Here is a 56,629-nt window from a genome sequence, read left to right as displayed (position 1 = left end):
CATCGTTTCACCGCCTTTGATCAGGTGAACCGCGCTGGCACCGGCATCGCCATTGCCAGCGACAAAACCCATGCCCGCCGCTCCTAACAGCAGCAATGCGATTGGCAGGGGTGTGAGTTTTGTACTCATGGTGCATGATATGCCACCAGTGATTGCAGGCCGCTAAAAACGGTTGCGCAAATTTTAAGAAGCTGGCGGATTTCGCCTGATGCATTTTAAAATTTCAGCGCCCGTTGGCCGCTGCGCAATATGCATAAACCGGCCCGGACATTGCTGTCCGGACCGGCCTGGGAGGTCTTTCAGATAAAGTTCAGATCAAACGCGCGCAGCGGACATGTCGCTCGGAAACATGTCGTTGATCTTGCACGCGACTTCCGTGCGATTGGTTGCCTTCAGCTTCCGCATGATGTTGCGGATATGAACCTTGACGGTGCTTTCGCGCAGGTCGAGTTCATAAGCGATGATCTTGTTCGCCTTGCCGCGGCGCAGTGCTTCCACGACTTCCGTCTGGCGCCCGGTGAACATGCCTGCCATCTGGCGCGCTGCTTCGTTTTGCGTTGTCAGCATCTGGCGAACGCCCATGACGCTGCTGGCCGGGACGAACACGCCGCCGGCGAGTGCCAGCCCGATAGCCTCGACGCAAACCGTGATGCCTACAGACGTCGGGATATAGCTGCGCGCACCGAGTTCAAGCGCTTTAAGGATCTGCGCGAGATCGTCGGTGTCAGCCAGCACGATGACAGGGATCGACTTGAATTCGCTGGCAAGCTTCGCCAGTTCTTCGCCTACGCCCGGCTCGGTCACGCGGCGTCCGCCGATGTTGAACAGGATGGCAGAATACTGCGAATGATTGTCGCGCGCCTGCTTCCAGTCCTGGATTGACGCGAATGGTGTGATTTCGGTCGTTGCATCATGGGCACGCATGCCCTGTGCGAAGCACTCACGATCCAGCGCGCGCGGATCGATCAGCGCCAGAACGCGACTGTGACCCTGATCGACGGCAACCGGATGTTCAATTGCCCGTAGCTGATTGGGAGCGATCGAAAGAAAATCGTTCGACTTGATTGTTGCTGTGTTTGCGATGCCCATTGCCCTTACCCCGTTTGTCTCTTTGGTTTTGCACAAGTGGGGAAGCGATAGGCAATGCGCAGCTTTCCGAGATGTGCCGCCGCCAGTTGGCAACATCACCAGAACCGTTTTTCAACAATGTGCGAATTGCTTGGCCTTACGCCGTATTTCGACTTACCGCCCCGCCCGTATTTCCGTAGTCAGTAGCTAAGCTCCATGATCCTGATATACGATAATCTATCTACTCCTACCCCCATCGGCATTAACACAGATCAATCGGGCTAGATAATTTCTACGCCGCGTAGCCAATGGTAAACCAACGGTAACCGCAGCCATTGCACGCGGGTGTATCGCGTCGCACTTGGAAGCCAGAAGCAAAAAAGCCCGGTCGAAACCGGGCTTTTTGATTCGCTGTGATGCGAAGTAGAAATTGGTGCCAGAAAAGGCGTCGAACTTATGACCTAAGACTATGATATAAAATCAGATTTTTCCGTGTGATTTACGAAATACCAACAAACATACCAACACATCAAAATCCGTCTTGCCTTCCAAGCCGTCGTCCTTCGACCAATAATACATGCGACGGCGCGCCGCACTCTGCTATGAAAGATAGACCGCCAGCTTCGCATTCCATTCACTCATAAGGATCAGCGTGGCCTCTACCGTCTCACCGTTCTTCTGCACAAGCTCTAACGTGCCGGCCGGAACTCTGTCGTCCCTAGCGAAGTTTTCAGGCATGCACGAAAGCATATCGCGCTTCCCCTTTCCCCGAACACCACCGTCAGCCGTCCCTCATACCCGATAATCGACAGCTACTGGACTGGCGTAAAGACCTTCTGCGCTCGTCGCTGCCATCACCGCTGCTCTCACGTCTTCCTTCGTCATGTCGAGCATTCGGTAAGCTCCGCTGCCGATCTTGGAAACGGCTTCGATCCGCCGATAATTTTCCCGACTGCTCGCAGCGTACTCAGCCAGCCCTTTCAGCTTAGGCAGGGCGTCGGCCAAGTAGTCGCCGTGCGGATCGATTAGATCGGCCGCGACGTTGCCGTCATCCAGTCGGACAAAGAAGATGAAATCCGGGCGTAGAATCCTGTTCTCACCAGCTTCTTCGTAGATCACCCCCAGCGAGTCTTGGCTTGCACGGTCAGGATTACGATACCAGCCGATGCTTCCTTCCCGTTGAAGTTCGGCATTTAGCACGGCAGGTTCCCATGTCGAACCGGCGCTGTTCGGAAACATGCCGTCCTCGTCGCAGAGCAAATGGCGTTCGTATCGCGGCAGGTCGGATTCCTTACCGTTGGGATCTCTCGCTGTCGTCGGTTGAAGCCACGTATGCGGACGCGCGATGTCGATTGGCAGCGGATCGGCGCTCATTTCGCTGATCTGCCGATAGACTTCCTGACGTTCGTCGGTGAGCGCCTTGATGTCGTCGTGGTATTTGCCCAGCCAATCCTTCGCCAGGCTCTCGGCGGCGGCCTCAAGGTCGCCTTTGACTCCCGGTACAAGACCGATTGCGGCGATGGTGGTATGGGCCTCGATGAGAGCTTCTTCCTCGTCCTCCAAGTCTTCGACCTGCAAGGCAAGATGCTCGGCGTAGGTCGTGGCTAGGTCAGGGCTGATCGCTCGACCGGCGCGTTTATAAGCATCCTCGATGACGGCGTAGTCAGCGGCTTCCACGAAGTCATCAAAGGTCATTTTCTGGGTCTGCACGTCCGTCTGAATGGACTTGCCTTCAACGGTTAGGACGGACCGGCGCGCCTTCTTGATCTCTGCGGCGTACCGCACTTGCGCGTCGTCCAGCACCTTGTGCATCTCGGCATGGGCCTTCTTGCCCGCGTCGGGCAACAGCTTGTCCATTGCCAGTTCATGCGCAAGCGCGGTGAGGCGCTTGACGGGTCTGGCCTGCTTCCTCGGCAGGGTTTGCGACGGCAAGGACAGAAGCGTTTCCCACACATCTTCTGGAATCGCCGGATTGGGCTTCATCTCGCGTGGGTTGATGAGGACGCGACGGCCCGGCAACTCCTCTCCGCTTTCACCGCCGGTCATCAACTCGGTGACGACTGCTGTGACGGACTGCTTGTTGAAGTGCGGCAGAAGGCAGTCCACGGCATTCAGGCGGTCATTGCCCGAAATACGGCGAGCCAGCGGAGTACGCACCATGCGCCCGAGTAGCTGCGTAATATGAGTCTTGTCTGTCGCGGCGCGGAACGACACCATCACCTCGGCGCGGGGGCAATCCCAGCCGGTGCTGATCGCGTCCTTGGCCACCAGAATGCGCACCCAATCCGACTCCTGCACGCGCTGAGGCTCAATGTAGGGAGCGGTTCGGCTGCCGAAGGTCTCGATCTTGTGCTCTCCGAAGACATTGGCGACGCAATCGGGCGGCAGATTCGGCCATCGCTCGAAGATCGTATCAAGCCACTTGCCGATGTCGTTGTGGTTCGGCGAATTGGGTACTTGCAACACCATCAGGGGCAACACCTTGTTCGTGTCGCCCTGCTCTTCGGCATAGACCGCCCAAGCCTCGGTGATCTCGCGGAGCTTGTCGGTGCCCCGGCGCAGAAGCACGGTCTCAAAGTCACCGATCTCGTCCGGAACGTCGAGCGTAATGGTGTCCTTCAAAAGACCTGACGCCTGCACCAGCTTGGGGTCCACGACCACGGGCGACATGATCGCACGGCCCTGCATTCCCGCCATCGCATCGTTGAAGCGCTGAACGGTGGCTGAGATGCCCCAAACGATCGGAATGCCGGGTACGCCGCCCGTCCCATTGATAAGCTGCTTGATGATTGTAGGTCTGCCGGTAGTGGTGGTTACGCCGCCGTCTTTCATCCCCCGGTGCGCCTCATCCAATACAAGGTAAAGCGTAAGCTCCGGGTCTTCGATAGTGTTGCGGATAATGTCCCAGATCGTGAAGGCGCGCATATCGGGCATGACCTTCTGCCCGTCCGCCGTCTCCAATCCGGCATCGTCGGAATCGTGCCCGCGCACAAGAAGGCTGTTCTTGGACAGCTTTTGCGTGTTCAGGAAATAGACCTTCCCGGCCTCCAGCCTCTCACGGTTGAAGGTGTTGCCGACCGTCACAAGGTCCGAGACGGTCAGCTTGTCGGACGCCTGCTGCAAACGGCAACGGGACTGTTCATTCAGCGAAGGGTCATCACTAAACCAGATCACCACAGCGCCGGGGTCGTGCTCGAACTCGAATTCGTCGTTGCCGAAGAACAGCGCCTCGATCACCGCCGCTGCCATCACGGTCTTACCCGCGCCGGTGGTGGCTGTCAGCGAAAAGCCGTGCTTGTCTCTGTCCTCGTGCCAGCGCTTCCGCGCCTTGCGCAGATTTTCCAGAACCTCCTTTACGGCGGGCGTCTGATAGTCATCTTTGAGCGTAAACTTCATCGCTCACCGCCCCATCGAAAAACGGAAATTGGTTAGATAAGATTCATAAAGCCGGACTGGCTCGACACCGGTCGGCAACTGGCGGGCAACGGACTGAAAGCGGCGCTCATCGTCGGTGACGATATAGGCGACGCGGATAGCTTTCCTGGCTGCGATTGCCGCGCAGTATGGTGCAGCCATATCCAGATCGGTCAGCAGGCCGTAAGTATCGACTACTTCCCAGCCCGCGCCCGGCAGCTTGTTGATCGGCCGCCCTTCACTGCCCGCCCGTATCCACAATAATGGTGCGATGCGCTCGAACGCGCGATTGTGACTGACGGCAACAGGAGCTTCATAGGTGAGGGTGAAGAACTCGGCGTTTTCCTCAAAGCCATCGACAATCGGGAATTCGTCGGTGAACTTGTAGTCGCCTTCGATGGGCTTGCCTTCGGGGGTCTTGCCGGTGATCGCCGCCGCGATGCGCGGCTTGGTGATGTAGTCGCAAATGCCCCATTTTTCCCAATCGGCATTGCCAGGGCGAAGCCCGTCATTTCGCAGCCGACTCTGCTCTTCTGCCGCAACCTCGTTGTTGGTGACAGAGATACATTGGCGACGTCCGCCGTCCTGCCTGTTGAGGCGCATGACAGCATGTGCGGTCGTGCCGGAACCGGAGAAGAAGTCGAGTATTGTCGCGCTCTTCTTATTTTTGACAAAGAAGCGCAAGGCGTCCTCTACAGCATACAATGATTTAGGGAATGGAAATCGGCGATTCGGAATAAGGTTCTTTTGAAGATTCGTCCCGCCCTGCTCAGCATTGTGCGACGTAATTCTCCATTGCGTGCCAGGGATAAAGACGGGGCTATATTCAGAATCGTCCACTACAATAGAATTATCTTGTCTTCTGCCAACGATAGGAAATATTTCAGTTTCTACCTTATTCTGCTCGCCCTTCTTGATATAGGTAATTGCTGTCGCGGAACCTCTCCAGTTACCAAGCTTCGCATAGCCTTTTTTTATCAACTCACGCAGGCCGGATGCACTGTTTTGCCAGTTGCCCTCTGATCCATCTGAGCGAATCGGCCAAACGGCGACACAGTCCGGCGGTGCGCCAACATCCTTCCAGTTATCGCCAAAATAGGCATCTCCGACAGAATGGAACTCGGGACCATCGCCGCCATTTCTGATGAAGACAGGATAAAACTGATTGGGGCTGTCAACACGGCGGGTATTTGAGCCAGACCTCAACAGCTCTGCCCACCTCAATCTGCCAGCCCGGCGGTCTTGCGTGATCTTCCATTCACTACCCAAGGAAACTGGTGCAGGCGATGCGTTGCCGAACATTACGAAGAACAGATATTCGTCGGTCCGACCGAAGGCGGAGGACCGCGTCGCCCCTTTCGGGTTGATGACGCTGGATACCATTTGAATACGAGCTTCAGGGAATATCTGCTCCAGCAGCAGGCCCAGCCTAAGATATTCCTTTTCATCAATAGTCACTATGAGTGTGGCATTCGCTGCATTCAGCAACTCCGCCGCTATCTGCAATCGGCGCTCCATGAAGGCCAGCCATTTCGAGTGGCGATATATGTCATCCCCCTCGACATAATCGTTGTTGTATTTCCAATCCTTTGCCCCGGTGTTGTACGGCGGATCAATATAGATGACATCGATCTTCCCCCGGTGGGTATACGTTAGCGCTTCCAGAGCGTGGAAGTTCTCGCCGTTGATGACGGTATGAAAGGGCTTATCGCCGCCGCGCTCTACCTTCCCCGTGCTGACCAGGCCGGGGTAGATGTAATCGCGAAACTCCGCGACAACGATCAGATCGTCTGTCACCACCTTCGCCTGTTCCGCCTCGGTCTCGTAGATTGTCGCTAGTTCAGCGAAGCGCTTACCATTCTCGCGCCTGATCGCCAGCACCTTCCAAAGCCGTTGGTCGCCCTTCTTGGTCTCGCCCCTCGGCGGCAGGATGCGTACCTTGTCGCCCTTGCGGATCGGACGCCCCGGCAGTTCGACGCTTTCCGGGCGATGCCGCTCAAAATTAAGACCGAACGAGCGGCGGGATGAAAGAACCTTGAACTCACGCTCTAGTTCTAGCCCCAAAGCCGCGTCTTTGGCCTTAGTTTGCGCGATTAAGTCCGTTAGTCGTGACACGTTTCGTTTGCCCCTCAGCCACCATGCATGAATGGCGATCAGCCGTTGATGACCCGCCGCCCCATTCGGTCGGCATAATCCACCGTCGCCAATCACTTCCCCGAATCGAGGGGCATAGAATCAGCCGGGGCGGCGGCTGGCAACAGGGGAAAACTCGCTTGCGCTGTCACGCGGCTTTCGAGCGCAGATGCGTGGCGAGGAGCGCAAGCACGGCCTCGTCGTCCAGGCCCTGCACGTCGTCCGCCCGGCCGCGTTCTTGCCGGTCGCGAAGCTGATTGAAGATTTCGGCCTGCCGGTGGCTGGCAACCGCGCCGTAGCTGGTGAAGGTCGTCAGCACATGCTCATGGCCGAGATTCTGGCTCCACGCCTTGAAGTCTTCCGGCGTGAAGCAAAGCCTTTCGCCCAGCAAGGCCAACGTGTTGCGGAAACTGTGCGGATTGGCATAGGGCAGGTCGGCACTTGCAAATGCGTCCTTGAAAATCCGTCGGATTGCCGCCGCATTCTTCCAGTGTTTTCGGTCCAGGCCAGCTGCCTCGAAACCGTTGTCGCCCAGCGCTACCTTGGTCGCCGGGAAAAGCGGATCGTCCAGGCGAAAGCCGCGCTCTTTCGTCAGGAAGGCGATCCAGTCGGCGACGATTTTCTCAATATCCGCACCCACAGGGAAGAACCATGTCGTGAAGGTCTTGCGGTTCTTGGTGCGCACCTCGCGCGCATCCTGAAACACCGTGCGCCGGTCAAGATCGACGTGCTTTATCGAGATGGAGGCGATGGCGTTATCGCGCGCGCCTGAGAGCAGCGTGAAGGCGATTAAGGCCCGGTCGCGTCTTTCAATGTCGGTGGCGGCCGGCATGGCGTCCAGCACCTGGCGGATTTTCTCCACGCTGGCGACCGGCTTTTCGCGCACCGCCTTGGCGATGCGCTCGTCATTGGCCGACGGGCGGAAATACTCGGCGTCGGAATAGGTGAGTTTCGAGCGAAAACCCGGTTGCCCGGCCAGCCACTCGAAAAATCCTTTCAGGGCCATCAGCCGCGACGAGATCGTCGCCTTGGCCAACTTCTTGCCAGTTTTGGGGTTGCTGCGCTCGCCGAGGTCGCGCTTGTATTTTTGCGCCAGTTCGATGCGGAACTTGCGGAAATCGCGCCAGCGGGTCGCCGTCTCGAAATCGGCGATTGCCGCGACCGTCTGGTCGATGCTGGTATCGGAAAGCTGCCTGGCGTCCTTCAGATATTCGACATAGCGCCGCTTGGTGCGCTCGTTTTCGGGATGATGTTTTCGCATAGGTATCTCGGTCCTTTCGCAAATGCTTATTCGTGGAGGATTAGCCGCTATCGTTTAGGCGTGGCTGGCGCTCCACTATTGCCACATCGAGAAAAGCTCGGATTGCTTCAAGCTGCTTCATCGACGTGCGGCGGTGCATAAGGGTGCCGCACGCCGGGCACAGCGCCCGAAGGTTGCCGGAACGCGCGTTGATCGGCACGAATTCGGCCATTTCGCCATCTGGCCAGCGTGGCTCGCGGCATTTGACGCAGTAGCAGGTGCCGGTGGGGCAAGACCGTTTGGGGCGGGCTTTGCCGGCCATGAAGTCGGCAAGGTCTTTGCCCAAGATCAGGAACGGCTTGCGTTCGCGGATGGCGGGCAGGCCGTTGTCCAGCCAGCGCCGCACCGTGCTTCTGGCAGCGCCAATCGTGCGCGCGGCCTCTTCCACTGTGTAGCTGTGGTGACGCTTTATCTTGCGCCTGTCGAGCCGGTGCCCGGCCATATCAGGCTGTCCCGCGTTCGATCAGCGCTCGAATATCATCAACGCGCCATGCAGTGATGCGCGGGCCTAGCTTGACGGGTCTCGGGAAGCGTCCGTCCTTGATGCCTGCCCACCACGTCGATTTACTGACCGGGATGGGGCCGGTGGGTGCGAGGATAGACGCAAGGCGGACAAAGCCAGTTGCGGGAAGTTGAATTGCATTTGACATGATGCGGTTCCGTCCATTGATGGCGGATACCGATTTCTAACATCCAGCCGCGCCGAGCAGCCTGAAACAGCTAGAAACCTAGTGGGACGAGTTTTTGGCCTCGTCCAGGTACTTGTAAATCTTCGATATTCTAGCCTTTACTGCGCTCTCCGCTGGTTCTTGATCGTATTTCGCTTGAAACCAAAAAAGCATATCCCGGACGAGATCGGCCTGCCTGTCAGGCAATCCGTCCGGCAGGTTCGCGCGCCGGACTATCTCCATCACAAAAGCGTCCCAATCGTACTGAGGAGGTCGGCCTCCACGATTTGCATGTGCGGGCTGTTGCTGGATGGCAGCGCTAGTCGGCCCAATTTGCGTCAATGGCGCGAATGAATCCTGTCGCCGGAAAGGCGCCAGCGTATCGAATAAGAAAGCTGGAAACAGGTTCCGCTTGCTAGCAAAGGTTTCAAGATCAGCCCTCGAAACTAGCGAACTGGAATGATTGCCTATGATGTGCAGCGCGTTGGTTGACGTGTCGGCGCGCAGATCACCGGTAATTATCCCGCCCGTCAGCAGTTGTTTGATGGCCTCATACTCTGGAGGATTAAAACGTTGAAGCGGAGAGATACTCGCCGGGTCGGTATCGATCCATAGCGCCGATGCCTGCTCTACAGTGAATAGATCGACGTTCATCCAATAGGATGTCGTCCGAATCGTCGAATCATTAGTAGCCACATACTGAAGCTAGTGTGGCGGCAGGGTGTACGGCAATCTTGAATCGCGTATTGCCCCGATTTCCCCAGCCCACCATTCCGCCATTTTGACACGTTCGTCCCAATAGCTGGCCCGGTGATAGGCGCGCCGCACTTCGTCAGCGCCGACATGAGCCAACTCTGCCTCAATGGCGTCGGCCTGCCATTTGCCACTTTCATTTAACAGGGTCGAGGCGGTGGCGCGAAAGCCGTGCGCGCTCGCTTCGGCGCTGGAAAAGCCCATGCGGCGCAAGGCCGAATTTAGCGTGTTTTCGCTCATCGGCCGCAATGTCGACTGGACGGATGGAAACGCCAGACGGCCGTGCCCGGACAGTTCTTGCAAGGCACGAAGGATTGCAACCACAAAGGCCGACAGCGGCTTTCGGTGCTCGCGCCGCATTTTCATTCGCGTCGCCGGAATCGTCCAGACGCCATTGTCGAGATCGAACTCGCTCCATTCAGCCTGCCGTAACTCGCCGGGTCGTGGATAGAGCAAAGCCATGAGTTGGAGGGCCGCCCGCGTTTCCGGCATCCCCTCATAATCCCAGATGGCCCGCAACAGGCCGCCGAAAGCCTTTCGGTCGGTTATTGCCGCCCTGTGGGTGACAACCGGAGCAGTAAGCGCACCTTTCAGGCCAAAGGTCGGGTCATCCCCGGCTCGTGCAGTAGCAATGGCGTAGCGAAACACCTGCCCGATGACAGCGCGCAACCGCCGCGCGGTTTCGTAGTTCCCTTGGGCCTCAACCGCGCGCAGCGGTGCGAGAATTTCAGCAGCGCTGATTTCGGCAATCGGCCGCACGCCAAGACAAGCTTTCGCCATTCCCAGCAGCCACCGCTTCTTGGTCAAGGTGGCGTCTGCCTTGCCTTCGCGTTCCACTTTGGCGAGGAGCTCGTCTGCGATTGCTGCAAAGGTGTTGGTACTTGCAACAAGCCTGTTGCTCTTTTCGATCTTGGCTTGCTGTGCCGGGTCGATGCCGCTGGCCAGTAATTTCTTCGCGCCGAACCGTCTTAGCCGGGCGTCGGCCAGCGACACGATTGGATATGCCCCGAGCGCCAAGGTTTTCTGCTTTCCACCATACCGATAGGAGAGCCGCCACAGCTTACCACCCGTTGGAGATACCAACAGGTGCAATCCGCCGCCATCGCTGTGCTTGGTGGGGCGTTGCGGGACGCGCAGCCCCTTGATTTGCGTGTCTGTCAGCGGCATTTTGTTGGCATCTTGATCGGCCGAACGTCGGCATTTTGGTCGATATACCAACAAGAGTACCAACAAAATTGCGGGATGCCAACAAACGTTACTGGATACTATCGGACGATTAGGCAACAAAAAAGCCCGGAAATCCGGGCTTTTCTTGAATTTTCTGGACCTTGTTGTACGGTCCGAAACGAGAATTTGGTGCCCAGAAAAGGACTCGAACCTTCACGCCTCGCGGCACACGGACCTGAACCGTGCGCGTCTACCAATTCCGCCATCTGGGCTGGTGGGCGGTCATGTAAGCGGGCAAACTGCTGCTGTCAACGCGCATTTTCACCAAGCTACAGAAAGCTCAGCTCAGCACCTCTTTTGAGGCCACTGTGGAGTCCGCATTCAGACGGTAAACAATGGGTATGCCGGTGTTGAGTTCGAGCTTTACGATTTCTTCGCCAGTCATGCCTTCCAGCGCCATGATCATCGCGCGGAGCGAATTGCCATGCGCCGCAACGAGCACGGTTTCGCCGCGCAGAACGTGCGGCTGCATGTCATGCAGGTAATAAGGCCAGACACGCGCGCCCGTGTCTTTCAGGCTTTCACCACCGGGCGGCGGCACGTCATAAGACCTACGCCAGATGTGGACCTGCTCCTCACCCCACTTGGCGCGAGCGTCATCCTTGTTGAGGCCGGAGAGATCGCCGTAGTCGCGTTCGTTCAAGGCGACGTTGCGAATCGTTTCGAGATCGCTCTGGCCGACCGCATCGAGAATGTGCTGGCAAGTGACCTGCGCGCGCTTGAGGACGGAGGTGAATGCGATATCGAACTTCAGGCCAAGTGCCTTGAGCTTTTGACCGGCGGCCTTAGCCTCGGCATGGCCCTGTTCGGTAAGTTCAACGTCGCGCCAGCCGGTGAAAAGGTTCTTGAGATTCCATTCGCTTTGGCCGTGACGGACCAGCACCAGAGTTCTCGACATAGTTTCTCCCGTAATCCAGTAAAATCAGTTCAAACCGAGCACGTCGCGCATCGAATAGAGGCCGGGCTTCCTGTCGCGCGCCCAAAGCGCAGCGGTGATTGCGCCCTTGGCGAAGAGCGAGCGGTCCTCCGCGTGATGCGACAATACAATGCGTTCGCTGCTTCCAGCCAGAATCACGGAATGCTCGCCAATGACCGAGCCGCCGCGCAACGTTGCAAAGCCAATGGTGCCTTGCTGGCGCGGGCCGGTGACGCCGTCGCGGACACGCACGCTCTGCTCCGCAAGCGCAACCTCGCGCCCACGCGCGGCGGCAGCGCCGAGCATAAGTGCGGTGCCAGACGGCGCATCGACTTTGCTGCGATGATGCATTTCCAGCACTTCGATATCGAAATCGCCCGCATCAAGCGCACGCGCGGCCTGCTCGACCAGAACTGCAAGCAGGTTCACGCCCAGACTCATATTGCCGGATTTGACGATGGTGGCGTGGCGCGCGGCGGCGGCGATGCTGGCGTCATCCGCATCAGAGCAACCGGTTGTGCCGATGATGTGCGCGATGCGCGCCTGCGCGGCATAGCCCGCAAACTCGACCGTTGCGGCAGGCAATGTGAAATCCAGGACGCCATCAGCCTTGGCGAAGACGGAAAGCGGATCATCGGTGATAGCAATGCCGAGATTGCCGACGCCTGCAAGCTCACCAGCGTCACGGCCAAGCTGGGCCGCGCCCTTGCGCTCGACCGCGCCGGCGAGCTTTACGCCCGGCGTGGCTGCAATCGTGCGGATCAGGGTCTGCCCCATGCGGCCCGCAGCACCAACGACGACGAGGTTCATATCGCTCATGCTTTTGTTCTCCGCCGCTTGACTGGCGCAGGCGTGGGCAATTCCTCGCCGACGCCGATTTCCAGACCGCCCTTGTCTGTCTGCAACCTGAAAAAGCGCGTGTAGATTCCGGTCGGATCGGACAGCAATTCCTTATGGGTGCCCTGCTCGACGACCCTGCCTTGCTCGAGCACGACGATCTTGTCCGCATTGATGACCGTGGAAAGCCGATGCGCAATGACGATGGTGGTTTTGCCGCGCATGACTTCGGTCAATGCGGCCTGGACCATGGCTTCCGATTCATTGTCGAGCGCGGAGGTAGCTTCATCCAGCAGAAGGATTGGCGCGTTGCGAACAATTGCACGAGCAATGGAGAGGCGCTGGCGCTGGCCACCAGAAAGGGTGACGCCGTTTTCGCCGACCGAGGTGTCGTAGCCCTGCGGCTGCTGGCGGATGAAGCCATCGGCGGCGGCTTTCTGCGCGGCGTATTCCGTGTCTGCGTCGGTCGCATCAGGCCGGCCGTAGCGAATGTTGTCGCGGATCGTTCCCTCGAACAGATATGGCTGCTGCGAGACGAAAGCCATCGACTTGCGCAGCGACGATTTCGTGACTTTGGCGATGTCGTGCCCGTCAATGGTGATCGCGCCGTCATGGATGTCGTAGAAGCGTTCGAGCAGCGCCACGAGCGTCGATTTGCCAGCGCCGGAAGCACCTACGATGGCCGTGGACTTGCCTGCCTCGGCTACGAAGCTGACATCGTGCAACACCGGAGCGTTTTCGCCATAGGCAAATGTTACGTGATCGAAGCGGACCTCGCCCTTGCCGACTTTTAGCTCGACCGCGCCGGGAACATCGCGCTGGCGCGGCTCTAGATCGAGAATCTCGTAAATCATGCGCGCATTCACCAGCGCGCGTTCCAGGCCCACATGGACGCGCGACAGGCGGCGAACCGGATCATAGGCCAATAGGAATGCCGTGATGAAAGAGAACACCGTGCCGGGCGGCTGCTGGAACGCAATTGCGCGATAGCCAGCATAGGCAATGACACCTGCGATCGCGAAACCCGCCAGAGTTTCGGTGATGGGTCCGAGACGTTCGGTGACGCTTGCGATTTTGTTGGACCGCTCCTCGGCATTTACGATCAGTTTGCGTAGCCGAGCTCCAAGCTGCTCTTCCATCGTGAATGCTTTTACGACGGCGATACCCTGCGTAGCTTCCTGCATTGCCCCGATGAGGCGCGAATTTATCTCGACTGACTGACGCGTGACGGCACGCAGCCTGCGTCCGAGATAGCCAACACCGATTACCAGCGGCGGGCCGATCAGGAACACGATGCCCGACAGGAGCGGATCTTGCCAGACCATCACCCCGAGCAACACCACAAGCGAAACGGCGTCACGCGCGATGGAAGTGAGCGTGAGGCCAATTAGGTCGCGAATGCCGGTGACGTTTTCATTGATCTGCGCGGCCAGCGCGCCAGAGCGACGGTCGGAAAAGAAGTCGATTCCGAGCTTCATCAGATGATCGAAAATGCGAGCCTGATACCGCGCGATCAGATTGTTTCCGATGCGCGCCATGGTGACGGACTGCCAATAAGTGGCGACGCCGCGCAGAATGAACGTTCCCAATATCACGCCGCCGATCAGCGTTATGAGATCGCCGCGCTGGCGATAGAAAATATCGTCGATGACATAGCGCATGATCAGCGCGAATGCGCCCGAACTGACGCCGATGATGATAAGAAGAATGGCCGAGATCGTGTATTGGGTGCGATAGTCACGCCCGTTCTCGCGCAGAATCCGCCTGATCAGGCCGATGATTTCGCCTGTATTGCGTTCTTTCCTAGGTTTCTTGGCCACGCTCAACGCAGGTCAACTCAGGCTCGCGAGTAAATGTTGGGCGACCCTATAGCCGCAAGATTGCGTTTTGCCTATCGCGGCGCACAATTTTGTACGGCTAGGCGCGCCAACGACGACCGTGCGTTTCGACGCCGAATGAACTCTGATTGCGCGCATAGGCGGCCAGACCTTCCAGTGCGGCAAGCGGATGCGTGATGACATGGATCGGTATTTCGCTCATCCATGCGCGATGCGGAGCCTTGTCGTCGAACCCTTCGCGGAACGCTCCATCCTTGAGCGCCGGCAGGATTTTCTGCGCGATGCCGCCCGACAGGAACACGCCGCCCTGACTCTTGAACACCAGAGCCAGATCGCCAGCGGTTCGGCCAAGACAGGTGGCGAACAGCGAAAGCGTTTCGACGGCGACCGGATCGGATCTGGACAGGCCAGCGATGGTGATTTCGGAAGGCTGGGTATAGCGCGGTTCGACGCCATCTGCTGTTGCTACCGCGCGATATAGGTTGACCAATCCGCGACCGCTGAGAATCTGCTCGCCGGAAATACGCCCATCGAGCTTTTCAATATGCGGAAACACTTGAAAGTCACGTGGCGTGCGCGGGCCGATGTCCATGTGGCCGCCTTCGCCGGGGACCGGAATCCAGCGGCCAGCCGAATGAATGAGACCGGCAACGCCCAGACCCGTTCCGGGGCCGAGAACCAGCCGCGCAGCATCCTTTTCAGCTTCGCCGCCGCCGATTTTTTCGAGATGATTGGCACCGAGCGCCACGACCGCAAGAGCTTGCGCCTCGAAGTCGTTCAGCACGACGACATCGCCAAAACCAAGATCCGCTATAAGGGTGCGCGGGCGGATGACCCAGGCACAATTGGTCAGTTTGATTTCGTCGCCATCAACAGGACCGGCCATCGCAATGATGGCCGATTTCGGCTTGACCGGTGATACCGGCAGCACGGCCTGGGCGATGGCCTGGTCTATGGTCGCAAAATCCTTGGTCTGAACAATCGGAAAGTCGATCATCGCGCCGCTGGCATCCGGCACAATGGCGAAGCGCGCATTTGTGCCGCCAATGTCTCCGATCAGAATCGGCGTCGCAATTTCCTGATGCGCGATGCTCATGTTCCTCCCCTTCGGTCAGGCATTCGCCTGCGCAAACAGTATTGCTTCTGCCGTGGACCGGTTTTGCGCCAGCGGAATGTCGTAAAGTGTCGCCAGCCGGGTCAACGCTTTTACATCCACGTCATGCGGCATAGGCGTGAGCGGATCAACGAAGAAAATGAGCATGTCGACCTCGCCTTCCGAGATCAGCGCGCCAATTTGTTGATCGCCGCCAAGCGGGCCGCTTTTCATGCGCCGCACGCTGAGTTCAGGACAGGCATCGGCAATGCGCTGGCCGGTTGTGCCGGTTGCCACCAAGGAACATTGCGACAGGAACTCGACATGCTCCTGCGCGAACGCGACCATGTCGTCCTTTTTCTGATCATGCGCGACAAGGGCAATGCGGAGCGACAATGGGCCAACCTTCATTCGATTGGTCGATTGTTAGCCAAAGTTTTGCACTACCGAAAGGGCCGCTGAAGCCCTAGCGGCTTGACTGGCCCACTTTCGCTTTCGGCCGAGGCACCGGAATATCGACAGTTGGTGTGGCGCTATACGCATTTGCCGCCGCCGGAGGTTGCGTTGTGTCCACTGTCGGCGCTTCCGCGGGAGCAGATGCAACTGAGGTTTGCGGCACACCTTCGCCACCCAATGTGACTACCGCCTCGGAAGCAGGTGACGGCGCATTGAGCACGGCCATGCACGCCTTGGGCAAAGCCGAAAGCTTCATGATGTCGCGAGCCTTGGGCGCGTCAGGATTCTTGTTTGGCCGCCACGGTTCATCCGTGAACCACCAAGCCAGCGACTTGTCGCAGCCATCGCCCTCTGGGGGTGCGGCCTGTTCCTTGCAGCCCACGGAGCCGGCCTGACAGCCGATGCGGACGTGGAAGTGATAATCATGACCCCAGAACGGGCGAACCTTGCGCAGCCATGTGCGGTCGCCCGTCACGGTGTCGCAAAGCTTTTTCTTGATGCCCGGATGAACCAGAATGCGCTCGACCTCCGGATAGCTTGCCGCGCGCTTGAGCAGGCGCATGCGCGAATCAGACCAGCGGCGGTCATCGACGGTCAGCCCGCCCTTCTTGATCATGGAAACGGCGCTGACGCTTTCACGCTGGGCGGCGGAAAGACGCTTGTCCGGCATTGGCGTGAACCAGATATCTGCGTCCAGACCGATCTGATGCGAGGCATGGCCCGTGAGCATCGGACCACCGCGCGGCTGCGAAATATCGCCAATCAAAAGGCCCGGCCAGCCATCCTGCACAGCATCATGCGACAGTTTTTCGAGCAGGCGAATCATCGTTGGGTGGCCCCAACGGCGATTGCGGGAAAGCCGCATTGCCTGCCATGTCGGGCCATCGGCGGCGATGGCCATGCCGCCGGAAAAGCAGCCCTTGCTGTAAAAGCCATAGGAGTGCGGTTCGCTGGCAGCGGGCAGGCTCTTTGCGCCGAATGCGTTTTTCGCCAGTTCATCCGATTGCGCGGATTGCGCGAGCACGCCGAAGCCGATAGCGACCGCCAACAGCCATCCGGCCTTGCGTTTCAGTCGGCCTTTTTGAGCAGGTCCGGACATTTTCTCTTCCTTAGATAATCCGCCAGCTTGGAACGGCATGGTTACGCATTCGTAAATTTACGAAGCAATGCACTATGGTTTGATCGGGCTGCGCGAGTCGGCTTTGCCTGCACCTTGCCAGTTTCCCTCACGCCACATCGTCTCAAAAGCCGCGCGATAGTTGGGATAGCGGAATGCATAGCCTGTCACCTTGAGACGTGCGTTGGAAACGCGCTTGTTCTCACCATAGAAAGAACGAGCCATTGGCGAAAGTTGGGCCGTCTCGAACGGAATTTCGGGAGGCGGGGCGATGCCCATCAAACCGGCTGCGAAGGAGACGACATCCTGCGGGGGTGCCGGCTCGTCGTCGGTAATATTGAAAATGCCGCCAGTGCGCTGTGCAATGAGGTGCCAGAGCGATGCGCCAATATCGTCCGCATGGATGCGGTTGAAAACCTGTCCGGGCTTGATGAGCCGCTTGGCTGTTCCATTTTCCAGATTCACGAAGGCGTTGCGCCCCGGTCCGTAAATGCCCGAAAGCCGCAGGATCGAAACGGGGACGCGGTGCGTTTCGCCGAAGAGCTGCCAAGCCCGCTCCGCTGCCAGCCGCAGGCGCGAGCGCCCGGAGACTGGATTGCAGGCGCTCTCCTCATCCACCCAGGCACCGCCATGGTCGCCATATACGCCCACGGTGGAGAGATAGCCGATCCATTCCAGCTTCGGCATAGCAACAGAGGCGGCGCGCAGTGCGTCGAGCACCGAATCGCCAGCATCATCCGGCGCGATGAACACGATGAGATGCGTGGTGTCGGCCAATTCGCGCGCCAGATCATCGCCAATGGAGCGATTGTCGAAGACGAAGGGCTGTATGCCCGATTCCTGCAGAGTGGCGAATTTCGCTGCGCTGCGGGTTGTGCCGAGAAGGGGCGTGTTTTCGGGGCGCATTTCGGCGAACCGCTTGCCCGAATAGCCCGCGCCGAAAATGAAAACCTTCATTCAGTGTGCATCCATTCTGCAGGCACTTTCTGCAAGCGCCAATCTCCATTCAGCCGCGACATCCGGGTCCGAATCATCCCGCGCCAATTGCTGAAGTTGCTCCCTATCGAGAAGCCGCGACAAGGCCCATATGGCAGCGCCGCGCACAAGCGGCGCTTCGTCTGCCAGAAGCGCTCGGCAGGCCTCGGCCAGTTCGGGTTCGTTAGAGTTTCCCGCAGCAATCAGAACGTTGCGGATGAAGCGGTCCCGCCCGATGCGCTTGATGGGCGAGCCGGAGAATCGCGCGCGAAAGGCGGTATCATCGAGCGTCAGGAGATCGGCGAGTGTGGGCATTCGCAGATCTTCGCGCGCAACGAGCTTCGCTTCGGATGCTTCCGAAGCAAACTTGTTCCACGGACAGACGGCGAGGCAATCATCGCAGCCATAGATGCGGTTGCCGATGGCAACGCGAAACTCGTGCGGAATAGGGCCTTTGTTCTCGATGGTGAGATAAGAAATGCAGCGGCGTGCATCGAGACGGTATGGCGCCGGAAACGCGTTGGTTGGGCAAATGTCCAGACAGGAACGACAGGAGCCGCAATGATCGATTTCGGGTTCGTCTGGCGCAAGCTCCGCGGTGGTGAAAATGGAACCGAGAAACAGCCATGAGCCAAATTCGCGGCTGACCAGATTTGTGTGTTTGCCCTGCCAACCAATGCCGGACGACTGTGCGAGCGGCTTTTCCATAACGGGTGCAGTGTCTACGAACACTTTCACGTCTGCGCCGCTTTGCGAGGCAAATTTGCTTGCCAGCTCCTTGAGGCGACCTTTGATGATGTCGTGATAATCGCGATTGCGCGCATAGACGGAGATGGCGGCGCGGTCCCGGTGTTTCAGATCGTCGAGCGGGCTGCTGTCGGGGCCGTAGTTCATCGCTAGCATGATAATGGATTGCACTTCCGGCCAAAGCGTTCGCGGGTGGCCGCGGCGCGCCAGTGTTTCCTCCATCCATGCCATGGAGCCGTGAAAACCTTCGGTGACGAACTGCGCCAAACGCCCACCAGCCAACGGTGCTGCGTCGGGCGTCGTGACCGCAACCGCGTTGAAGCCCAGCGCGCGGGCTTCCCGCTCAATGAGCGCGCGAAGCTTAGAAGTCGAGGTCCGCATAATGCGTTGCCGGAGAAATGCCGCGCACGCGATCATTCAGCAGTGAGCGGAAGGAGGGTCGCGACTTTACCCTTGCGTACCAATCGCGCGCAGCGTTGTTTTCGCGCCAATCGACCTCGCCAAGATAATCCAGCACGGACAGCGACGCGGCAGCGGCGAGATCGGCATAGGTGAGGCGCGGACCCGCCAGCCAATTGCGCGAACCTGCCAGCCAGTTCGTATATTTCATATGCTGCTTGATGTTGGCGCGTGCCGTGCGGATAGCGGTGGAATCAGGCGAACCGCCGCCCAGTTCCGGCGGCATCATAGGCTTGAACACACGCTCGCGCACCAGATGGCGGGTAACTTCGCTGTCCAGCTTGACGAGATACCAATCGACCAGACGGCGGATTTCCGCGCGATCCATCGGATTTTCGGCCAAAAGGCGGCGGTCACGCTTCAAAATGCCGCGCGTTTCGTCCAGATACTCGGCGATGACGGTTGCGCCGACAATGGAGACATCGCCTTCCGCCAGCAGGACCGGCAGCGAGCCGGCAGGATTGAGCGCCAAAAATTCTTTGCGGCGACTCCACGGTGTTTCCTCAATTAACTCCAATTCCTCGCCATTCTCACCAAAGGCGAGGCGGATAAACCGGCATGACGGGAGCATAGGATGTTGAAACAGGGTGAGCATGAAATCGCAACGAATGATCTGGTAAAGTTCGTGCCGGACCGATAAGTCGGTGTCCGCCGGGCAGAATCGCAGAAACCTATAGGGTCTGTTCGGGACGAACACAAGCAATCGCCGGGCCAGCTATCCGAGAGCATCATGGAACATCAGACAATTGTCGAAGCACTTTTGCTCGGCCTGCTGGAAGGCTTGACCGAATTTCTGCCTGTTTCATCAACCGGGCACATATTGCTCGCCGGGCATTTTCTCGGATTCAAGTCTACCGGCAAGGCTTTTGAGGTTCTGATCCAGCTTGGCGCGATTTTGGCAATCCTCTCGGTCTACGCGGGCAAGCTTATTCAGCTCGCGCGCAACCTGCCGTCCGACCCCAAAACGCAGCGCTTTGTCGCAGGTATTCTGCTGGCCTTTCTGCCTGCGGCAGTGATCGGGGCGCTAGCGCACGACTTTATCAAGACCGTGCTTTTCGAGAGCCCGATGCTGATTTGCATCATGCTCATCATTGGCGGCGTTATCCTGTTGGCTATCGACCGTGCGCCGCTGAAGCCGCGCTATTTCGACGTGATGGATTTCCCGCTGTCGCTCTGCTTCAAAATCGGTCTTGTGCAGTGCCTTGCAATGATTCCCGGCACTTCTCGCTCAGGCGCGACGATTGTCGGCTCCTTGCTGATGGGCGCCGACAAGCGCTCAGCGGCGGAGTTTTCATTCTTCCTCGCCATGCCGACAATGGCTGGCGCTTTCGCCTACGACCTTTACAAAAACCGCGACGTGCTTTCGGCCGCAGATCTGCCGATCATCGCGACGGGATTCATCGCGGCCTTCATCATGGCCGTAATCGTCGTGCGCTCGCTGCTCGGCTATGTTTCCAAGCATGGCTACTCGGTATTTGGCTGGTGGCGGCTGATCGTTGGTGGCGTCGGGCTGATCGCCCTGCTGATTTTCGGCTAAGGCTCAAAAGAAGCCGCTCAGCCCCCGGCGCAATATGTCGAGGGCAAGAATGGTCAGGCCAATCTTGAACCATCTGCGGAACGACTCTTCCGGCAATTTGTCCAGAAGCAGGCTGCCATAGGTTGTGCCTAGATAACCGGTGAAGATCATTGTCGCCACCATCGGCAACCAACTGCCGAAGGCAAAGCCGGCAAGGCCAAATACCAGAATTTTCAACGCATGTTGCACAACCATGCTGGCCGCGTGAGTCGCGACAAGTGCCTTGCGATCATCCGGGATGAACTGCGCCAAAATCGGCGAAACGAGCGGGCCGGTCGCGCCGACCATCATCGAAATCAGCGCGAGCGCTGAACTTGCTACGGCCAAACCAGCCTTGCCCAGACGGTTGATGCCGGGAATTTTGGTCCATGTGACGAGAATAATGAACGCGCCAAGCACGATTTTCATCAACGCATCTGGCAATTGTACGACGAGAAACGCGCCTGCAACCGCGCCGACCACACTGCCAGCCATGAAGGGTGCCGCAACATCCATGCGGATGAAGCGCCGCTGAATCCATGCGCGACCAGTGTTCGAGCCGAGCTGCACCGCGCCATGCACCGGGATGAGAACCGCGACTGGCACGAAAATGCCAAGCAGAGCGAGCATCGCAACGCCGCCGCCCACACCAAAGGAAGCGGTGAGCGCGGAGGTGAAAAAGCTGGCAACCACGAGCATCACGGCTGCGGCGGCGCTTACCCCATCAGGAAGAAAGGAATCCAGCGGGCCTATGCTTCGTTCTTTCGTGTGAACTGACCGGCAGGACGATACCGCCAGAGATAGCTTGGCAGGATCGCGCCGACTGCGGTTGGCGTGATGCCCAGACCGCTAAAGGTGCGGCCTTCCTTTTCGGCCTTCGGCGAAACGACATTGTGCGAACGCAGCAGAATGACCTGATCCCTGGTGAGAAGCGGATTTGGCAAAAGGCCAAGAACACTGCCCTGAACCTCAGCGAGCCACCACGGCACCGGAACCAGCAAGCGCTTGCGATCGATGGTTTCGAGCATCGTCTCCATGCACTCCCGGAAGGTGAGGTGCTGGGGTCCGCCAAGCTCATAGGTCTTGCCACCGGCCACCTGTCCATCGACAGAGCGCGCAATCGCTTCGGCAACATCACCGACAAACACTGGCTGGAATTTGGTCTGGCCGCCGCCAATCAACGGCAGCGCCGGTGAATAGCGCGCCAAATTGGCGAAGCGATTGAAGAATGCATCCTCCGGCCCGAAAATGACCGAGGGACGCATGATAACAGCATCCTTGATCGTCTCTCTTACAGCCGCTTCGCCCAGCGCCTTGGTACGCGCATAGTCGGACGGCGAATCCTTGTCAGCCCCAATCGCCGAAACGTGGGTCAGCCCCGCGCCGACCGAACGAGCAGCTTCCGCAACCGCGCGCGCGCCGAAATCCTGCACCGCATCAAAGGTCTGGCGACCGCTTTGATGGAGAATGGCAACCAGATTGACCACATGGGCTGCGCCCTGCACGGCACGATCTACCGACCAGCGCACGCGCAAATTAGCCTGCACGGCCTGTATCTGGCCGACATTGCCCAGCGGCTGCAAATGGCCCGCCAAATCCGGCCGGCGGCACCCTACGCGCACCAGATAGCCGCGACGCGCGAGAGCGCGAACGACGTGGCGACCGAGAAAGCCAGAGCCCCCAAAAACCGTGATAAGTTTCGGGGTTTGCAGGATTTCAGTCATTCCATAGCTCCGTAGGCCCGTGGCGCGCGTCGAACCGTTCTTAATCGCTTTCGCGCGCCACGCAAAGTGGCTTTGGCGCGCCCCCACGCCGCAGGTGGAAAATGGCTGGGCGACATGTCGGTGGAACATATCCAGCGATATTGCGTTTTGTTTTCGAGGCGCTTGAGCGCCATGAGTTCAAAACGAGGAGACACGGAATGAATTGGGATCGCATCGAAGGCAATTGGGAACAGTTCAAGGGCAAGGTGCAGCAGCAGTGGGGCAAGCTCACTGACGACGACCTTGATGTTATCAAAGGAAAACGCCGCGAATTGGCTGGCCGAATTCAGGAGCGCTACGGCAAAGCGCAAGATGAAGTTGATTCGGAAATCGACGGTTGGCTGTCGCGCAACTGATACGGATGATACGAACCGTCTCAGGCTGACGGTTGAAGGCCCCGCATTTGCGGGGCCTTTCTTCATTCAAGTTGTTGCGCCATTTCAATGTGATTTCTATACAGAGTTGCACAAGAAGCATCGAAGCAACGGCAGAGCGGGGAAGATTGCGCATGACCGATGAACTCACGCGAGACATCATTGCGAAAATTCAGGCGCATGCTGACCCTGAAATCGGAGAAATAACTCCAGAAACCGAACTGACCGCGCTCGGCATTCACTCGCTTGAACTCACGGAGATCATTTTCGATGTCGAAGAGGCCTATGACATCGAGATTGAGATGAACACAGTGGATGCCTGGAACAAACTCAAGAATGTGGGCGACATGGTGAAGGCGGTGCGCACGCTTATCGACAAGAAGAACGCCTGACGTGTCGCGGCAGCGGATCGTTATCACGGGTCTGGGTGGCCTCTGCGCCCTTGGCACGAATGTAGCCGATATTTGGGATGCCCTGCGAGCCGGTCGCTCCGCAATCGGCACACTCTCAACGCCGCTTTTGCGCGACGCCAAGACCCGGATCGGCGCAGAAATAAAGCAGTTGCCCGAATGGAATGTGGACAAGCGCAGGCTGGTGGCCATCGACCGCTTTGCCCTGCTGGCAGCAATGGCAGCGGACGAAGCAATCCGCAACGCTGCGATTGACGTTCAGGCAATCGACAGCAGCCGGATCGGCGCGGTCGTCGGGACCGGGATTTTCGGTGCGGAAGCTGCTGACGAAAACTATTTCGGGCTGCTGAAAGAGGGCAAAACGCGCGCCAATGTGTTTTGCGTTCCGCGCATAATGCCCAGCGCCCCGGCGGGTCAGGTGAGCATGATCCACGGCCTGCGCGGACCGGTGTTCGGCGTGACATCTGCCTGTGCTTCTTCGAATCACGCATTTGCAGCGGCGGCTGACCAGATACGGCTGGGCCGCGCCGACATCATGCTGGCAGGCGGCACGGACGCGCCGCTGGTGTTTGGCGTCGTCAAAGGCTGGGAGGCGCTGCGCGCGCTGGCCCGCGAGACATGCCGGCCATTTTCGAATGATCGCGACGGGCTGGTGCTTGGCGAAGGCTCTGCAATCGCCGTGCTGGAAAGCTATGAACACGCCAAAGCGCGCGGCGCGACGATATTGGCTGAGTTTGCCGGCGCGGGCATGTCTGCCGATGCATCTGATATTGTTTCGCCGACCGTCGAAGGTCCGGCCGCCGCGATGCGCGCGTGCCTTGCGGATGCGCGGTTGTGCACGGGTGACGTGGACTACATCAACGCGCATGGCACCGGCACCAAAGCCAACGACCAGATCGAAACCGCCGCAATACGCGCAGTGTTCGGCTCTGACGCGGACAAGGTTTCGGTCTCGTCCACCAAATCCATGCATGCACACTGCATGGGGGCCTCCGGCGCGCTGGAGGCGATTGCCTGCATCATGGCAATTCGCGAAGGCGTCGTGCCGCCGACCGCAAATTATCGCGAGCCGGACCCTGATTGCGATCTGGACGTCACGCCGAACGTAGCGAAGCAGCGCCCGGTTAAAGCAGCTATCAGCAACGCATTTGCTTTTGGCGGGACGAATGCGGTGGTGGCGTTCAAGTCTGCCTGATCCTTTCGATAGAGCGAGTTGACGATGACTGACCTTTCAGAATTTCCCATTTCAAACCGCTGGTCGGCGCAGCATCCTGATCGAATCCAGCTCTATTCGTTCCCCACGCCGAACGGCGTGAAGATTTCTATCATGCTGGAGGAAATTGGCCTGCCCTACGAGGCGCATAGGGTCGACATCACCAAGAACGAGACGTGGACCGACTCGTTTCTCTCGCTCAATCCCAATGGAAAGATTCCCGCGATCATTGATCCGAAGGGTCCAGACGGGAAGCCGTTGGCGCTTTTCGAATCCGGTGCAATTCTGACCTATCTCGCGGAAAAGACCGGAAAGCTGCTCCCGAAGGATCCAGCGCGCCGATATGAAACGCTGCAGTGGGTGTTCTTCCAGATGGCATCGGTCGGGCCGATGTTTGGACAGTTCGGCTTCTTCTACAAGTTTGCGGGGCGGGAGATTGACGACAAGCGTCCGCTCAACCGCTACCGGGACGAGTCGCGCCGCTTGCTTGGCGTGCTTGAGCAAAGACTGGACGGCCGCCGCTGGATCATGGGCAACGACTACTCGATTGCAGATATTGCAATCTTTCCGTGGGTGCGCGGCTTGAAGGTCGTTTATGATGCGAGCGAATTGCTCGGACTCGACAGCCTGAAGAACGTCAACGCCTGGCTTGAGCGCGCGCTTGAGCGGCCTGCTTCGCAAAAGGGACTGGTTGTGCCGCCGCGCTGACGGTTCGGGCGTGTGGTCGGCATAAAGTAGCGGAGCATTCGCGCTCCGCGCCAGATCTGGCTGGCCATGCGAAAAGATAGGCTCGCTGGACCCGCGCAGGGCGATGCATCAAGCCTTTTTGGACGACGTCTTTTTTGCGCCGACAACTGATGCTGCCGCAGCAACCACACTTTTGGCGGTGGACTTGACAGTCTTGACCGCTTTCTTTGCAGTTTTTGCAACGGTAGCCGCCGCGCCATTAGATTTGGCAGCGGGCTTTGCAGGAGCTTTTGCCTTTGCTGCTGCGGGCTTTGAAGCCGCCTTTTTCGCAGGTGCCTTAGCTGCTGCTTTCGCGGCAGGTTTGGCCGCTGCTTTTGCGGCTGGCTTGGCTGCGGCTTTTGCCGCCGGTTTTGCAGTGGCTTTCGCCGCAGGCTTGGCTGCTGCTTTTGCGGCTGGTTTCGCTGCTGCTTTTGCCGCTGGCTTGGCTGCTGCTTTTGCGGCTGGTTTCGCTGCTGCTTTTGCCGCTGGCTTTGCGGCGGCCTTGGTCTTCGCTGCGGCTGGTTTGGCAGCCGCCTTGGTGGTCTTAGAGGCCGGCTTAGCCGCCCCTTTGGCTGCAGCTTTACCGCCAGCAGCCTTCGTCGCCTGCTTTGCCATCGAACTCTCCTTTTTCGAAATGGCTCCACCCTCGATCGTCACCTGCGACCATTTTGCGCGGTGATTCGCGGAGAATCGGCCTTGCGAATCAGATCGTCAAGTCAGCAGCGCTCCGGTTTTGAAGAACTCGATCAACATTCGGCAGATCATTGGAATCAACCCAAGCGCGACCGTCCTCTTCCGAGCGGCCATGATCGCGCCAACGCTGGATAAGTCTTCGCTCAAGCTCGTCACGAGGGACGTCGAGAAACACCGTAAAATCAAACAGTTCTCGGAGACGCACCCACGGCTTCTCGGAAAGCAGCAGGTAATTGCCTTCAACGATGATAAAGCGCTTATCTGTATCGATAATGGCCGCCGCCGCGCGGGACAGCTCCATGTTGCGGTCGAAGACAGGAATGGCGATTTCAGGTTCGCCAGCGCGAATACGCTTCAAAAGATGTTCAAAGCCGGCGAAATCAAATGTCTCCGGCGCACCCTTTCGAGAGCGCAGCCCCTTCTGATCGAGCACCGCATCATCATAATGGAAGCCATCCATCGGCACGACGACTGCGGAGCCTTCAGGCAAAAGGTCTATGAGGGCTGAGGATATGGTGGATTTGCCAGCGCCGGGCGGACCGGCAACCGCGACCAGACAGCGGCCGTTTTTGTCGACCTTTTTGAAGATGGCTGACGCCAAATGAGCAATCTGTGACATCTGACAAACTCCCATTCCGTATCATAGGCTTAGTCTGTGGCGCGAGAAAGAAACCCGGAATCGAACGGTGTCAGAAACTCTCGGCCTTCCATACTGAGCACGAGCGTATTCTTCTGCTGCTCGACCGAGTGGGGAAGCGCCTGCAAAGGCAACGCACCCAGTATGTGGCGGAAGCTGATCGTGAGGTCTGGGCTGAGCGCGAAACTTGTCGGCACGCCAGCGGCCTTGAGCGTGTTGTCGCCAATGGATTGGCGATGGCCGACAGCAGTGCGCCCATCCTCAATGCCGAGAACGCCAAGATGCCGCCCGTTCCAAGGGGCATAGTCGCGACCGCCATTCGAATACCAGAGCATTGTAATGGGCAGTTCGGATGGATTTTTTAGAACAAGCACCAGATCGCCCTCGGCTTGGCGCTGCAACGCGGTCCAGCCCAAAGCGTTTGCCGGTTCTTCTACCAATATGACAAAATCTTCGCGGCGATCATTCCCCGCGTAGGCGGCGAGGTCGGTGACGCCGCCATCGCTTGTGGGGAAGCGGCGAATATCCAGCGTGCGCGCCGGATATGCGAGCTTGTATCGACCGCGTGCGGGATCGGGCTCGAGCGATTCGGCGGGCGTTTCAGCAAAGCGTTTCGGCGAAAATGCGAGCTTGCCGCCGCGCGCCATGACACTCATCGCGTGATGCGCGACCGGGAGTTCGCCGGAACCGCCAATTATACGGTGCTCCTGATAGAGAAGCGGATGATTGTCCCGCAGGGTCAGCGTCTTTTCGATCGTCGCGCCGAAAACGGTTTTCGCCAACCTCAGCGTCGCGCGCCACCCGCCGGGAATGGCACTGCTTGAAACGACGCTCCAAGGGCTGTTTGCGGGCCAGCCGTGCCCCGGCGCTTCTTCGATGTCGTTGCGGGAGAATGGTGCGCATAGGAAATCGCCTGACAGGCGCTCCAACCCGGGCGCAATGTCGGCGGGCAGACCTGTTTCACCGATCCAGGGCGCGCGATGCAGCGGACGCAAGACGCGATCGCCCAAGTCCATGGCCATGTCTGCAATGTGGCCGACTGAGAGATCGACCGCCACCGATATGCCCGCTGCGGAAAAAGCGATGTTGCTCACAACGGCAGTCCTACCTTGTTCGTTAGCGCTGCAAGATGCCTGTCATTACCCGCAATGCAAGAGGACAATTTTTGGGCATATCATGCCGCCTGCACGGTGCGCTCACTTGGCAGCCTATAGGCGATTGCTTCGGCCAGATGAATGCGGCACACACGTTCGCTTCCATCAAGATCGGCAAGTGTGCGAGCGACGCGCAAAACACGATGATAAGCGCGAGCGGAGAAGCCCAGCTTTTCACTGGCTTCCGCCAGCAATGACGCGCCGCTGGCGTCCGGCGCGGCTACAGTTTCGATTAGCGAGGCAGAACAATGCGCGTTGGTTGTGACCGCCGCGCCTATTGCTTCAAAACGTCGTCGCTGCATTTGCCGTGCGCGCGCAACCCGCTGCGCGACGGTGGCGCTGCTTTCGCTGCGATCCGAATAGACAAGATCGGCGGCGGAAACGGCCGGGACGTCGACCCTGATGTCGATGCGATCGAGAAGCGGACCCGAAATGCGCGCCTGATATTCCGTCAGGCAGCGAGGACCACGCGCACATTGATGCCCCGGCTCTCCGGCCATGCCACAGCGGCAGGGATTCATCGCGGCGACGAGTTGAATGCGTGCCGGATAAGAAACGCGATGATTGGCGCGCGCAATCATGCATTCGCCCGTTTCCAGAGGCTGACGCAGAGAATCCAGAACCCCAGGCGTGAACTCTGGAAATTCATCCAGAAACAGCACACCGTGATGGGCAAGTGAGACTTCGCCCGGACGCGCCCGCGCGCCGCCGCCGACCATTGCCGCCATCGATGCGGAATGATGAGGCGACCTGAACGGGCGGCTGTCGCTGAGCTTTCCACCAGCCAATTGGCCCGCAATGGATGCGATCATCGAGACTTCGAGCAGTTCGCGCGGTTCAAGTGGCGGCAATATCGATGGGAGACGCGCGGCAAGCATGGATTTGCCGGAACCGGGCGGGCCGGACATAAGGAGATTGTGGCCGCCAGCAGCGGCAACTTCCAAGGCGCGCCGAGCCGTTTCCTGACCCTTGATGTCCGACAGATCCGGCAGTCCCGCGGTTTCCTTGCGCTGTATGGCAGGAATGGGTCTGGAGAGAACTTGCGTTCCGCGGAAATGGTTTGCAGCCGCGATGAGACTGTGTGGCGCGAGAATGTCTATGTCCGCACCCGCCCATGCGGCTTCCGGACCGCAAGCTTCCGGGCAGATCAATCCCCGCCCTTGCGCATTGGCCCCCACGGCTGCAGGCAGGACGCCCGCGACTTCCGCAATTGTGCCGTCGAGCGCGAGTTCCCCCAACACCACGAAACCGGACAACGCATCGGCAGGGATAGCTCCCATCGCGGCCATAAGGCCGAGTGCAATCGGAAGGTCGTAATGGCTCCCTTCTTTCGGCAAATCGGCTGGCGCGAGATTTACGGTTACGCGCTTGGCGGGCATGGACAAGCCTGTTGCATGCAGCGCGGCCTGCACTCGCTCGCGGCTTTCTGCGACGGCTTTATCCGGCAGGCCGACAATCTGCATGCCAACCTTCCCGGGCGCGATCATAACCTGCACGTCAACGGGGACAGCTTCTATGCCTTGAAACGCAACAGTGTGGACGCGAGAAACCATGTGCCAGAACCAATCATTTCAAGCACGCCGCCACGCACCAAATATGATTAGACTGTTCTCATATAATATAGAACATTACAAGAACGATTTTGCAGAAACTCAGGGCTGCAGCGCAATCGACTGCGGACGTCCGAGATAGGTCGCGATCAGGCTTTCGACCTCGGCATTCCGGGAGCGCGCGGTCTGGCCGCCCATAACCACGACGACGAGGCTCTTGCCGCCCGACTGCACCGACGTGACTATGTTGAAGCCGGAAGCACGCACATAGCCCGTCTTGATACCGTCGACGCCGTCGCGCCCGAGCAGGTCGTTATGTCCTTTGACGATCTTGCCGCGGAAATTGAAGCTCGTGGCAGAGAAATACTGGAACTTGTCAGGGAACCGGCGGCGCAACGATATGCCGAGCAGCGCCATGTCCCGCGCGGTCGTGACCTGTTCTGGATCGTGCAGGCCGGACGCATTGCGGAAGGTGGTGCCGCGCATTCCGAGCGAGCGCGCCTTGGCATTCATCATCTGCGCAAACTGATCTTCGGATCCACCCAGATATTCGCCCACTGCGACGGCGACATCATTTGCCGACTTCACAGTGAGCGCATGGATTGCCGTGAGAACGTCGATCTGGTCGCCGGGACGAAGGCGCATCTTCGAAGGCGGCTGGCTGGCAGCATGTTCCGAAATTGGGATCATCGTGAAGAGGTTCACGCGATGTGTCTCTATCGCTTCAAAGAGAAGATAGAGCGTCATCATCTTGGCGAGCGATGCCGGATGGCGCGGCGAGTTCGCGTTGACAGAATAGAGCATGCGGCCGGAAGCAACATCCACGACCGCAACGGCGTGACGCGGCGATTCATCCATGCTTTCGGAAGGCGCGAGAGCGGAAGGCTCAACGCTGCGCAACCCGTCGCTGGCGGTGGTGCAGGCCGACAGCAGCATCAACGCAAGGATTGCCGCTACAAATCGAATTGTTCTGTTGCCGAGATATGCGAGGCCTGACACTCAAACGCACCTGTTGCCAAAGTCTTGCAGCAACATGCTGCGCCGGTGATTTACATCAGATGGTTGTGCGCGTCCATTGTCAGAAGAACAGGAACCCCGCCAGCAAGAACACAGGCATGAGAACCGCGCCTGACCAAAGCATGTATCCGAAGAAACTCGGCATGGCGACGCCGCGCCCCCTGGCAATCGCGTAAACCATGAAGTTCGGGGCGTTGCCGATATAGGTATTGGCGCCCATGAAGACCGCGCCCGACGAAATCGCGGCGAGCGTAGATGCGCCTGCAGTCATGAGATGATGCGGGTCGCCGCCCGCAAGCTCGAAGAACACCAGATAGGTTGGCGCATTATCCAGGAACGAGGAAAGCACGCCTGTGAGCCAGAAATAGGCAAGATCGTTAGGCTGGCCATCAGGCGCTGTAACGAGTGCAACCAAGCCGGAAAGCGCACCTCCTTCGCCTGCCTTGAGAATGGCCACAACGGGCACGATGGCGATGAAGATTCCGGCAAACAGTTTCGCGACTTCGAGGATCGGAGCCCACGAAAACTCATTGGCTCTGCGAAGCAGGCGGGGCGTTACCTTGAACGAAATCAGCGCGCAGCACAGGATGATTAAATCGCGCAGAATGTTCTGCAGTTCGACATGGACACCTGCGACGGAAAATTCGACCCCCGGCTTCCAGCTTGCGGACATAAGGATAGCGCCGATAACGCAGGCAAGTAGCGGTACGTTCACGAGGCCGCGCAAGCCCACTCGCGTATCCGGCGTAGGGTCTTTGATTTTCGGGAGCCCATCCTCACGAATGTGCAGAACGAGATCGAGAATAAAGAATACGCCTAGCACGAGAGTCGCAACGAACAGCGTTTCGGTGAGAAGGTGTTCGGTTGTCCAGAAAAACTCGACGCCGCGCAGGAAGCCGACGAAGAGCGGCGGATCACCCAACGGCGTCAAAGAACCACCGATGTTCGAGACGAGGAAGATGAAGAAGACAATTACATGCGCATTGAACGGGCGGTTATCGTTTGCGCGGATGATTGGGTGAATCAAGATCATGGACGCGCCGGTGGTGCCGACCACAGAGGCGAGCAATGCGCCAATGACCAGCAGAACGACATTCGTCAAAGGCGTGCCGTGAATGTTGCCCGTGATCACAATGCCCCCAGCAATCGTGAAAAGCGCGAACAGCAGAATGATAAACGGCAGGTATTCCAGAAGAACGGCGTGAAGCACGGCTTCAAGGGTCGCGGGCGTGCCGAAGCTGAAGAGCATTGCAACGAGAATGATCAGCGTCCAGCCGAACGTGATCTTGCCGTAGTGATGTTCCCAGAAGTGCGGGTAGAGCAGCGGGCCAGTGGCGATTGAAAGCAGAATGCCGAGGAACGGCAGCCCCCACCAGAGCGACATGGTTTGCCCTGGCAAGCCTTCAGCGGCAAGTGCTGGAAAGGTCAGCAAGACAAGAGCGAACAGTGAAGTGGGAATTGCTTTAATCATCGGCGATCCAGGTTGAAACAGGTTTGGCCTTATCCCCGCCAATTGTGCGCTGTTCAAGAAAAATCGGATAAAACCGGCGTTATCAGGCTTTCGACTGCCATTCTGTGAAGATTGCTTTCAGGCTGTCGGGGCTGGCTTTGAGCACATCGAAATCCGGCGAGAAATCCGTAGCAAGAATGCGCCGTCCGATCATGTGATCGGCGGGCCGATTGATGGTTTCGATGGCGGTCAGGTGCGGACCGGCGAAGTGGAAAACCGCGAAGCGATTTTCATTCGGTGAGCCTGCGAGAACATGGCGATCTTCGCGACCCACGAGCCCGACCATCTGCAGCTTCATGTCGCCAATGTCTGACCAGAACCAAGGCACTGCATCATATTCGCCAGAATGACCGACGATAGTCTTGGCGGCGCGGCGCGCCTGATCGGTCGCGTTTTGAACCGATTCCAGGCGGACGTCGCTGCGGGTCATCCAGTGATGGAAATTCACGCAATCGCCGATGGCGAGAATGTCGTCTCGCGACGTGCGCATTGTTCCATCGACCTTGATGCCGTTCATTACGGCCAAACCCGTGGCCTCTGCCAGTTCGACGTTCGGCACGACGCCGATGCCGACAATGACCAGGCTTGCGGGAATGGTTTCGCCATCGCGCAATTCGACGCCGGTCACGCGGCCGTTGCTGCCGACAATGCGCTCAATTCCAATGCCGGTGCGCACTTTGACGCCGGTTTCCACGAGACGAGCATGGACATGCGAAGCGATGATTGCCGCCACGCCGCGACCAAGCACACGAGGCTGAGCTTCAACCACCGTTACCCGGCGCCCACCGGCATGAAGCGTTGCGGCGATTTCCAGACCGATGAAGCCGCCGCCGATGACCACAACGTCCTCCGCGCCATGAGCGGCCTCACGGATACGTCGAGCGTCGGCGATGTCGCGCAAAGGCATGACGCCCTCGAGCTGCGCGCCTGGCAGGCTCAAGGTGCGGGGACGCGCGCCCAGGGCAAGAATTGCATGATCGAACTGAAGAGTTGAGCCACCTGCAAGGTACAGGCGCTTGCCGTCAATGCGCTCGACACGCTCGCCAAGCCGCAGGTCGATATTGTGCGACGCATAGAAACTCTCAGCGCGCAGTATTTGCGGTTCAGCCTTGTCGTCCTTGATGAAGGTCTTGGATAGCGGCGGTTTATGATAGGGCAATTCGCGCTCGTCACCGAGCAGGATGACCGGGCCGTCGTAGCCGTCCTCGCGCAAACTCGCGGCGGCTTGCACCCCGCCATGCCCGGTTCCGACGATCACAACGCCATTGGCCATCGCTCTCTCCCTGAAGTGAAGTTGGGGGTCGCACCAGACCTTATCTCCTGTCAAGAGCGCGTCAGCTGGCTCAACAGCGACAGCATGCAGCGTCTTGCGACTTTGAGCGCCTTCGTTCAGAAGCAGCGACTCCTGCTGGCGGCAACCAGCATGAAGATTTCGAAGGCAGGTTTGACGATGGTTTCAGGGAGCCCCGACACGGCGCAGCCCTGGCGCGAAGAGATTCGGGCCATGCTTGCGCTTGCGTGGCCGATGATCCTGACCAACCTCGCGCAGGTAGCCATGACGGCGACGGACGTCGCCATTATCGGACGGCTTGGCCCGAATGCGCTGGCTGCCGGTGCGCTCGGCTCGAACCTCTATTTTGCCGCGCTTATTTTCGGGCTTGGTCTGGCCTATGGCACCGCGCCGATGATGGCTGCCGAGCTTGGCCGAAAAAAGCACTCCGTGCGCGATGTGCGCCGCACGGTGCGCCAGGGTCTGTGGCTATCGGTGCTTATCTCGATCCCGCTCTGGATCCTGTTGTGGAACGGCGAAGCGATACTTCTGGCGATGGGGCAGAAGCCCGATCTTGCCGCGCAGGCGGGCATTTATCTGCGCTGCCTGCAATGGGCGATTCTGCCATTCTACGGCTACATCGTGCTGCGATCTTTCATCTCGGCGCTGGAACGCCCCGGCTGGGCGCTGGCCGTGATGGTGTTGGCCGTGATCCTCAATGCCGTTGGAAACTGGGCGCTTGTGTTTGGACATGCAGGTTTTCCCGAACTTGGCATTGCCGGTTCTGGCATTGCGACAAGCTTTGCCTCTTTCTTCATGTTCTTCGGGCTTGCCGCCGTTACTGTTATCGAACCGAAATTTCGGCGCTATCAATTGTTCGGCCGTTTCTGGCGAGCCGACTGGCCTCGACTTTGGGCGTTGCTGAAACTCGGCGCGCCGATTTCGGGCATTCTTGCCTTCGAAGTGACGATCTTCAATGCCGCTGCTTTCCTGATGGGGCTTATCGATTCGATACAATTGGCGGCGCATGCAGTGGCGCTGCAAATCGCCTCTATTACCTTTATGGTTCCGCTGGGAATTGGCCAGGCGGTTACTGTGCGCGTGGGCCTGGCCTATGGGGCACGCGATAGCGAAGGCGTAAGCCGGTCCGGCTGGACGGCCTATTGCATCGGCGTTTCGTTCATGGCGCTGATGGCGCTGATGATGGTGGTACTGCCTAAACCGCTGATTTCGGCCTTTATCGACGTGTCGGACCCTGCCAACGCGCCCGTCATCGCTTATGCCGTTACGTTCCTGATGTTTGCGGCGATGTTTCAGGTGGTCGACGGCGCGCAAGCCGTTGCGGCGGGTATGCTGCGAGGCTTGCAGGATACGAAGATACCAATGCTCTATGCCGCAATCGGCTATTGGGGAATCGGCCTGCCGCTGGGGGCGTTGCTGGCATTTCATTTCGGGATGGAAGGCATCGGCATATGGCTTGGCCTGTTTATCGGGCTTGCGGTGGTGGCACTGCTGCTGCTCTATCGCTGGCTGCAACGCGATGCGCTGAGATTGATACAGAAACCTGTTGTGTAGAACGCGCTTTCTCTACAAAGCTGCACCATGGGACTGTGTGACCTGAGGGAGAAAAATGCCCACCACCGATATTGCCCGCAGGGTATATGATCACACGTGGAAGCTCGACCCTATCGTTCGCAGCCTGCTCGACACGGATTTTTACAAGCTGCTGATGCTTCAGATGATCTGGGGCATGTATCCCAAAGTCGACGCCACCTTCTCGCTTATCAACCGAACGCGGAAAGCCAAGCTCGCGAAAGAGATAGATGAGCTGGAATTGCGCGAGCAATTGGACCACGCCCGAACGGTGCGCATAACAAAGAAGGAAATGATCTGGCTTGCGGGTAACACCTTCTATGGCCGCAAGCAGATTTTCGAGCCGGAATTCCTCTCATGGCTGGAAGATTTTCAGCTTCCCGAATATCGGCTGGAGCGCGTGGGCGACCAGTACGAGCTTGAGTTTCCCGGACCGTGGATGCACACCTCCATGTGGGAAATTCCCGCGCTGGCGATTATCAATGAGCTGCGCTCGCGCTCGGCCATGAAGCAGTTTGGCCCGTTTGAGCTGGACGTGCTCTATGCGCGCGCCAAGGCGAAGATGTGGGAAAAAACGGAGCGGCTGAAAAAGCTTCCAGGCATCAAGATTTCAGATTTCGGGACGCGCCGCAGACACAGTTTCCTTTGGCAGCGCTGGTGCGTTGAAGCGCTGAAAGAAGGCATAGGCGAGGCCTTTACCGGCACGAGCAATGTGCTGCTGGCGATGGACAATGACCTGGAAGCGCTCGGCACAAATGCGCACGAATTGCCGATGGTTTTTGCAGCGCTGACAGATAGCGATGAGGATTTGAAGAAGTCGCCATATCGGGTGCTGCAGGACTGGCAGCGCTACTATGGCGGCAATTTGCTGATCGTGCTGCCCGATGCATTCGGCACGGATGCTTTTCTGCGCGACGCGCCGGACTGGGTGGCAGACTGGACCGGTTTTCGCCCCGACAGCGCGCCACCGATCGAAGGCGGAGAACGCATTATCCGCTGGTGGAAGGAACGAGGCGTTGATCCGAAAAACAAGCTGCTGATTTTTTCGGACGGGCTTGATGTCGATACCATCATCAAGACTTACGAGCATTTCGAGGGCAAGGTCCGCATGGGCTTCGGCTGGGGCACCAATCTGACCAATGATTTCGAAGACTGCGCGCCGCGCCCGACCAACCAGCTCGATGCCATCTCACTGGTTTGCAAGGTGACGGAAGCCAATGGACGCCCCGTGGTGAAGCTCTCCGATAACCCGGAAAAGGCTACGGGCGACCCCGAAGAAATCAAACGCTATATCCGTCTTTTCGGAGAAAGCGGCAGGGTCAGGCAGAAAGTCTGGGTGTGACCGAGACTGGCCGATTGCCGAAAAGCGTGAAGCGTTTCTGGTGGGGTGTTGTTGCGTGTGTGGCGTGGCCAAGCGCGGCGTTGGCTCACGCATCCGAGCGCGGCCATGTGCTTTTGCTGCCTACGGGGTATTATTTTGCCGGCGGTGCATTTGCAGTTGCTGCGAGCTTTGCCATTCTCTTTTTCCTGAAACCCGCCGCGCTGGACGTTTATCGACGCTTTCGCTTGCCCATGTGGCGGTCTCCTGAAAGGCTGCGGTTTCTGACAAGCGCGTTGTCGTTTGCGCTGTTCGTCGTGCTGATTGCCGCCGGGCTGCGTGGCAGTCCTGACCCGACGAATAATCCATTGCCGCTAACCATCTGGACCTTGCTTTGGGTGGGTGTTCCTCTCGTGCAGGGGCTGGTCGGAAATGTCTGGCGCTGGATCGATCCCTGGTATGCGCCATGCTTGGTTGTGGGAAAGCTGACAGGGCGAGCGGAGCCCGCATTCAATGAAGGCGACGCGAGTTATATCCCCGCTGTTATTTTGTTCTGCGCGTTTGCGTGGTTCGAGCTGATTTACATTGCGCCCGAAGACCCGCCTCGCCTTTCGATCGTCGCGCTTTCGTACTGGATCGTTACGTTCGTATTCGTGGTTTTGTTTGGACACGAAAGATGGACCCGACAAGGCGAATTTCTCACCGTGTTTTTCTCGATGATCGCACGGTTTGGAATCATGCAGCCATCCAGGGAAAAGCCCGAAACGGTCGAGTTGCGATTGCCGGGAGCAGCGGTTGCGGAAGCGCGGGCGCTGCCAATGAGCGGCGTTGTTTTCCTGCTGGCCAACCTGGCCGCTGTATCGTTCGACGGGTTTTCCAAGACGTTCCTCTGGTTGGGCAGCATAGGAATAAATCCACTGGAGTTTCCGGGTCGGTCTGCAGTGACGATTCCGAACAGCGTCGGGCTTTTCACTGCAATGATCGCGTTTCCAATCGTTTTCGCGGGGCTGGTTCGCGCTGGCGAATGGATGGCGAGCGAGGGCAACAGGGAGGCAATCGGCTTGCTGGTCTGGTCTATCGTGCCAATTGCCCTCGCCTATCATTTTGCGCATTACCTGACCTCGCTTCTGGTCGACGGACAGGCTGCGCTTATCGCGCTTTCCGACCCATTCGCGCGCGGCTGGAACTTACTTGGGCTGAGCGGCCGTCCTTTGGAGGCGGGCATCGTGATGGGTCACGACGCGGCATGGATGCTGTGGAATGCGGTGTCGCTGGCGATTATCGCAGGGCATGTGCTTGCCGTGCTGATCGCACACATGCTCGCAACGCGCCTGTATGGAGAGACACGCGCAGCGACGGTCAGCCAGTTGCCGCTCGCCGTCCTGATGGTCGGCTATACCCTTCTCGGCCTCTGGCTACTTTCCACACCGTCAGCGGGATAGGGTCAGGACCCGCTAATTGGAGCGAAATGGCGCCTTGTACGGCAAGGTCTTTGACGCGGCAGATCGAGGCCGTTCCGGCGTCCTTCGGATGTGGTCCATCTGGCCTGTTACTTTGTCGCAAAGAGCTTGAAAATGCACCACATTTCCTGCGCTTTTGCTCCGCGTATCAAACCAGATGGCCTCACACCATTTCTTCCCAATTAACAGGTCCTGACCCTTGGGTGCTTGCGACCGCGCGGCATTGTGCTCTAATGGCGATTCAGAACTGACACGGTGCAACCGTGCAGGCATGCCAACAAAAACAACAGGGGAACGGCATGACGAAGAAGTCATCAATCATCCTACCATCAACGTCCATTTCACGCCGCAGCGCGCTGAAAGGAATTGCTGCAGCGGGCACGTTTGCTGCCGCGCCGGGTTTCGTGCGCTACGCACAGGCGCAAAGCTCCGCGCCGATCAAGATCGGCTTTCAGGCGCATAAGACCGGTATCGGCGCGGCCTACGGACGTTGGTATGAGCGCACCACCACGGCGGCTGTGAAAGCAATCAACGCTGCTGGCGGCATCAATGGCCGCCCGATTGAGATCATTACCGAAGATGACGGCACCGATCCGAAGCGGGGGGCGGAAGTGGTCGCCAAGCTTGCTACGCAGCATCAATGCGACGTCGTTTACGGCACGCTGTTCAGCCATGTGGTCGTGGCTTCCGCGCCGGTCGCGGGCGAACTGAAGATTCCGTATTTCGTGGTGAGCGAGGGCTATCACGTCGCCTCCGGCAAGTTGAACCGCTACTGCTTCCAGCCGGGCATTACGGATGTGCGCTCGCAGGTGACGGCGATGGCACCTTGGGTTTCCGGCAATCTGGGCAAGAAAGTCACGATGATCTTCCCGGACTACGCATTCGGCCATGACCACCGCGATTATTTCACCCCTGCGATCAAGGCTGCAGGTGGAGAGGTGATTGCGCAGATTCCAATTCCGCCGACAGAGAGCAGCTTCACGAAATACTTCCCGCAGATTCCCGCGGAAACAGAAGTGCTCTATCACGTGATGGTGGGACCGGCTGTGCTGACATTCGTGAAGGAACTCGGTGAATTCTACGGCTCCAACAAGCCGCAGCTTTTCGGCTTTATCGACTCGCTGGAAGCGGTGGACATCAACAGCCCCGGCCTTGAGTTCCTCGACGGTTCGCATTTCTGGGAAGGCTGCCCGCGCTATACACAGGCAAACGATTCCGAGGCGATGAAGGCTTATCGCGCAGCAGTCGGGATCGACGACAATGGTGCAGCGGTTGGCGACCCCAAGGACGTTTCGACGGCAGCGCATATGTTCGGCTGCTGGGAAACACTTTACGTCATCAAGCAGGCGATGGAAGCGGCGGGCTATCAGGGCCCGGCCGATCGCGCCAAGCTGGTCGAGGCAACCGAGGCGATCCAAGGCTTCGAAGAAGGGCCGGAACATCCGCAAGGCGACAAGGTGTTCGATGGCAAGCTGCATCAGGTCTATGGGCACCAGAACATCTCGAAGGTGGAAGGCGGCAAGCTGAAGGTCGTACACCGCACCGAGATCAAGGACGGCATGTACGAAGCCGAAGGCGATTACACGCAGCAGGCTTTGTAATGGTACGGGGAGTGGAGGATTCAGTTTCCGTGTTGGAACCCCCACCCCTTACCCCTCCCCTCAAGGGAGAGGGGAATCAAGCAATGCAACATGTGTCATCCCCGTCCATCTTGAGGGGCAGGGGCAGCGGCGCTTCTGCATTGCTCCCCGCCTCGCACGGTACCTGATCCGCATGGGGTTCGGGCCGCATTTGCTGCTGGCAACGCTTGAGGGGTTGGTGACAGCCGCCGTTCTGGCTTTGACGGCCTTGGGCCTTTCACTCGTGTTCGGAGTCATGCGCATCGTTAATGTTGCGCATGGCGAGTTTTTCATGCTCGGCGCAGTGATTGCTTGGGGCGTTGCGTCGATGGTGACGGGCAATCCGGCGCTTGGCTTTGTTGCCGCGCTGGTAGTCAGTCCGCTGGTCGTCGGCGCGGTCGCCTTTCTTTCGGAGCGACTGGTGCTGAGGCGCCTCGACTACAACCCGGAATCGACGATCGTCGCCACAATCGGGCTGCTTTACCTTATCCAACAGGCAGCGCTAACCTTTTATGGTCCCGAAGCGAGGCCAGTGGAGGCGCCGTTCAATCTGCGCATTCAATTCCCGTGGTTTGGCTATTCGGGCTATAAGCTGTTTGTGATCATCGCCGCGATTGTGCTGCTGACAATCGTATGGGTGGTGCTGACGCGCACGCGCATCGGCCTCATCATGCGCGCCACGCAGATCGACCGCGAAATGGCGCGCGCCTTCGCCATACCTGTCGAGCGCGTTTACGCCGGGGTATTTGCGCTCGGCGCGATGCTGGCGGCCATTGCTGCCGTGCTGATCGTGCCGATCCAGCAAGCGCACTATCTGATGGGTCTCGATCCGCTACTGCTGTCGTTTATCGTCGTCATTATCGGTGGGCTTGGTTCGCTGCGCGGCACACTGGTTGCAGCGCTGATAATCGGCGTGTCGGACGGCATCATCGCAATGTTCTTTTCGCCCACACTCGCAAAGATGATCGCCACTGCAGCGGTGGCGCTGGTGCTGGTGTTCCGCCCGCAAGGGTTGTTCGGAACCGCGTCGCGATGAATATCGGCAAGCAGATCATATTGCATATTGCAGTGATCGCGCTTTTGGCGGCGCTGGACTACGTGCTGCCCGCCTACCATCAGGGCGTGTTCTCGCGCATCATGGTGCTGGCCGTGTTCGCGATGGGTTACAATCTGCTGTTTGGCTATACGGGCTTGCTCAGCCTTGGCCATGCGATGTTTTTTGCCGCCGGTCTCTATGGTGCCGGGCTGACGGTCTATCATCTTGGCTGGGCGCTACCCTTGGCCTTTGTGGCGGGCGTTGGCTGTGCGGCTGTTCTGGCGCTGGCAATCGGCCTGCTGGCGCTGCGCACGACTGGTGTGGCGTTCATGATCGTCACAATGATGTTTGCGCAGGTGCTGTATCTCGCAACGCTCTATTTCGGCCAATGGACGCGCGGCGATGAAGGCATAGTGCTGCCGCAGCCGACGCGACTGGTCGAGTTTGCGGGCCTTCACTTCGATTTTTCAAACCCGGTGACGCGCTATTATGCGGCGCTGGTATTATTCGCGGCGGTGCTGCTTATAACGCTTGGCATCGTGCGCTCGCGCTTTGGCCGCGTGCTGATCGCAATTCGTGAGAACGAAGATCGCACGCGGATGCTCGGCTATAATGTGTTCGCCAACAAGCTGGCAGCGGTGGTGATTTCCGGCGCAATTTCCGGGGCCTCGGGCGCGGCCTATGCGCTGTTGTTTGGCTATGTGGGCTCGACCTTTGCGTCGGTGCAATATTCCATCCTGCCGCTGCTATGGGTGTTGCTGGGCGGAGCATCGACAACGCTCGGCCCGCTGCTCGGCACAGTGCTGATGTATTATCTGGTCGATTTTTCCAGCGACGTGCTGGCGCGCGCGGTGCCTGACTGGAACTTCTCATATCTCGGCGTTGTTGGCATTGCGCTGATCGTATTGGTGCTGTTTTTCCCGAAGGGCATTTTCGGCACGATCCGTGCACATTGGGCGAGGTGGCTGCCATGAAGCCGCTGCTGATTGCACGCAATCTTTCGCGTAATTTTGGCGGGTTGAAAGCCGTCGATATGGTGGACTTCTCGGTTAATCCCGGAGAAGTGCGTGCCGTGATCGGGCCAAACGGTGCCGGCAAGACGACACTGGTCAGCCTGCTGTGCGGACGCATCGAGCCAAGTTCCGGCGTGATCGGCTTCAACGGCGAAGATATTACGCGCGTGCCGGCGCATATTCGCGTGCGGATGGGAATTGCCTATACGTTCCAGATAACCAGCATTTTTCCGAACCTCACTGTGTATGACAATGTTGCGCTTGCTGCGCAGCGCACGCTGACTGATGGGCGCTCGCGCAAAGCGCTGGACGCAAGCGTTCGTGATGCGATGCTGCATGTGGGTTTGACGGAGCGCGCCTCGACACCCGCCGCCGCGCTTTCCTATGGCCACCAGCGCCTGCTCGAAATCGCGATGGGCCTGGCGCTGCACCCTCGCCTCTTGATCCTCGACGAACCGACGCAGGGGCTTTCGGATGGCGAGATAAAGGATTTCATCAAGCTGGTGCGCGACATCCGCAAGGAAACGACCGTGCTGCTGATCGAACACAATATGGATGTCGTGATGCGGCTGGCCGACCGTATAACCGTTATGGAAAACGGGCGCATTCTGGCAGAAGGGGCACCGCGCTCCATTCGCGCCAATGCCAAGGTGCAACAAGCCTATCTGGGAACCGCCGATGGCTGATGCGCTGACCGTATCCGGGCTGGATTGCTATTACGATGAAACGCAGGTGCTGTTCGGCTTTGATCTGACGCTCGAAAAGGGCGAAGTGCACTGCCTTTTCGGGCGCAATGGTGCGGGCAAGACGACCGCGCTGAAAGCCATCATGGGACTGTTGCCTGCGCGCACCGGTTCGATCCGGCTAGGCGATAAGGAACTGACGGAGCTTGCACCGGAAGATGTGGCGCGCGCCGGAGTCGCCTATGTGCCGCAAGGTCGGCGGCTGTTCGGCGAACTGACCGTTGCCGAAAATATCGAAATCGGGCTGATGGCGCGCAACAGAGGCAAGGCAACTCGCGAAGCTGTGCTTGATCTTTTTCCGCTCTTGCGGGAGCGATTGAAGCAACGCTCTTCGACGCTCTCCGGCGGTGAACAGCAAATGCTCGCGATGGCGCGCGCGCTGTGCCTCGAACCGGAAGTTCTGTTGCTGGACGAGCCAACGGAAGGCTTGATGCCTTCCATGATCGCCAAAATCCGCGAAACGGTCGCGGCGCTGGGTGCGCGAGGTGTCTCGACCTTGCTCGTAGAGCAGCGCGTCGATGCCGTGCTGCCCGTTGCCAACCGTGTGACCTTCATCGAAAACGGGCGCAATGTCGAAACTGTGCCCGTTGAACGACTTCGCGAAGACCCCGAACTCGCGAAAAAATACGTCGGGGTCGGCTAGGGTCAGGACCCTAGCTGTAATCGCCCCACGGCCCGTGATGCGCGCCTTCTTCGCCGATGCGCTCGAACCCATGTGCGCCGAAGAAATCGCGCTGCGCCTGAATGAGATTGGACGTGCCGCGCGCTTGGCGATAGCCATCGAAATAGGCCAGCGCGGCGGACAGAGCCGGGACAGGCAAGCCAGCTTCAGCGGCAATCGCCACGATGCGGCGCAGTGACGGGTGGGCCTCCTTCATCATTTCAATGAATGCGGGAGCCATGAGCAGATTGGTGACGGGGCCCTTGCTGAATGCTTCCGCAATGGTGCCGAGAAACTGCGAGCGGATGATGCAGCCAGCGCGCCAGATCTTGGAAACCGTAGCCAGCGGAATGTTCCAGCTGAACTCTTTGGAAGCCGCGTCCATGACGGCAAAGCCTTGCGCATAGGCAGCAATTTTGCCGGCAAACAATGCCAGCTCCAGATCGTGGAATAGCTTCGCTTTGTCGCCTTTTATGTTGCCAGTCGCAGGGCCATAGACTTTCTGCGCGGCCTCACGCTCGGTCTTCATGGATGAGATAACGCGAGCGGCAACGGCTGCTTCGATCGCGGTCGCGGGAACGCCAAGCTTTTGGGCCTCAATTGCGGACCATTTGCCAGTGCCTTTTTGCCCGGCGCGGTCAACAATCACATCGACAATGGGCTTACCGGTTTTAGGATCATCGATTTCGAGTACCTTCGCGGTGATTTCGATGAGGTAGGAATTAAGCCTGCCCTCGTTCCACTTTGCAAACACCGGCGCGATTTCTTTTGCGCTCATGCCAAGGCCGTCGCGCAGCACGCCATAGATTTCCGCGATCATCTGCATGTCTGCATATTCAATGCCGTTGTGGATGGTCTTGACGAAATGGCCTGCGCCATCTGGTCCGAGCCAGGCCGCACATGGCTCGCCCTTATACTTTGCGGAAATGGCGGTGATGACGTCTTCAACACGGTGCCAGCTTTCCTCCGTGCCGCCGACCATGATGGAGGGGCCGTGACGAGCGCCCTCTTCGCCGCCAGAAACGCCCATGCCGATAAAGGTGATGCCGGTGCCTTCCAGTTCGGCAAACCGGCGCCGGGTGTCGTTGAAATCCGCATTGCCGGCGTCGATGATAATATCGTTTGGCGACAGGACCTTGCGCAGCATCGCGATCTGATCATCCACGGGCTTGCCAGCGACCACCATCAGGATGATGGGGCGCGGCGGTCGGATCGCGGCGGCAAGTTCTTCTATCGAATGGCAAGGAATGATGCGGTCCGCCAGTGCCCCCGCTTGCGCCTTGAATTCATCGACGCGCGAAACCGTGCGGTTGAACACCGCAATGGTGTGCCCTTTTTCCGCAATATTCAGCGCAAGGTTCGATCCCATCGTTCCAAGGCCGATCAGCCCGATCTCGGCTTGCACCATGTCTCAACTCCTTGTTGTATTTCTCAGAATGGCCGGGTGTGGGGCCTATTGGGGAGCGCGATCTTTTACCCGACAAGCGGCGGCGTCAACAGGAATGACGATCAGCCGGAAGACTTCTTTTTGCGCCCGTAAAGCTCAAGGCGGTGGTGGATGATCTCGTAGCCCAGAGCGCGCGCGATTTCATCCTGTAGTTGTTCGATCCGGTCTGATTTGAACTCGATCACGTCGCCAGTATCGAGGTCTATCAAATGGTCGTGATGGTCGCCGCCAGCCTGCTCGAATCGCGATGGACCGCCCTCGAATGCATGGCGATGTATCGCGCCCATGCTCTCCAGCAGTTTCATCGTGCGATAAACCGTGGAAAGCGATATTGTCTTGTCGATAGCGACTGCACGCTTGAAGATTTCCAGCGCGTCCGGGTGATCGTCACTTTGGGTAAGAATGCCGACAATGACCTTGCGCGGCCGCGTTACACGTACGCCTGCCTTGCGCAAAAGGCGCTCATAATCCGGCTTGCGATTCGACACAGCATTCATGACCGGAATATGCGCCAGTTGACATCCAGTTGCAAATGAATGGCATCTTTGCGCTGGTCAGATCTAGTCGATCTGGGCGCCTAAATCGGCCATCAAGCCCATGAACTCCGGGAAACTCGTCGCAATCATATTACGGTCATCCACCGTGACCGGCTTTTCCGCAGCGAGGCCCATCACCAGAAAGCTCATGGCGATGCGGTGATCGAGATGGGTGGCAACCGTGCCGCCACCAAGACCTTTGCCGCCAGGCTTGCCCCGAACGGAAAGTGTTTCATGGCCCTCGGTGCAATCAACACCATTGACCTCCAGCCCCCGCGCCACAGCAGCGAGGCGGTCCGATTCCTTGACGCGCAACTCTTCAAGCCCTTGCATCAAAGTTTCGCCTTCTGCGAACGACGCAGCGACAGCGAGTACGGGATATTCATCGATCATCGACGGTGCGCGTTCAGGCGGTACGGTCACGCCTTTCAGATCCGACGCGCGCACACGCAAATCGGCTACGTCTTCGCCGCCTGCGCTGCGCTGATTCACGAGTTCGATCTGCGCGCCCATTTCCTGAAGTGTCAGGATAAGCCCCGTGCGTGTCGGGTTCATCAGAACGTTTTCAATCAGAATGTCGGACCCCGGAACGATGAGTGCCGCGACCAGCGGGAAGGCCGCCGAGGAAGGATCTCCCGGCACCGCGATGATTTGGCCCGTCAGCTTGCCTTGGCCCTTGATACGAATGTGGCGCACGCCATGCGAATCGGTGTCGACTTCAAGTTCCGCACCGAAGCCTTTCAGCATTTTTTCGGTGTGGTCGCGTGTCATGACCGGCTCGATCACTGTTGTAACACCCGGCGTATTAAGACCAGCCAGCAGCACAGCCGATTTGACCTGCGCCGAAGCCATCGGCACGCGATATTCGATAGGTGCAGCGTGCTTGGGTCCATGCAGGGTGAGCGGCATGCGGTCGCCCGAAGCCGATTCCAGCACCTGCACGCCCATCAATCGCAAAGGATCGAGCACGCGGCCCATAGGGCGCTTCGAGAGGGAAGCATCGCCCACGAAGGTCGTGCGCATATCATATGTGCCGACCAGCCCCATTGTGAGGCGCGAACCAGTGCCCGCATTGCCGAAATCAAGCGGCTCCTTCGGTTCCAGCAGGCATCCATTGCCGACGCCCTGAATAACCCATTCACCATCGTTCTTCGTTATCTTTGCGCCCATCGCCTTCATGGCGTCGCCGGTGCGCATTACATCCTCGCCTTCAAGCAGGCCAGTGATCCGCGTTTCGCCGGAAGCAAGGCCGCCAAACATGAAAGAACGATGCGAAATCGATTTGTCACCCGGCACGCGTGCCGTACCGGAAAGCGAAGAAGAGCGCCGCGCGGTCGCGGGTCTGGATTCGGCGTCATGCGCCATTTCAAATATCCTGAAGGTCTGGATGGCGTTGTTTGCGCCGCCTAACTATCACGCTCGTACCGCACCGTCACCACCTGAATGCTGCGCAAAATCCGTTAAAAAATAAGGTTTTTGAGCCAAGTACCAATTGTCTTTGACAGCGCCGCAAATGGTGAGTAAGGGGACCCCCTGTTTTTTCGACGAGGCTTGACGTGGCGAAGGCTGAACTTGGCAGTAAGCGCATCGACCCGGAAACGGGGCGCAAATTCTACGACCTGAACAAAGATCCGATAGTTTCTCCCTACACGGGCAAGAGCTATCCGCGTTCCTATTTCGATGCCGGCAATGAGAAGGTTGTCGAAGAGGAAGAAGAGGTTGAAACCAAGGAACTGGACGGCGAAGAAGAAAGCGCCGAACTGGTTTCACTGGAAGACGCCGACAACGAGGCATCCGGCGGAGATGATCTGCCAGACCTTGATGACGACGAAGATGATGTTGACCTCGGCGACGACGAAGACGACACCTTCCTTGAGGAAGAAGAGGAAGGCGACGACGACGTTTCCGACATTATCGGCGTCGGCGACGAGGACGAAGAAGGATAAGGTCTTTTTTGGCCTTGATCTTGAATTGAGGGCGGTCTAGAAGCCGCCCTCGAACGGTGCCCCCAAGCACCGGCTGCCGAGCTTCTCGGCTGTGGGGCCATAGCTCAGTTGGGAGAGCGCTTGAATGGCATTCAAGAGGTCGTCGGTTCGATTCCGATTGGCTCCACCAAATAAAATTCCTGCGGTCGAGGATCGTAGTGAGCGCTCTCTGGTCGACTCTGGTGATCTTCGGATATCCTACGAGTTCAACGGCGTCTTCCGAGGAAAATCAGCGTTGCCAATGAGCCTGCGGCCGCGATGAATGCGACAGCTGACAGCGAAGCGGTTCGACCCTCAACGTGCATCGGAGCCTGTGGCGCCCGTGCGGAGCTGTCGATATCGCGCAAGTCCCGGCGACTTCCGTATCTAACCGCGACCGCACGCGTGATCTCGGCACCGAACAGGAATATCGCCGAAGAATAGAATACCCAAAGCAGCAGCACGATCAGGCTACCGGCCGCGCCATATGACGATGCTATGGCGCTTGTTCCCAGATACCAGCCAATCAGCGCTTTGCCGACAGTGAATAAAACCGCTGTTACCACAGCGCCGAACCGCACGTCGTGCCAGGCAAGCGAGCGATCCGGCAATATTTTGAAGATTGCACCAAAGAGTAGCGCGACGAGCAGCAACGATACGATGGTGTTCAGGGCAGAAAGCGCTATTTCGCCAAAAGGCAACCGAGAAGACATGAAATCGCCTAGTGCTGAGATTGCTGCACTCGCGGCCAGCGAAACAAGCAACAGAAAGCCGAGCGCAGCCACCAGCCCCAGGCTTGCGACGCGCGCTTTTGCCAATACAAGGAGCGAGGTCTTTTGCGCAGGGACTTTCCAGATCAAGTTCAGTGTAGACTGCATCTCACCGAAAACACCCGAAGCGGCGATGATCAAGGTGATCACGGCAATCGTTGATGCGAAGACACTTTTATTCTGCGAGGCGCTTTCGATGGTCGCCTTCAACAGATCAGCACCATCGGGACCTACCAGCCCCATCAGCTGGGCAGAGATAGCGACTTCCGCCGCATTGCGACCGGCTGCGAAGCCGGCAATGCTAAGGACTATAAGCAATATCGGGGCAAGTGAAGTTGCAGCGTAGAACGCCATTGCGGCGGCGTGGCTCAGCACGCTGTCTTCCACGAAGCCATTAACTGCTGACCGGCACACAGTCCAGATATCGCCTACGGCAAGCTTCATGATCCTCTCCCTGACGTCGCTATTCGAAGGTAAGAAGCGCGGTGACGGGAAGTAGTTCCAGAGCGTTGGTGGAGTTAGGGGGTTCCGCAGCAACGGATCGGCCACGACCACTGATCCACCAAACGCTCTGCCGGGGAAATCCGGCACAAATAGAGATAGCTATGTCAAAGAATTCGGGGTGGCGTGCTGCGACAGGTCAAAAGCTATTGCGCTCATGATAGGTCCGCAGGAAAGCCTGAATTCGCGGATCCTCGGGATGGTTCAGGATACGGCTTGGCGCATCCACACCCACAAGTTCGCCCTTTTCCATGAAGGCCACCTGGTCGGCGACATGAGCGGCAAAGCCCATTTCGTGCGTGACAACGACCATCGTCATGCCCTCGGCGGCGAGCGTCTTCATGACGCTCAGCACCTCGCCCACCAGTTCCGGGTCGAGCGCAGAGGTAGGTTCGTCAAAAAGCATCAGGCGCGGTTCCATAGCGATCGCACGGGCAATCGCGACGCGCTGTTGCTGGCCGCCTGAAAGACGCGAGGGGTGGTTAGCCATCTTGTCGGACAACCCCACCTTTTTCAGCGCGTCGGTCGCGCGAGCCTCTGCCTCGGACTTCGTCAGGCCGCGCACACGTATCAACCCCTCGCACACATTCTGCAGCGCAGTCATGTGCGGCCAAAGGTTGAATTGCTGGAACACCATACCAATGGAGCGGCGCATTTCGCGCAGCCTGCGGCTCGACATCCTGCGGCCACCGGCGCTGACATAGCCGATGAGCTGCCCATCAATGGCGATCTCGCCGGAATCGTATTCCTCGAGAAAGTTGATGCAGCGTAGCAGCGTGGACTTGCCCGAACCGGAAGGCCCGATAAGGCAGCTAACCTTGCCCGGCGGGATCGACAGGCTCACGTCTTTCAACGCCTGAAAGGGCCCGTAGAACTTGTTAACGTTGCGAATCTCGACGGATGACGCTTCGACCATCCTACGTCCTTTCAATCAGATGTTTGGTGACGCGCGTTTCCAGCAGGCGACCGGCGCGCGAAATAACCTCCACGAGCGCCCAGAAGAACAGGGCGAGCACAAAATTGGCTTCAAGATAGCGGAAGGTTTCGGTCGACATTCGCTGCACCGAATACATCAACTCGGGCACGGTGATGATGGAAAGGATCACCGTCTCCTTCGTCAGGATAATAGAGAAGTTGACCAATGCCGGCAGCGCCGAAACCAGGCTGAGTGGCAAAAGGATGCGGCGCACGATAGTCGGTTCCGACATGCCGATGGCGCGGGCCGCTTCCAATTGACCGACTGGCACGGCAAGATAGCCAGCGCGGAATATCTCGGCGAAATAGGGGCTGCCATAGATGCTGAGCCCCAAAAGTCCCGCTGGCAGCGCGTCGAGGCGGAGCCCCAGCAGTGGGCCGCCATAGTAGAGGACAAAGAGTTGCACAAGGAAGGGCGTGCCGCGAATGACCTCGATATAGGCCTGGATTAGCCAACCAAGTGGGCGCGGCCCATAGCGCTGAGCCAGCGAAATGAACAGACCCAGCACCATGCTGAAAATCGTGCCGAGAACCCAGCATAAAATTGTCAGCTTGAAGCCACCAAGCAGAAGCGGCCAGTATTGCAGCAGGATACTCGGGTCCATTACACGGTCGTCCTGTACTCAAGGTAGCGCCCAAGCGCAGCGAAGCAGAGATTGATAATCAGATAGATGCAGGCTGCAGCGATATAGACTTCCAGCGGACGGAAGGTGGTGGCTGCCTGCGCCTGGCTGGCGCGCGTGACCTCCAGAATGCCGACGACCGAGACAAGTGATGACGCCTTGACGAGAAGGATCAGTTCGTTGATCAGCGCCGGCAGCGATATCCGGAACGCCTGCGGCAGGATGATGCGGATCCAGATGTCGCGTGGGTGCATGCCGATGGCCGTCGCCGCTTCGGTTTGGCCTTTCGGCAGCGCGATGATTGCGCCGCGCCATATTTCGGAAACATAAGCGCTGGAACAGATGCCGACCGTCACCACGGCCGCGACCATCGCCGGCACGTTGATGCCGATGACCGGCAAAAGGTAATAGGCGAGCAGAAGCTGGACCAGCAGCGGAACGCCGCGCAGAAAACTGACCCAGAGCGCTGCAAACCAGCGCAGCCAGCGCGAACGCGAAAGCGCTGCCGCGCAGATCAGCGCGCCGACCACCAGTCCCAGCGCGATGCCCAGGACGGAAATCAGCAACGTGAAGCGCGCTGCCCAGAAGAGCGGCTCGAAACTGCTCAAGAAAACGGGGATCGAAAACATCGATTTTCCAGTCGCCGTAGGCATTGCGGGCAGGATCGCTCCTGCCCGCAGCCGGTTGTTACTTGGTTGGTACTTCGCGCGGCAGCTCGGTGTAAGCCCCCAGCCATTTTTCCTGGATGGCCTTGACGCGGCCGTCGTCAGTCATCTTCAGCATGGCGTCGTTGATGGCCTTGACGAAGCTTTCGGTGTCGGCGTCCTTACGTGCCACCCAGGCGAAATAGGTCGGCTGGCCGAACGTCGCCTTGTCGAACATGGCGAACGTCTCGGGGCGGCTCTTGACCAGATAGGTGAGGTTTGGCAGCGAGCCAGCGACGGCGTCGAGACGGCCGGCGGCGAGATCGGCATAGGCCTCGTCGGTGGTGCCGTATTCCTTGACGCTTACTCCGCCAAGCTTTTCGCCGAACGCCTGAAGCTGCTTGAACTGCGCCGTGCCCTGCTGGACGCCGACGGTTTTGCCCTTGATGTCTTCCGGAGCCTTCATCTCGGTGTTGGAGGCGGCGCGGACGAGCGCTACGGTTGCGTCGGCAATCGGCAGGGTGAAGGAATAGCGCTCAAGGCGCTCCGGCGTAATGGTGACCGGCGCGATCACGATATCGAACTTCTTCACTTCGAGGCCAGGCAACTCGGCGGTCCAGGGAATATCCTGGTAGACCGGCTCGGCGCCAATCTCCTTCGCTACCTGGTCGAACAGATCCTTCGTCATGCCTTCATAGGTGCCGTTGTTGAGCATGTCGAACGGCGCATAGTGCATGTCGGTGGCCGTTTCGATCTTGCCTTTAGCCTTGATGTCGGCAAGCTGGTCGGCCATGGCTGGCACGGTGAGACCCAGCACGGCAAGGCCGAGCAGGGCTGATTTCAATGCTTTGGAAAATGTCATCGTCGTTCTCCTTTAATGGACGAGTGAACTTTCTGCTGGACAAGTGAAAAATCGAAATTTCATCGTGCGCCGGCACTCCCCCGGCAGCGCTTGATCGGATCAGAGAATAGGCGCTTTCGTCCGCGGCTCCAGTGATGATCTGGCCCGTTAGAAAAAATGTCGCGGATGTGCTCGACCGAACTGTTCATCTACCGCCTCCTGTTAGGCCAGCATGTTACCTGCGATGATTATGCGCTGTATTTCGCTTGAACCCTCGTAGATGCGCATGATGCGTAGGTCACGGACAATCCGTTCGACAGGGAAATCGCGAGTATAGCCGTAGCCGCCATGCAATTGCAGGGCTGTATCGGCAATTTTACCTGCGGCTTCGGATGCGCCGAGCTTGGCCATGGACGAGGCGAGCGAAAAGCGTCCACCATGAGAGTGCACCAGATCACGCTGGCGCGCGGCTTCCTGCGACAGCAGCAGTGCAGAACGCCAGGCCAGCCCCATGTCGGCGATCATCCAGCGGATGCCTTGGCGATCCGACAGCGCTGTGCCGCCGATGACGCGCTCCTTCGCATAGGCTATCGCAGCATTCATGGCAGCGCTCGCCAGCCCGAGACATTGGGCTGCAACCTCGACGCGGCCATTGTCGAGCACCTGCATGGCCGTGCGGAAGCCCTTGCCTTCCTCGCCCAGAAGCGCGCTTTCGGGAAGCTCGCAATCGAGGTTCAAGGTGAAGACATGGCCGCCCTTCAGGCCCATGGTCTTTTCAGCCGAGCCGGCCTCGAAGCCGGGCGTGCCCTTCGGCAGGAGGAACGCCGAGATGCCGCGATGCGCCTTATCCGGATCGGTCACCGCATAGACCACGATGAGGTCGGCGACACCGCCGTTGGAGATGAAGCATTTCGTGCCTTGGAGATGCCAACCCGCGCTGGTGCGCCGCGCCCGCGTCTTCATGTCGGCGGGATCGGAGCCGGCGGTGGGCTCGGTCAGGGCGAAGGCGGCAAGCATTTCGCCGGTGGCTGCCTTGGGCAACCATTCTTCCTTCTGCGCTTCGGTGCCGCCGATCAGAATGGAATCGGTCGCCAGATAATGCGCCGTCATGGCCGAGGCGGTCGAGCCGCAGGCGCCGGCAACGATGGCGACAGCACGCAACAGCGCGGGTGCAGAAATACCGCCGCCGCCATAGGTTTCAGGCAGGTTGGCGCCCATCATGCCAGCTTCGCCAAGCGTTGCGAGTTGTTGATGCACGAAGCGCGACGTTTCGTCGGTCTCGGCTGCCAGTGGCGCGATCTTGTCTGCGCACAGCCGCTCCAGCACGTCGCAGAACAGGCGTTCTTCTTCGGAAAGCATATGCCAGGGGTCGTCGATCTCAGTCATGCCCGACCTTCCAATTCGAATTCCTCCAGCCCGAATTCTTTCAGCACGGCCGCTATGTCACCGCCGAGTTGAGGCGCTGCCGTTTCGGCTAACGGTTTGACGCCATCGAAACGCACCGGTTGGCCGACGACAGGCGCCTGACCCAGCACAGGATGCGGGAGACTGCCGACCAGACCGCGCATGGCGGCGTGCTCATTGCCGGCGGCTTGCGCGATATCCCAGATCGGTGCGGTCGGAAGCCCCTGCGTAGCCAGCGTCGCGACGGCCTGTTCTGTGGTCAGGTTGATGGACCATGCCTCGATCAGCGCCCTGAGTGCCGGCTCGTGCTCGGTGCGGCTGCTGTCTGAGGCAAAGCGCGGGTCGTTTGTGATCTCCGGCTTGCCTATGAGGGCTGCGAGACGCTCGAACTGCCCACCGTTCAGCACCGCAATCACGACCTGGCCGTTGCTGGTTTTGAAACAACCGAAGGGGGTGGAAAGCGGGTGGCGGTTTCCGACGCGGCCGGGCAGCACGCCCCCATAAAAGTGCTGGGCGTGGCTGGTGGTGAGCATCGAAAAAAGCGCATCGTACATGGCGATGTCGAGTGCCGCGCCTCGTCCAGTAACGTTGCGCTGCAAAAGTGCTGCCATGATCGACCAGCTCGCGAACAGGCCCGCAATAAGGTCGGCAATGCTTTCGCCCGCTTTCAGCGGCGCGCCGCCTTCTTCCCCGGTCGCGGCCATCAGACCCGACATCGCCTGCACCACAAGGTCGTAGGCAGGCAGATCCTTGAATGGGCCTTCTTGCCCGAAGCCAGAGATGGAGCAGTAAACCAGTCGCGGATTGGCCTCGCGCAACGCCTCAGCGCCTAGACCGAGCCTGGCTGCGACGCCGGGACGGAAATTTTCCACCACCACATCGACACGCGTGGCGAGTGCCTGCGCCAGTTCAAGGTCCGCCTGCGTTTTGAGGTCGAGCACGATGCTCTTCTTGCCGCGATTGTTCAGGGTGAACAACGCGCTCTCGCCGTTCTTGAAAGGACCAATATGACGATAGTCGTCGCCAGCCGGCGGCTCCAGCTTGATGATTTCGGCGCCAAGATCGGCGAGCAAAGCCGTGCAATACGGCCCCGCCAGGACGCGCGATAGGTCTAGGACCTTTATACCTGTAAGCGGACCACTCACTGGCACTCCTCCCAGCGGCTCATGGGTTTAAGTCTAAATATATCTGCTTCTCTATGTCTATACATATATCCCGACTCTGGCTACACTTGTGTTCGCTGACTATGCGAAGGGCGCTACCGAAGGAGATCGTATTGGCAACCGGGCCGACACAATCGAAGGCGCAGAATATAGCCAAAGAGGTCCGCCGTCGTATCGTCGAGGGCGAATGGCGCCAAGGCGTCCGCATTCCAGATGAGGCCGATCTCGCCGTCGAATTCGATGCGGCCCGTTCGACGGTCAACAAGGCACTGCAACTGCTGGCAGATGATGGGTTGCTGGATCGCCGCCGCCGGGCCGGCACGCGCGTTGCGGTTGACCCGGTTCGCAAGGCGACCTTCACGATCTCCATCGTGCGCGAACAGGTTGAGCATGCCGGCCTGGCCTACAGCCATCGGGTTGTGGCGCAGCGCGAAAGCCCCGTGCCCGACGATATCGCCACGCGAATCGGCCTCGCGAAAGGCGAGGTCATGGTCCACATGCGCGCCGTGCACTATGCCGACGGTCGCCCCTTCCAACTGGAGGACCGCTGGATCAACCCGCGCGCTGCGCCGGGTCTGGCCGGAGTCGACTTCCGGCAACTGAACGCCAATGAATGGCTGGTGCGAAACGCACCCTACCTGCACGCAGAGTTGGCGTTTTCAGCGGAGAACGCGGACAGCCGCGACGCCCGGCTGCTCGAGACGCGGCCGGGTCAGGCATTGCTGATCCTCTATCGCACAACCTGGAACGATCTTGGACCGATCACTACCGTTCGAGTGGCGTTTCAACCCGGCCATATCGTTGGCACCGAGGGTAATTTCTGGCCCGGTCAGTACACCGGCGGGTGACAGCGGCTTGCGCAGAAGGCCGCGCCAGCGTCGCCAACATGGCTGCTTAGACAGACCGCAGATGGTTTCAAAGAGCGACGGCTTTGTGCTCGATGTAATGATTAATGGCCTCCGGTCCGAACTCTCGCCCGATGCCGCTCTGCTTGAAACCACCGAAGGGCGACAGCAGATCTGGCGCAGCATTGTTGATCGTCAGTCCGCCGGTGCGGATACGACGCGCGATTGCCAAGCCTTTTTCGGAATCACTCGTCCAGACCGAACCTGACAAGCCATACGAGGAATCATTGGCAATACGCACCGCATCTTCGATGCTGTCATAGGGTATGACACAAACGACCGGTCCGAATATCTCTTCCTGCGCTATGCGCGATTTGTTGTCCACATTAGCGAAAACGGTGGGCTTCACGAATGCGCCGTGGTTGATACCCTCCGGCATACCGAGGCCGCCAATTGCAAGGTCCGCACTGCTTTCCAGCCCGTAACCGATATAATCGCTGACGCGCTGGCGCTGGCGCTCCGCAACAAGCGGGCCGAGAAAGGTTTCCGGGTCCGCCGGGTCGCCGATCTTCATTCGCTGAACATTATCCACGAGTTCATCGACAAAGGCGTCATGGCGCTTGCGCGACACCAGAACGCGCGTCTGCGCGACACAAACCTGCCCGTTGTTTGGAAAGGACCTGTACCGCAGTGCCTCAACGGTTTGGCCGATATCTGCGTCGTCAAGAACAATAGCGGCGGACTTTCCACCCAACTCAAGGCTGACGCGCTTCAACTGCGCGCCGGCAAGGCTGGCGATCCGGCTACCGGCTGCTGTCGATCCAGTGAAACCAATCTTGTCCACGCCACGATGGGTGACGAGATATTCGCTCACGTCCCGGTGCGCTACCAAAATGCTCAGCACGCCTTCCGGCAGGCCGGCTTCAGTGAAGAGTTCACCCAGATACTGACCATCTATGGCGGTTTCAGGTGCGAGTTTCAGGATCACCGTACAGCCTGCCAGCAATGCTGGAAACAGTTTGGCCAACGCCACCTGATGTGGCGCATTCCAGGGAATAATGGCAGCAACCACGCCGACAGGTTCGCGAAGCCACAAAGAGTTTCCTTGCGGATAGCCGGCGCGCTTAACTTCCCATGGATATTCTTCAGCTGCGATGAGATAGGCCTGCCCTTGATCCCGAATAAGATTCTGGACCGCTGCCGCGAACCATGCGGGCGCGCCCATTTCCGCCGTAACCAGCCCGGCAAACTCGCTTGAGCGGGCTGCATAGAGTTCTGTAAACTTTCTGATGACGGCAATGCGGTCAGCTACTGAAGTACGCGGCCATGCTCCTTCGTCGAAAGCTTTACGAGCAGTCTCTACAGCCAAGTCGATGTCAGCATTCGAAGCGAGTGGAGCAACACCGACCATACTTCCATCATAGGGCGACCGGACCTCGATGAACTCGGTTCCAAGTGGTTCGACCCGTTTGCCGCCGATAAAGTTCTGCGTGAAATGCCGAGTCATGTCTGTTCGGCTCCCTTCCCGGTTGGCCTGATTCAAGGATGGATGAGGTCTGCGGCACGCTCACCGATCATGATGGTGGTGGCATTGGTGTTTCCGGCAATGTGACGCGGGAAAATCGAGGCGTCGGCAACCCACAAGCCTTCCGTGCCCCGAACTCGGAGTTCAGGTGTCACGACCGCGTTTTCATCGATACCCATGCGGCAGGTTCCTACAGGATGCAGGAACGGAACCGTCGCGCCGCGCACATAGTCCTCGTCTGCGGCTCGGCCAGCATCCTTTGATGGCACGTCGATCAATTTGCGCACATGGTTGCCGAAGGGTGGTGTTTCCGCAAGGCGGCGTATCCAATCCAGTCCGCGCAGTACACAGGCCAGATCGTCGGGATGGTCCAGCAGACGCGGATAAATGGCAACCGGCTGGCGCGGATCGCTTGATCGTAGCTCCAGATGGCCAGTGCTTTTGGGATAGTTCACATTGGCCAAGAGCGTGACCAGATTGCGCGTTGGCACTTGCAGGCGGCCGTTTTCGCTGAAGTAGCCGAAGGGGAACAGGTGAAATTGAAGGTCGGGCGCTTGCTGTTCGGGCGTCGATTTGATGAAGGCGATAACCTGCGCCGTCGGCACGCTCAAAACGCCATTGCGCGAAATTGCCCATTCTGCAACCGCGCGTGCTTTACCGAGCAGGCTCGCATAGGCGTTGCCCGTCGCGACATCCATTTCTGCGCGCACATAAAGACCCGGGTGTTGATTTCCACTCAGAAGTGAGCCGGGTTTTCCATCGAGAAGTGAGCCACCTCTGATTATGGATTTCGAGTCATGCTGGGGTCAATACGGTGTTTGTCTCCTTCTTTTTTCGGGCTGCTGCTGAGCTTGCCTTGAAGCGAAAGCTGTCGTTTCCGGTTTCAAGGATGTGGCAACGGTGCGTTAGGCGGTCGAGCAGCGCCGTGGTCATCTTGGCATCGCCGAAGACCGTGGCCCATTCGCTAAAGCTGAGGTTTGTGGTGATCACTACGCTGGTGCGCTCGTAGAGCTTGCTCAGCAGGTGGAATAGCAAGGCACCACCCGAGGCGCTGAACGGCAGATAGCCCAGTTCA

General features: G+C 58.7%; 55 protein-coding genes and 2 tRNA genes (1 of these 57 cut by a window edge). 16 read left to right on the top strand and 41 right to left on the bottom strand.

The genetic code is table 11. The features are described 5' to 3' along the window. The 19 genes from DY251_RS00285 to DY251_RS00195 all read right to left on the bottom strand — a co-directional run. Positions 1–129: the beginning of a sunset domain-containing protein gene (locus tag DY251_RS00285; protein WP_137113302.1), read on the bottom strand. It extends 183 nt beyond the left edge of the window; 129 of the gene's 312 nt are visible here — the first part of the coding sequence; the start codon lies at positions 127–129; its stop codon lies off the left edge, out of view. 186 nt (positions 130–315) lie between these two features. Further along, positions 316–1,089, bottom strand: coding sequence for a LuxR family transcriptional regulator (locus DY251_RS00280; protein WP_116621852.1), 774 nt, complete (start codon positions 1,087–1,089; stop codon positions 316–318). A gap of 771 nt (positions 1,090–1,860) precedes the next feature. After that, positions 1,861–4,464, bottom strand: a complete 2,604-nt coding sequence (locus tag DY251_RS00275) for a DEAD/DEAH box helicase (protein ID WP_116621851.1) — start codon at positions 4,462–4,464, stop codon at positions 1,861–1,863. Positions 4,465–4,467: 3 nt separating this feature from the next. Continuing rightward, positions 4,468–6,597 (bottom strand): site-specific DNA-methyltransferase, encoded by a 2,130-nt coding sequence (locus DY251_RS00270; protein WP_116621850.1) that lies wholly within the window; start codon positions 6,595–6,597, stop codon positions 4,468–4,470. A gap of 166 nt (positions 6,598–6,763) precedes the next feature. After that, complete coding sequence (locus DY251_RS00265) at positions 6,764–7,876, bottom strand: tyrosine-type recombinase/integrase (RefSeq protein ID WP_116621849.1); 1,113 nt, start codon at positions 7,874–7,876, stop codon at positions 6,764–6,766. 40 nt (positions 7,877–7,916) lie between these two features. Beyond that, entirely contained in the window at positions 7,917–8,357 is a 441-nt protein-coding gene (locus tag DY251_RS00260) for a helix-turn-helix domain-containing protein (RefSeq protein ID WP_116621848.1), read from the bottom strand. Between the two features lies 1 nt (position 8,358). Then, the gene (locus tag DY251_RS00255; RefSeq protein ID WP_116621847.1) at positions 8,359–8,565 is read right to left on the bottom strand and encodes a helix-turn-helix transcriptional regulator; all 207 of its coding nucleotides are present in this window, start codon (positions 8,563–8,565) and stop codon (positions 8,359–8,361) included. Between the two features lie 78 nt (positions 8,566–8,643). Next, positions 8,644–9,237 carry a hypothetical protein gene (locus DY251_RS00250; RefSeq protein ID WP_116621846.1) on the bottom strand — a complete coding sequence of 198 codons (594 nt, stop codon included), beginning with the start codon at positions 9,235–9,237 and terminating at the stop codon, positions 8,644–8,646. A gap of 51 nt (positions 9,238–9,288) precedes the next feature. Beyond that, the gene (locus DY251_RS00245; protein WP_116621845.1) at positions 9,289–10,503 is read right to left on the bottom strand and encodes a tyrosine-type recombinase/integrase; all 1,215 of its coding nucleotides are present in this window, start codon (positions 10,501–10,503) and stop codon (positions 9,289–9,291) included. 187 nt (positions 10,504–10,690) lie between these two features. Continuing rightward, positions 10,691–10,775 (bottom strand) — tRNA-Leu (locus DY251_RS00240). Positions 10,776–10,843: 68 nt separating this feature from the next. Then, complete coding sequence (locus DY251_RS00235) at positions 10,844–11,461, bottom strand: 2,3-bisphosphoglycerate-dependent phosphoglycerate mutase (protein ID WP_116621844.1); 618 nt, start codon at positions 11,459–11,461, stop codon at positions 10,844–10,846. Positions 11,462–11,485: 24 nt separating this feature from the next. Next, entirely contained in the window at positions 11,486–12,298 is an 813-nt protein-coding gene (gene dapB / locus DY251_RS00230) for a 4-hydroxy-tetrahydrodipicolinate reductase (protein WP_116621843.1), read from the bottom strand. Then, positions 12,295–14,142, bottom strand: coding sequence for an ABC transporter ATP-binding protein (locus tag DY251_RS00225; RefSeq protein ID WP_425373262.1), 1,848 nt, complete (start codon positions 14,140–14,142; stop codon positions 12,295–12,297). Before DY251_RS00225 ends, dapB begins: the two co-directional genes overlap by 4 nt. A gap of 91 nt (positions 14,143–14,233) precedes the next feature. Next, positions 14,234–15,250: a glucokinase gene (locus DY251_RS00220; RefSeq protein ID WP_116621842.1), complete on the bottom strand. Its 1,017-nt coding sequence runs from the start codon at positions 15,248–15,250 to the stop codon at positions 14,234–14,236. Between the two features lie 15 nt (positions 15,251–15,265). Further along, positions 15,266–15,658: a methylglyoxal synthase gene (locus DY251_RS00215; protein ID WP_116621841.1), complete on the bottom strand. Its 393-nt coding sequence runs from the start codon at positions 15,656–15,658 to the stop codon at positions 15,266–15,268. A 55-nt stretch (positions 15,659–15,713) separates the two neighbouring features. Continuing rightward, positions 15,714–16,802, bottom strand: coding sequence for a penicillin-insensitive murein endopeptidase (gene mepA / locus DY251_RS00210; protein WP_116622252.1), 1,089 nt, complete (start codon positions 16,800–16,802; stop codon positions 15,714–15,716). Positions 16,803–16,874: 72 nt separating this feature from the next. Beyond that, positions 16,875–17,777, bottom strand: a complete 903-nt coding sequence (locus DY251_RS00205) for an SDR family oxidoreductase (protein ID WP_116621840.1) — start codon at positions 17,775–17,777, stop codon at positions 16,875–16,877. Then, complete coding sequence (queG, locus tag DY251_RS00200; RefSeq protein WP_116621839.1) at positions 17,778–18,923, bottom strand: tRNA epoxyqueuosine(34) reductase QueG; 1,146 nt, start codon at positions 18,921–18,923, stop codon at positions 17,778–17,780. Further along, positions 18,904–19,596, bottom strand: a complete 693-nt coding sequence (locus tag DY251_RS00195; protein ID WP_116621838.1) for a glutathione S-transferase family protein — start codon at positions 19,594–19,596, stop codon at positions 18,904–18,906. Before DY251_RS00195 ends, queG begins: the two co-directional genes overlap by 20 nt. A 135-nt stretch (positions 19,597–19,731) precedes the next feature. Here DY251_RS00195 and DY251_RS00190 point away from each other — a divergent pair, with 135 nt between their 5' ends. Beyond that, positions 19,732–20,538, top strand: a complete 807-nt coding sequence (locus DY251_RS00190) for an undecaprenyl-diphosphate phosphatase (protein ID WP_116621837.1) — start codon at positions 19,732–19,734, stop codon at positions 20,536–20,538. A gap of 3 nt (positions 20,539–20,541) precedes the next feature. On the opposite strand, the gene DY251_RS00185 is transcribed toward DY251_RS00190, so the two are convergent. Further along, the gene (locus tag DY251_RS00185) at positions 20,542–21,255 is read right to left on the bottom strand and encodes a sulfite exporter TauE/SafE family protein (RefSeq protein WP_116621836.1); all 714 of its coding nucleotides are present in this window, start codon (positions 21,253–21,255) and stop codon (positions 20,542–20,544) included. Positions 21,256–21,305: 50 nt separating this feature from the next. Beyond that, positions 21,306–22,280: a complex I NDUFA9 subunit family protein gene (locus DY251_RS00180; protein ID WP_116621835.1), complete on the bottom strand. Its 975-nt coding sequence runs from the start codon at positions 22,278–22,280 to the stop codon at positions 21,306–21,308. 197 nt (positions 22,281–22,477) lie between these two features. Between DY251_RS00180 and DY251_RS00175 the strand changes: the two genes are divergently transcribed. The 4 genes from DY251_RS00175 (at position 22,478) to DY251_RS00160 (ending at position 25,024) form a co-directional block, all read left to right on the top strand. Then, positions 22,478–22,675 (top strand): CsbD family protein, encoded by a 198-nt coding sequence (locus DY251_RS00175; RefSeq protein WP_116622251.1) that lies wholly within the window; start codon positions 22,478–22,480, stop codon positions 22,673–22,675. A gap of 152 nt (positions 22,676–22,827) precedes the next feature. Then, positions 22,828–23,085 carry an acyl carrier protein gene (locus DY251_RS00170; RefSeq protein WP_116621834.1) on the top strand — a complete coding sequence of 86 codons (258 nt, stop codon included), beginning with the start codon at positions 22,828–22,830 and terminating at the stop codon, positions 23,083–23,085. A gap of 1 nt (position 23,086) precedes the next feature. Next, the gene (locus tag DY251_RS00165; RefSeq protein ID WP_116621833.1) at positions 23,087–24,298 is read left to right on the top strand and encodes a beta-ketoacyl-[acyl-carrier-protein] synthase family protein; all 1,212 of its coding nucleotides are present in this window, start codon (positions 23,087–23,089) and stop codon (positions 24,296–24,298) included. 24 nt (positions 24,299–24,322) lie between these two features. Beyond that, positions 24,323–25,024, top strand: coding sequence for a glutathione S-transferase C-terminal domain-containing protein (locus DY251_RS00160; protein WP_116621832.1), 702 nt, complete (start codon positions 24,323–24,325; stop codon positions 25,022–25,024). Between the two features lie 108 nt (positions 25,025–25,132). Here DY251_RS00160 and DY251_RS21550 read toward each other — a convergent pair whose 3' ends face one another. The 7 genes from DY251_RS21550 to DY251_RS00125 all read right to left on the bottom strand — a co-directional run bounded on the left by DY251_RS21550 (position 25,133) and on the right by DY251_RS00125 (position 32,876). Next, positions 25,133–25,657, bottom strand: a complete 525-nt coding sequence (locus DY251_RS21550) for a hypothetical protein (protein WP_199498747.1) — start codon at positions 25,655–25,657, stop codon at positions 25,133–25,135. An 88-nt stretch (positions 25,658–25,745) separates the two neighbouring features. Next, positions 25,746–26,354, bottom strand: coding sequence for a nucleoside triphosphate hydrolase (locus DY251_RS00150; protein WP_116621831.1), 609 nt, complete (start codon positions 26,352–26,354; stop codon positions 25,746–25,748). Between the two features lie 29 nt (positions 26,355–26,383). Beyond that, positions 26,384–27,466, bottom strand: a complete 1,083-nt coding sequence (locus DY251_RS00145) for a hypothetical protein (RefSeq protein ID WP_116621830.1) — start codon at positions 27,464–27,466, stop codon at positions 26,384–26,386. Positions 27,467–27,546: 80 nt separating this feature from the next. After that, positions 27,547–29,079, bottom strand: a complete 1,533-nt coding sequence (locus tag DY251_RS00140; RefSeq protein WP_116621829.1) for a YifB family Mg chelatase-like AAA ATPase — start codon at positions 29,077–29,079, stop codon at positions 27,547–27,549. A gap of 99 nt (positions 29,080–29,178) precedes the next feature. Beyond that, positions 29,179–30,012 carry a D-alanyl-D-alanine carboxypeptidase family protein gene (locus DY251_RS00135; RefSeq protein ID WP_116621828.1) on the bottom strand — a complete coding sequence of 278 codons (834 nt, stop codon included), beginning with the start codon at positions 30,010–30,012 and terminating at the stop codon, positions 29,179–29,181. A gap of 142 nt (positions 30,013–30,154) precedes the next feature. Continuing rightward, complete coding sequence (locus DY251_RS00130; RefSeq protein WP_245415797.1) at positions 30,155–31,564, bottom strand: sodium:proton antiporter; 1,410 nt, start codon at positions 31,562–31,564, stop codon at positions 30,155–30,157. An 82-nt stretch (positions 31,565–31,646) separates the two neighbouring features. Continuing rightward, a complete protein-coding gene (locus DY251_RS00125; protein WP_116621827.1) occupies positions 31,647–32,876 on the bottom strand; it encodes an NAD(P)/FAD-dependent oxidoreductase in 1,230 nt (409 codons plus the stop codon). Between the two features lie 231 nt (positions 32,877–33,107). Between DY251_RS00125 and DY251_RS00120 the strand changes: the two genes are divergently transcribed. The 8 genes from DY251_RS00120 to DY251_RS00085 all read left to right on the top strand — a co-directional run bounded on the left by DY251_RS00120 (position 33,108) and on the right by DY251_RS00085 (position 42,298). Beyond that, the gene (locus DY251_RS00120) at positions 33,108–34,448 is read left to right on the top strand and encodes an MATE family efflux transporter (protein WP_116622249.1); all 1,341 of its coding nucleotides are present in this window, start codon (positions 33,108–33,110) and stop codon (positions 34,446–34,448) included. 55 nt (positions 34,449–34,503) lie between these two features. After that, complete coding sequence (gene pncB, locus DY251_RS00115; protein WP_116621826.1) at positions 34,504–35,808, top strand: nicotinate phosphoribosyltransferase; 1,305 nt, start codon at positions 34,504–34,506, stop codon at positions 35,806–35,808. After that, the gene (locus tag DY251_RS00110) at positions 35,805–37,226 is read left to right on the top strand and encodes a hypothetical protein (protein ID WP_245415796.1); all 1,422 of its coding nucleotides are present in this window, start codon (positions 35,805–35,807) and stop codon (positions 37,224–37,226) included. The genes pncB and DY251_RS00110 overlap by 4 nt, the downstream gene beginning before the upstream one ends. 317 nt (positions 37,227–37,543) lie before the next feature. Further along, the gene (locus tag DY251_RS00105; protein ID WP_116621825.1) at positions 37,544–38,845 is read left to right on the top strand and encodes an ABC transporter substrate-binding protein; all 1,302 of its coding nucleotides are present in this window, start codon (positions 37,544–37,546) and stop codon (positions 38,843–38,845) included. Positions 38,846–39,017: 172 nt separating this feature from the next. Then, on the top strand, positions 39,018–39,899 hold the full coding sequence (locus DY251_RS00100) for a branched-chain amino acid ABC transporter permease (RefSeq protein WP_116621824.1): 882 nt from the start codon (positions 39,018–39,020) through the stop codon (positions 39,897–39,899). Further along, positions 39,896–40,873 carry a branched-chain amino acid ABC transporter permease gene (locus DY251_RS00095; protein ID WP_116621823.1) on the top strand — a complete coding sequence of 326 codons (978 nt, stop codon included), beginning with the start codon at positions 39,896–39,898 and terminating at the stop codon, positions 40,871–40,873. Before DY251_RS00100 ends, DY251_RS00095 begins: the two co-directional genes overlap by 4 nt. After that, positions 40,870–41,598 (top strand): ABC transporter ATP-binding protein, encoded by a 729-nt coding sequence (locus tag DY251_RS00090; RefSeq protein ID WP_116622247.1) that lies wholly within the window; start codon positions 40,870–40,872, stop codon positions 41,596–41,598. Before DY251_RS00095 ends, DY251_RS00090 begins: the two co-directional genes overlap by 4 nt. Continuing rightward, positions 41,591–42,298: an ABC transporter ATP-binding protein gene (locus DY251_RS00085; protein WP_116621822.1), complete on the top strand. Its 708-nt coding sequence runs from the start codon at positions 41,591–41,593 to the stop codon at positions 42,296–42,298. The genes DY251_RS00090 and DY251_RS00085 overlap by 8 nt, the downstream gene beginning before the upstream one ends. A gap of 10 nt (positions 42,299–42,308) precedes the next feature. Here DY251_RS00085 and gndA read toward each other — a convergent pair whose 3' ends face one another. The 3 genes from gndA to aroA form a co-directional block, all read right to left on the bottom strand. Then, entirely contained in the window at positions 42,309–43,724 is a 1,416-nt protein-coding gene (gene gndA / locus DY251_RS00080) for an NADP-dependent phosphogluconate dehydrogenase (protein ID WP_116621821.1), read from the bottom strand. A 101-nt stretch (positions 43,725–43,825) separates the two neighbouring features. Beyond that, the gene (locus DY251_RS00075; protein ID WP_116621820.1) at positions 43,826–44,260 is read right to left on the bottom strand and encodes a Fur family transcriptional regulator; all 435 of its coding nucleotides are present in this window, start codon (positions 44,258–44,260) and stop codon (positions 43,826–43,828) included. Between the two features lie 63 nt (positions 44,261–44,323). After that, positions 44,324–45,664 (bottom strand): 3-phosphoshikimate 1-carboxyvinyltransferase, encoded by a 1,341-nt coding sequence (gene aroA, locus DY251_RS00070; RefSeq protein ID WP_116621819.1) that lies wholly within the window; start codon positions 45,662–45,664, stop codon positions 44,324–44,326. A gap of 191 nt (positions 45,665–45,855) precedes the next feature. Between aroA and DY251_RS00065 the strand changes: the two genes are divergently transcribed. Together DY251_RS00065 and DY251_RS00060 are read left to right on the top strand one after the other, a co-directional pair. Further along, positions 45,856–46,245 carry a TIGR02300 family protein gene (locus DY251_RS00065; protein WP_116621818.1) on the top strand — a complete coding sequence of 130 codons (390 nt, stop codon included), beginning with the start codon at positions 45,856–45,858 and terminating at the stop codon, positions 46,243–46,245. A gap of 93 nt (positions 46,246–46,338) precedes the next feature. Beyond that, positions 46,339–46,414, top strand: a tRNA-Ala gene (locus tag DY251_RS00060). 76 nt (positions 46,415–46,490) lie between these two features. Here DY251_RS00060 and DY251_RS00055 read toward each other — a convergent pair. From DY251_RS00055 to DY251_RS00025, 7 genes are all read right to left on the bottom strand, one after another. Then, on the bottom strand, positions 46,491–47,477 hold the full coding sequence (locus DY251_RS00055; RefSeq protein WP_116621817.1) for a YihY/virulence factor BrkB family protein: 987 nt from the start codon (positions 47,475–47,477) through the stop codon (positions 46,491–46,493). Positions 47,478–47,673: 196 nt separating this feature from the next. Continuing rightward, on the bottom strand, positions 47,674–48,450 hold the full coding sequence (locus DY251_RS00050; RefSeq protein WP_116621816.1) for an amino acid ABC transporter ATP-binding protein: 777 nt from the start codon (positions 48,448–48,450) through the stop codon (positions 47,674–47,676). Between the two features lies 1 nt (position 48,451). Beyond that, positions 48,452–49,114 (bottom strand): amino acid ABC transporter permease, encoded by a 663-nt coding sequence (locus tag DY251_RS00045; RefSeq protein WP_116621815.1) that lies wholly within the window; start codon positions 49,112–49,114, stop codon positions 48,452–48,454. Then, positions 49,114–49,761 (bottom strand): amino acid ABC transporter permease, encoded by a 648-nt coding sequence (locus DY251_RS00040; RefSeq protein WP_116621814.1) that lies wholly within the window; start codon positions 49,759–49,761, stop codon positions 49,114–49,116. Before DY251_RS00040 ends, DY251_RS00045 begins: the two co-directional genes overlap by 1 nt. A 58-nt stretch (positions 49,762–49,819) precedes the next feature. After that, the gene (locus DY251_RS00035; RefSeq protein ID WP_116621813.1) at positions 49,820–50,638 is read right to left on the bottom strand and encodes a transporter substrate-binding domain-containing protein; all 819 of its coding nucleotides are present in this window, start codon (positions 50,636–50,638) and stop codon (positions 49,820–49,822) included. A 201-nt stretch (positions 50,639–50,839) separates the two neighbouring features. Then, positions 50,840–52,003 (bottom strand): acyl-CoA dehydrogenase family protein, encoded by a 1,164-nt coding sequence (locus DY251_RS00030; RefSeq protein ID WP_199498745.1) that lies wholly within the window; start codon positions 52,001–52,003, stop codon positions 50,840–50,842. Continuing rightward, entirely contained in the window at positions 52,000–53,166 is a 1,167-nt protein-coding gene (locus DY251_RS00025) for a CaiB/BaiF CoA transferase family protein (RefSeq protein WP_116622245.1), read from the bottom strand. Before DY251_RS00025 ends, DY251_RS00030 begins: the two co-directional genes overlap by 4 nt. Before the next feature lie 131 nt (positions 53,167–53,297). On the opposite strand from DY251_RS00025, the gene DY251_RS00020 reads away from it, so the two are divergent. Beyond that, a complete protein-coding gene (locus tag DY251_RS00020; protein WP_245415795.1) occupies positions 53,298–54,032 on the top strand; it encodes a histidine utilization transcriptional repressor HutC in 735 nt (244 codons plus the stop codon). A 67-nt stretch (positions 54,033–54,099) separates the two neighbouring features. Here the strand turns inward: DY251_RS00020 and DY251_RS00015 are convergent, their stop codons facing one another. The 3 genes from DY251_RS00015 to DY251_RS00005 all read right to left on the bottom strand — a co-directional run. After that, positions 54,100–55,536, bottom strand: coding sequence for an aldehyde dehydrogenase (locus tag DY251_RS00015; protein ID WP_116621811.1), 1,437 nt, complete (start codon positions 55,534–55,536; stop codon positions 54,100–54,102). 32 nt (positions 55,537–55,568) lie between these two features. Next, positions 55,569–56,252 carry a GMC family oxidoreductase gene (locus tag DY251_RS00010; RefSeq protein WP_116621810.1) on the bottom strand — a complete coding sequence of 228 codons (684 nt, stop codon included), beginning with the start codon at positions 56,250–56,252 and terminating at the stop codon, positions 55,569–55,571. A gap of 97 nt (positions 56,253–56,349) precedes the next feature. After that, positions 56,350–56,629 (bottom strand): ATP-binding protein (locus tag DY251_RS00005; RefSeq protein ID WP_158553198.1); only part of this gene is annotated, 280 nt, incomplete at its 5' end.

The organism is Mesorhizobium denitrificans (assembly GCF_003403035.1).
Classification (GTDB): domain Bacteria; phylum Pseudomonadota; class Alphaproteobacteria; order Rhizobiales; family Rhizobiaceae; genus Mesorhizobium_G; species Mesorhizobium_G denitrificans.
This window is presented reverse-complemented; position numbering and strand designations above follow the sequence as displayed.

What these genes read in the sequence shown, in the direction of transcription:
- DY251_RS00280 (WP_116621852.1), bottom strand. Translation starts at nt 1,089, where the DNA reads ATGGGCATCGCAAACACAGCAACAATCAAGTCGAACGATTTTCTTTCG.
- DY251_RS00275 (WP_116621851.1), bottom strand. Translation starts at nt 4,464, where the DNA reads ATGAAGTTTACGCTCAAAGATGACTATCAGACGCCCGCCGTAAAGGAG.
- DY251_RS00265 (WP_116621849.1), bottom strand. Translation starts at nt 7,876, where the DNA reads ATGCGAAAACATCATCCCGAAAACGAGCGCACCAAGCGGCGCTATGTC.
- DY251_RS00260 (WP_116621848.1), bottom strand. Translation starts at nt 8,357, where the DNA reads ATGGCCGGGCACCGGCTCGACAGGCGCAAGATAAAGCGTCACCACAGC.
- DY251_RS00255 (WP_116621847.1), bottom strand. Translation starts at nt 8,565, where the DNA reads ATGTCAAATGCAATTCAACTTCCCGCAACTGGCTTTGTCCGCCTTGCG.
- DY251_RS00250 (WP_116621846.1), bottom strand. Translation starts at nt 9,237, where the DNA reads ATGAACGTCGATCTATTCACTGTAGAGCAGGCATCGGCGCTATGGATC.
- DY251_RS00245 (WP_116621845.1), bottom strand. Translation starts at nt 10,503, where the DNA reads ATGCCGCTGACAGACACGCAAATCAAGGGGCTGCGCGTCCCGCAACGC.
- DY251_RS00235 (WP_116621844.1), bottom strand. Translation starts at nt 11,461, where the DNA reads ATGTCGAGAACTCTGGTGCTGGTCCGTCACGGCCAAAGCGAATGGAAT.
- dapB (WP_116621843.1), bottom strand. Translation starts at nt 12,298, where the DNA reads ATGAGCGATATGAACCTCGTCGTCGTTGGTGCTGCGGGCCGCATGGGG.
- DY251_RS00220 (WP_116621842.1), bottom strand. Translation starts at nt 15,250, where the DNA reads ATGAGCATCGCGCATCAGGAAATTGCGACGCCGATTCTGATCGGAGAC.
- DY251_RS00215 (WP_116621841.1), bottom strand. Translation starts at nt 15,658, where the DNA reads ATGAAGGTTGGCCCATTGTCGCTCCGCATTGCCCTTGTCGCGCATGAT.
- mepA (WP_116622252.1), bottom strand. Translation starts at nt 16,802, where the DNA reads ATGTCCGGACCTGCTCAAAAAGGCCGACTGAAACGCAAGGCCGGATGG.
- DY251_RS00205 (WP_116621840.1), bottom strand. Translation starts at nt 17,777, where the DNA reads ATGAAGGTTTTCATTTTCGGCGCGGGCTATTCGGGCAAGCGGTTCGCC.
- queG (WP_116621839.1), bottom strand. Translation starts at nt 18,923, where the DNA reads ATGCGGACCTCGACTTCTAAGCTTCGCGCGCTCATTGAGCGGGAAGCC.
- DY251_RS00195 (WP_116621838.1), bottom strand. Translation starts at nt 19,596, where the DNA reads ATGCTCACCCTGTTTCAACATCCTATGCTCCCGTCATGCCGGTTTATC.
- DY251_RS00190 (WP_116621837.1), top strand. Translation starts at nt 19,732, where the DNA reads ATGGAACATCAGACAATTGTCGAAGCACTTTTGCTCGGCCTGCTGGAA.
- DY251_RS00185 (WP_116621836.1), bottom strand. Translation starts at nt 21,255, where the DNA reads ATGCTCGTGGTTGCCAGCTTTTTCACCTCCGCGCTCACCGCTTCCTTT.
- DY251_RS00180 (WP_116621835.1), bottom strand. Translation starts at nt 22,280, where the DNA reads ATGACTGAAATCCTGCAAACCCCGAAACTTATCACGGTTTTTGGGGGC.
- DY251_RS00175 (WP_116622251.1), top strand. Translation starts at nt 22,478, where the DNA reads ATGAATTGGGATCGCATCGAAGGCAATTGGGAACAGTTCAAGGGCAAG.
- DY251_RS00170 (WP_116621834.1), top strand. Translation starts at nt 22,828, where the DNA reads ATGACCGATGAACTCACGCGAGACATCATTGCGAAAATTCAGGCGCAT.
- DY251_RS00160 (WP_116621832.1), top strand. Translation starts at nt 24,323, where the DNA reads ATGACTGACCTTTCAGAATTTCCCATTTCAAACCGCTGGTCGGCGCAG.
- DY251_RS21550 (WP_199498747.1), bottom strand. Translation starts at nt 25,657, where the DNA reads ATGGCAAAGCAGGCGACGAAGGCTGCTGGCGGTAAAGCTGCAGCCAAA.
- DY251_RS00150 (WP_116621831.1), bottom strand. Translation starts at nt 26,354, where the DNA reads ATGTCACAGATTGCTCATTTGGCGTCAGCCATCTTCAAAAAGGTCGAC.
- DY251_RS00140 (WP_116621829.1), bottom strand. Translation starts at nt 29,079, where the DNA reads ATGGTTTCTCGCGTCCACACTGTTGCGTTTCAAGGCATAGAAGCTGTC.
- DY251_RS00135 (WP_116621828.1), bottom strand. Translation starts at nt 30,012, where the DNA reads ATGCTGCTGTCGGCCTGCACCACCGCCAGCGACGGGTTGCGCAGCGTT.
- DY251_RS00130 (WP_245415797.1), bottom strand. Translation starts at nt 31,564, where the DNA reads ATGATTAAAGCAATTCCCACTTCACTGTTCGCTCTTGTCTTGCTGACC.
- DY251_RS00125 (WP_116621827.1), bottom strand. Translation starts at nt 32,876, where the DNA reads ATGGCCAATGGCGTTGTGATCGTCGGAACCGGGCATGGCGGGGTGCAA.
- DY251_RS00120 (WP_116622249.1), top strand. Translation starts at nt 33,108, where the DNA reads ATGCTTGCGCTTGCGTGGCCGATGATCCTGACCAACCTCGCGCAGGTA.
- pncB (WP_116621826.1), top strand. Translation starts at nt 34,504, where the DNA reads ATGCCCACCACCGATATTGCCCGCAGGGTATATGATCACACGTGGAAG.
- DY251_RS00105 (WP_116621825.1), top strand. Translation starts at nt 37,544, where the DNA reads ATGACGAAGAAGTCATCAATCATCCTACCATCAACGTCCATTTCACGC.
- DY251_RS00100 (WP_116621824.1), top strand. Translation starts at nt 39,018, where the DNA reads ATGGGGTTCGGGCCGCATTTGCTGCTGGCAACGCTTGAGGGGTTGGTG.
- DY251_RS00095 (WP_116621823.1), top strand. Translation starts at nt 39,896, where the DNA reads ATGAATATCGGCAAGCAGATCATATTGCATATTGCAGTGATCGCGCTT.
- DY251_RS00090 (WP_116622247.1), top strand. Translation starts at nt 40,870, where the DNA reads ATGAAGCCGCTGCTGATTGCACGCAATCTTTCGCGTAATTTTGGCGGG.
- DY251_RS00085 (WP_116621822.1), top strand. Translation starts at nt 41,591, where the DNA reads ATGGCTGATGCGCTGACCGTATCCGGGCTGGATTGCTATTACGATGAA.
- gndA (WP_116621821.1), bottom strand. Translation starts at nt 43,724, where the DNA reads ATGGTGCAAGCCGAGATCGGGCTGATCGGCCTTGGAACGATGGGATCG.
- DY251_RS00075 (WP_116621820.1), bottom strand. Translation starts at nt 44,260, where the DNA reads ATGAATGCTGTGTCGAATCGCAAGCCGGATTATGAGCGCCTTTTGCGC.
- aroA (WP_116621819.1), bottom strand. Translation starts at nt 45,664, where the DNA reads ATGGCGCATGACGCCGAATCCAGACCCGCGACCGCGCGGCGCTCTTCT.
- DY251_RS00055 (WP_116621817.1), bottom strand. Translation starts at nt 47,477, where the DNA reads ATGAAGCTTGCCGTAGGCGATATCTGGACTGTGTGCCGGTCAGCAGTT.
- DY251_RS00050 (WP_116621816.1), bottom strand. Translation starts at nt 48,450, where the DNA reads ATGGTCGAAGCGTCATCCGTCGAGATTCGCAACGTTAACAAGTTCTAC.
- DY251_RS00045 (WP_116621815.1), bottom strand. Translation starts at nt 49,114, where the DNA reads ATGGACCCGAGTATCCTGCTGCAATACTGGCCGCTTCTGCTTGGTGGC.
- DY251_RS00040 (WP_116621814.1), bottom strand. Translation starts at nt 49,761, where the DNA reads ATGTTTTCGATCCCCGTTTTCTTGAGCAGTTTCGAGCCGCTCTTCTGG.
- DY251_RS00035 (WP_116621813.1), bottom strand. Translation starts at nt 50,638, where the DNA reads ATGACATTTTCCAAAGCATTGAAATCAGCCCTGCTCGGCCTTGCCGTG.
- DY251_RS00030 (WP_199498745.1), bottom strand. Translation starts at nt 52,003, where the DNA reads ATGACTGAGATCGACGACCCCTGGCATATGCTTTCCGAAGAAGAACGC.
- DY251_RS00015 (WP_116621811.1), bottom strand. Translation starts at nt 55,536, where the DNA reads ATGACTCGGCATTTCACGCAGAACTTTATCGGCGGCAAACGGGTCGAA.
- DY251_RS00010 (WP_116621810.1), bottom strand. Translation starts at nt 56,252, where the DNA reads ATGGATGTCGCGACGGGCAACGCCTATGCGAGCCTGCTCGGTAAAGCA.